Raw genomic sequence first — 57,274 nt, forward strand, 5'->3', positions numbered from 1 at the left:
CTGCCCGAGTCTACCCATGAGCTGAAAGCGTTGGTGGCCTTGCTGAATGACAAGAAAAGCCTTAGAGTAGAGGTTGCCGGTCTTACCTTATCCAAAGACGCACCTCAGCCTTTGTCTGAAAGTAGGGCCAAAGCCATTCTTGATTATTTGGTAGCCAACGGCATCAATGTCAAACGTTTGCAAGCCAAAGGGTATGCGTATGGAGAGCCTGCCGCAGAAACCCCAGGCACTGCAAAAGACGTAAGGCTAGAGTTACGGTTTTTAAGCAAGTAAAAGGATCATCTTTATAAAACGGAAAGGCGGCGCCCTGCTACAGGGCGCCGCCTTTCCGTTTTTGGCCTGTTTCCTGGAAAAGAAGCCAAAAACGAACTTATTTAGGCAATCTCACGCTCACCCCGCCGCCTACAAAGAAATCAGGCGCGGAGCTGGAAAGGCCTAAGCCCACGGAGGTGTCCAGTTGCAGGTTGGGCAAAATCTGGAACGTAAAGCCGCCGTCCAGTTGGTGTTGCCAGTTCTCCTGCTTCGGTTTCTGGCCAAACACTTCTATAAACGCGCCCAGCCTGTCTGTCACCTCACGAGCCAGTGACAAGGTGTAAATGGCTTGGCCCGCCGCTTTGTCTGGGGCCCATTCATAGCCCACGTTGTACCCAAGGCTTAGCTTTTCTGACAAGGTATGCGACAGGGAGAACCTGAAATCTGGCACTACATACGCGGGCCGGAACTCTGGTTTGCCCGTTCGTAGGGTGAGATGCCCAATGAAGGCCATTTCTGGTAGGAGCCCTTGCTCTTCGGCTATCTTTATCTTGGTGCCCACAGCCACCGGACCCATGCCGTTTATGCTGCCCGCATGAGAGTCTTTTCCTTTAATAGAGAGGTGTTCCACCAACAGGCGGAGTTCCAAGGAAGGCAGGAGGCCGTACCGTACCAGAATGGTAGGTACCAGTTGTGAAACAGTGGTGATGCCTTCCTGTTTGTTCACCTGCCTGAGCCAGCCGGCCTCAATCTGTACAAAGCCTTTAGGGACCAGGCTGGAGGCTTCCGTCTGGTCTGGCCGGTCCGTTTCAATTGACTTTAAAGAGTCCGCCGGAATAGCTTGTCCCTTAGCCAAACTTATTGAAATTAAAAGCCAAAATAGAAAAGCCAAAATCTTTTTCATACGTACAAGCGGATGGTTTTACTTCCCGCAAACCTAGGTAAATTTAGATACGTCTAAAAATAAAAATCAGTTCGTCTAATTCTCATTTAATCAATTTTTTCTTGCCAAAGTGGAAGTCCGGCCTTAATTTGCTTTTTGAATAATGCCCGTCATACCAGCGAAAACCTTCTTATAAGGCACTTTCTGGAGGCTTTTGACACCGTGGGCCACAGTTTTAGCCAATCCGTAAATGTTTATAGCACTCAGTACTTTTACTATAGCCAATGACATGGCACCGGCGGTGAAAGAGGCCTTTGTGAACCGCCCTGGTTTAGTGGAAGGAGCCCCCGGATTCATTCGCCTGCAGGTAATTTCGCCCACAGACAATCCCCAGGAAATCTGGCTCATTACCCAATGGACAGATGAGGAAAGTTATAAGGTCTGGCACCGCAGCCACCTGTACCATGCCTCGCACAGCGGGATTCCCAAAGGTTTGAAGCTGGTGCCAAGATCGGCGAAGGTCAGGTTTTTTGAACATATCTGCGAATAGAAGAGAGGAAAGCAGACATGCCAGAAAACAGAAGAAAAGCAGCGGCGTTACTAAAGCGTCTGGAACCCGAGTTGGTGGAGCAAACCCTGGCCCTGGTCTATGCCCAGAACCCAGACATGGAGGCCCGCTACGGCGAGTACGGCAAAGAGAAGTGCCGGCAAGACACCCACTACCATTTCTCCTACCTGATAGAATCTGTGGGTTCTGGCAGTTCGGCGTTGTTCAATGATTATGTGTTGTGGGCCCAGCAGGTGCTGGAAACCCGCCATTTGCCTGTTAAAGACCTGCACGCGCATTTGGGTGCGCTCAAAGACGTGGTTACTCAGAACCTGCCCATAGACCATTATGTGCTGGTGGCCAACCACCTCAATAGCGCCTTGCACGTGCTGGAAGAGAGACACGGCCTTCCGCCAGAGACAGAACCGATTCTTAGTGATGTGGCCCAACAATACCTTGACTTTCTGCTAAATGGAAAGCGCCACCAGGCCATTGAACTGGTTTTAAATGAAGTGGAGAAGGGCGTGCCTATAAAAGAAATTTACCTCACGGTGTTTCAGGCGGTGCAGCACCAGATTGGCCGGCTCTGGCAACTAAACAAGATAAGCGTGGCCCAGGAACATTTTTGTACCGCTGCCACGCAGTGGGCCATGTCGCAACTATATCCGCAGGTCTTCGGCTCAGAAAGGAACGGCTTGAAACTGGTGTCTACCTGCGCCTCCGGCGATTTGCATGAACTGGGCGTGCGCATGGTCAGCGACTTTTTTGAAATGGAAGGCTGGGATACGTACTACCTGGGTTCTAACGTGCCGGTGCATAGCCTGCTCAGCGCCCTAAGGGACCAAAAACCAGACCTCTTGCTTTTGTCAGCCACCATGACCTACCACGTGCCTGCGGTAGAAGCAGCCATTGAGGCGGTAAAAAAAGCCCAGGACTTGCAGGACATTAAAATAATGGTGGGCGGCTATCCGTTTAATACCGCAGAAGGGCTCTGGCAACAAGTAGGCGCAGACGGACACAGTAAAAACGCCCAGGAGGCGCTGGAATTGGCGCAGGAGCTAATAAAAAAGTAACTCAAAAGAGAAGGAGAGGGTTTGGAAAGAAAGAACGGGATGGTGTGGCGATGTTCACTGGAAGGGACGGTTTTGGAGGTGGTCTCCACAGATTTTCCCAATCTTGCTCCAGAGCCTGCAGGCAAATCGTTTATGGAAGGTCTCAGCAAGTCTTCAAGGGACTTGGCCAGCGTCTGGTTCCAGAAGTTTCCAGCCAGTGTCAGCCTTCTGCCCAACGTCCGGTTTGCCAATGATCCCACGGGGCAGGCATTTACAGTAGGCCTTACCAAAGTGGGCGAGGAGTTCTGGATGTTCTGGAGTACTGCGCAGGCCATGCTCCCGCTACCACCACAATTGTCTGGCACCCATTACCAGGAGGACGAGCAGGCAAATACCCAACCCCATAAAATCTGGGAACCAGACCTGCAGCACGTAGAACTGCTGGAGGAACTGAGCCGCGTGAACAATGAACTGGTCAACGCCCGCCGCGAGCTGATACGGCAGAACATAGAGCTGCACCGCATTCACCGCAAGTCAAGTGAGAACAAACCTACCTGAACCGTTTTTGGGCTTTTTTCTGGAAAAGAAGCCAAAAACGGGTGGATTGAAGCTTTCATTCTTTCTCACCTGACCTTCAAAAATTCCCTTCCTACAATCCCTGCTCTTTCAGAATCCTGAACACTTTCTTGCGCATGTAGAAGAGGCGGCCCGTCATCACCCCAAAGATGATGGCATACGTGAACGCAGACAACATCTGGCCATGAAACCAATGCCCGAACACCCACTTCTTAGAAAATGTGAACAGCAGATAAACCAGCAGCGTGATGATGCTGATGCGGTCAAAGGGTGCTATGATTCTGTTGCTCTCCTCATGCCATTCAATGGTAGAAAGATTGCCCACCAACAAGCCAATAATCTCTCCCAACACCAATCCGCTCATGGCCAGTGGCCAGCCTATGTGATGCGTGTACACATGATAGCTCAGTAACAGGAGCATGAGGCTGGAGAGGCAGGTGAACATGAAAACGCGCACCAGTAATTTGCGCTGGAAGTGTCTATGCAGGGAGAGAGACAATTTGGGCATATAGCGTTTTTGGCCTGTTTTCTGGAAAAGAATGAAAAAATGACAATTTAGTATGCATGCCAACTAAATTTTAGTCATCTTCGTAATCCAAACCCATCATCTTGTTGTACGCCCCTTGGAGCTCAGAGAAGGCGTGCAACTGACCCTGCTGGCGGCTTACCTGCATGCCTTTCTGGTAAGCCTGCTGGGCCAGGGTGGGTTCGTCTAACTGTAAGTAAAGGCTGGCGGCATGGTAGTAAGTTCCCACGTAGTCCGGGTGCTCTGCCAGAAGTTTCTCGTAGAAAAAACGGGCTTTCTCCACGTCAAAAGCACGGTATTCCGTAGCAATGGCGTAGAGCGTGAACGGGTCCTGCGGGTCATCCTGGTAAAAGGCCAGGAGTTGAGCCAATCTGCTGTTAGACGTTTCCATTTGATGAATTATTCTTTAAATTGCCCACAAATTTAATGTAAAATCCACTAACCTTAAGTGAGATGAAATTCTTAGTTTGCATTAGTAACGTACCAGACACCACCACTAAAATCTCGTTTACCCCAGATGGTAAGGATTTTAATACGGCAGGTGTTCAATTCGTGATCAACCCATATGATGAGTACGCGCTAACCCGCGCCATTGAGCTGAAAGAAGCTTTGGGTGGAACAGTAACCGTTTTAAACGTAGGAGAGGCTGACGCCGAACCAAATATCCGCAAGGCCCTGGCCATTGGCGCCGATGACGCCATTAGAGTAAACATCAAACCTACCGACGCTTTCCTTGTTTCTACCCAGATAGCGCACTACGCCAAAGAAGGCGGGTATGACCTTATCCTGATGGGCCGCGAGTCTATTGACTACAACGGTTTTCAGGTGCACGGCATGGTAGGCGAGCTGTTGGGCATTCCAACCATCGCGCCGGCCATGAAGCTGGACATCAACGGCACTACGGCTACCGTAGAGCGTGAGATTGAAGGCGGCAAGGAAATCATTGAAGCCGCTTTGCCATTAGTGGTGAGCGCGCAGCAGCCTATGACCGAGCCAAGAATCCCGAACATGCGTGGTATCATGACGGCCCGTACCAAGCCTTTGCAAGTGGTGGAAGCGGTTGGTCAGGATTCCAAGACGCAGGTGCAGGGGTACCAGTTGCCACCGGCCAAGTCTGGCGTGAAGATGATTGACGCAGAGAATGCCGGTGACTTGATTAAATTATTACGCAACGAAGCTAAAGTTCTATAAGCATGTCAGTTTTAGTAGTGATAGAATGCGCGAACGGCGAGGTGAAGAAGTCTTCTTTGGAAGCCGCTTCGTACGGAAGCAAAGTAGCGTCTACCTTAGGCACCACCGCTACGGCTGTGGCCATTGGAGACGTACAGGCCAATGCGTTGACTTCTTTAGGGGAGCAAGGCATTACCAAAGTATTGTTGGACAATGACAGCCGCCTGACCAATTTTGTGGGTGCTGCCTATGTGAAAGTGATTGCCGCCGCCGCTCAACAAGAGAACAGCAGCGTGATCATTGCCTCTAACTCTAACATTGGTGCCGCCATTGGCTCTAGGTTAGCCGTGCAGTTGGGTGCATCTTTGGCGACTAACGTAGTGGCGTATCCAGAGATTTCTGGTTCTTCTTTTAAAGTGCGCCGCGGGGTATTTTCTGGCAAGGCATTCTCTGACGTAGAGTTGACTTCTGACAAGAAAATCATCCTGGTGAAGAAAAACGCAGTAGATATTGAAACGTCTGCTGGTGCAACTGCCAACGTAGAGAACTTCTCTGCTTCTTTGACAGACGCTGACTTTGCCGCCGCTCCCAAAGAGACCATCAAACAGTCTGGTGACATCCTGTTAACCGAGGCGGATCTGGTAGTTTCTGGTGGTAGAGGTTTGAAAGGACCAGAGAACTGGCATTTAATTGAAGATTTAGCCAAGGCTTTGGGCGCGGCAACGGCCTGCTCTAAACCAGTGGCAGACGTGGGCTGGAGACCTCACCATGAGCACGTTGGCCAAACTGGTATCACCGTGAGCCCTAACTTATACATTGCCGTGGGTATCTCTGGTGCCATCCAACACCTGGCCGGGGTTAACTCTTCTAAAGTAATTGTCGTTATCAATAAAGATCCAGAAGCTCCGTTCTTCAAAGCCGCCGATTATGGCATTGTAGGAGACGCGACTGAGGTTGTTCCTAAATTGATAGAAGCCGCCAAGGCTTTAGACAAATAGAAGAGATATTGTGAAGAAAATTGAGCTAGAGATTCTGGGTTTGTCCTCCAGTCAGTCCCAGTCAGGGTCGTTTGCGCTGGTGCTGGGGGAGAAAGACGGAAGCCGCCGGTTGCCCATCATCATTGGTATGTTTGAGGCACAGTCCATTGCCATACAGATAGAGAAAATCAATCCCACCCGTCCTCTGACGCATGATCTGTTTAAGACCTTCGCCCAGCAAATGGACGTGTCTGTGCAAGAGATCATGATCTCAGACTTAAAGGAAGGGGTGTTTTTCTCCAAGATTGTCTGCCACGCCGGCGAGAAGGAGTTTGAGCTGGACGCCCGTCCCTCAGACGCCATTGCCATTGGTCTGCGCTTTGGGGTGCCCATTTATACGGTAGAGTCTGTTCTTTCTGAGGCCGGCATCATCTTAAGTGACCTGGAGGATGAAGAGGAGGAGGACGATGAAGAAACCGATGAAATCCCTACTTCCTCAGGGGCGGGGAGCAGCAGTTCTGCCAGTTCTTCTTCTAGCAAAGCCAAACTCACGGAGGTATCTGTAGACGAGCTGAACCAGATGCTGAATGAAGCGCTGGAGAAGGAAGACTATGAGAAGGCCGCTAAAATACGTGATGAGTTGAACAAGCGGAATTAAGCTTTTTAACAGATTTGAAAATAAAGTCCTGGGGCAACTCAGGACTTTTTCTTTTTATGTGAAATTTGGCTTATTTTTGAAAAATTTGTTTTCTATGTTCAGTGTCCTTCAGGGAGCCATCGGCTATTTTGTCCTCATCGCGATTGCCATTCTTTTCTCTACCAACCGCAAAGCCATCAGCTGGAAACTGGTAGGGGTAGGTATCTTAATACAGATTATTTTTGGCGTGCTGGTTACAGAGGTAGACTTTGTAAAAGCGGGGTTTGAGGCCGTGAGTGAAGGTTTTGTGAAGTTGCTTAGTTTCTCCAGCGCTGGTTCTCAGTTCCTATTCGGGGAGTTAGCCAACCCTGCCTCTAAGACGGGCATAGGTTATATTTTTGCGTTCAACGTGTTGCCTACCATCATCTTCTTCTCAACGGTAACGTCTGGTCTTTATTATCTGGGCGTGTTGCAGAAAATAGTGTACGGCATTGCCTGGGTAATGTCAAAAGGGATGCGTTTGTCTGGGGCCGAGAGCCTTTCAGCGGCCGGTAACATCTTCTTGGGGCAGACAGAGGCTCCTTTGTTGGTGAGACCTTTTATCCAGCACATGACCCGTTCTGAGTTAATGTGTTTGATGACGGGTGGTATGGCCACTCTGGCAGGCGGGGTACTGGCAGCCTATGTAGCCTTTTTAGGGGGCGGCGATCCTGCGCAGCAAGCCATCTTTGCGGCGCACTTGTTAACGGCGTCGGTAATGAACGCCCCGGCAGGTATTGTCATGGCCAAAATCTTGGTGCCAGAAACGGAAGGTGACAAAATCAATACTGAGCTGCAGGTGAACAAAGAGCAGCTGGGCGTGAACATCATTGACGCCATGTCTACCGGTGCCGCAGACGGCTTAAAACTTGCCTTGAACGTGGGCGGTATGTTGTTAGCCTTTATTGCCGTGATTGCATTGCTTAACTATATCTTATTGAGCCTGGGCAACTTCTCTGGCTTGAATCAAATCATTGTGGACAGCACCGGCGGCAGGTTTGAAGGTCTGAACTTCCAGTATCTTTTGGGACAGGTGTTTAGAGGGTTCGCTTTCTTGATGGGCAGCCCGTGGGACGATACTTTGCAGGTAGGTAGCTTGCTGGGCCAGAAGACGGCCATCAATGAATTTGTGGCCTACCTTGATCTGGCTAGCATGAAGGAGAAAGGCACCATTTCGCCTAAGTCCATCATTCTGGCCACGTATGCCTTGTGCGGTTTCTCTAACTTCAGCTCCATTGCCATTCAGATTGGTGGTATTGGCGGGATGGCACCTAGCCAGCAAGGGAACCTGTCCATCCTGGGCCTAAGAGCCCTGTTGGGAGCTTCCATTGCTTGTATGATGACGGCAACTATTGCTGGTATCTTGTTTGAATTATAGGAGATAGAAAATCTCCTTAAAAGAAGAGCCCGTTTTTGGCCTGTTTCCTAGAAAACAGGCCAAAAACGGGCTCTTTCAGTTGAAGGGTAGGAGTGCGGCTACTCGTTGTTTTGGCGCTCTTCTTCCTGGCGTTCGTCTTCCTCAATCTGCTCCACTTTCTTGGCATCACGCATGAGGCGGTTGGAGAAGATGAAGTCATTGAGTTCACGTACCTTGGTGTCCATGATGGTAGAACTGTGGCCCTCCCAGAGTTTCTTGCCCTGGTACATGAACATCACATTGTCACCGTACTCCAGCACGGAGTTCATGTCATGGGTCACCACAATGGTGGTGATGTCATACTCTTCCGTGATTTCCTTGATGAGTTCGTCAATCTTGATGGCCGTCAAAGGGTCCAGACCAGAGTTGGGCTCATCGCAGAAAAGATAGGTGCAGTGCGGGGCAATGGCCCGGGCAATGCCCACGCGCTTTTTCATCCCGCCGCTCAGTTCAGAAGGCATCAGCTTACCGGCATTTTCCAGGCCCACGCGCTTGAGACAGAACTCCACGCGCTCTCTGCGCTCTTGCCTGTCCATGTCTGTGAGCATCTTGAGGGGGAATTCCACGTTCTCGTTCACGTTCATAGAGTCAAACAAGGCACTGCCCTGGAAGAGCATGCCAATCTTGCGACGTATTTCCTGCCGGATGTCTAGTTTGTTGTTGGTGAACACGCGGCCGTCATAGGTGATGCTGCCCACGTCTGGCTTTACCAAACCCACTATGCATTTCAAGAGCACGCTTTTACCGGTACCACTGGCGCCCAGCAGCATGTTCATTTTGCCAGATTCAAAGACACCGCTAATGCCGTCCAGCACTTTCTTGTCATTGAAGGTTTTATGAATGTTGTGTATTTCAATCATGTGTAATCAAATCAAATAAGAAACTGCCGCGCTTCTACAGCAATACCTGGGCACAGACATAGTCGGCTATGAGAACCGCAATGACGCTGTTGGTAACGGCCTTGGTACTGGCCTCGCCAACTTCCAGGGCTCCGCCGGTGGTAAAATAGCCTTTATAGGAGGAGATGGAGGCAATGATGAACGCAAACACCAAAGACTTGATTAGGGCGAACGTAATGTTAAACGGGATGAACGCGGTTCTAAGCCCTGTAATGTACTCTTGCCCGGTCAAGGCGTTAGTTAACGTACCCGCCACGTAGCCGCCCAGAATGGATAAGAACATGGCAATGATCACCAGCATGGGAAATACCAGGATGGAAGCCAGGATTTTAGGCATGACCAGGTATGAAGTGGAGTTGATTCCCATCACTTCCAGGGCATCTACCTGTTCCGTAATTTTCATGGTTCCCAGACCGCCGGCAATGTTGGAGCCCACCTTGCCCGCCAATACTATGGAGGTAATGGTTGGGGCCAGCTCCAGTACCGTCATCTCGCGCACCATAAAGCCAATGGTGGAGCGGGGAATAAGGGCGCTGGTCAGGTTGTAGGAAATCTGGACGCAGGTTACGGCGCCAATGAAGGTGGCCACCACAGCCACAATGAAGATAGAGTCTATGCCAATCAAGATGGCTTCGTCAATGGTTCTTTTGAAGATGATTTTAGGAGATTCCCCGCGCCTGAAGAGCGAGCCTAAAAAGAGGAGGTATGCACCAAAGTTTTTCATGAATGGGAACGTAGGCCGTAGCTGGTTCTGCCCTTGCCAGAGCGGAAATAGGCACTTCTTGTTTTCAAATGCCTATATTACGTTGAAATAAGATAAAACATCTATCCCATGCAAAAATATATAGTGGTAACCGGTGGGACCAAGGGGATTGGGCGGGCCATCGTGGATAAATTTGCGGTCGAAGGATTTCACATCATCACCTGCGCGCGCAATGAGAAGGATCTGCAAAAACTGAAGCTAGAGATAGAACAGGACTACACTTTCTCCAAGGTTTTTTACCAGGCCGTAGACGTGAGCCTACCCGGCGAAGTGCAGCGGTTCATCAACTACATACAGTCCCTGAAAGTGAAGATTGACGTGCTGGTGAACAATGCCGGCTTTTTCATACCCGGCACCATTCATGAGGAAAGCGACACGGTGCTGCGAGAGATGATCAACACCAACCTTTACAGCGCCTATGACCTGACCAAAGGACTGGTAGGGGAGATGATTAAGCGCAAGGACGGCTACATCTTCAACATCTGTTCTACCGCCAGCATCACGGCCTATACCAATGGCGGTTCTTACTGCATAGCCAAACACGCGCTTTACGGCATGACCCGCGTCCTGCGCGAAGAACTGAAAGGGCACGGCGTACGAGTGACTGCGGTCATTCCTGGAGCCACGCTCACGGCTAGCTGGGAAGGCGTAGATTTGCCGCATGACCGCTTCATGAAGCCCGAGGACGTGGCCAATGCCATCTGGAGTGCCAACTGCCTTTCCAGGCAGACGGTCATAGAAGAACTGGTGCTTCGGCCACAGCTAGGCGATATTTAAGTTGGTTGTTGGCTGTTTGTTGTGAGATACACGTTTATTAAAAAATCTGAATCTGTTTTTGGTCTTATTCCTGAAAAACATCCCAAAAACGACCAGTCTTGGCTGCAAGTAAATGGTAGCCGAGCTTAAAATTTTAGTAAAAAGATTTATACCCTAAAAATCGAGCAAGCAACAACCCCGCAACGAATAACATATTCATTAAATTTGAGCAAAATCTTTGATATGGAACTAGAAGGAAAAGTAGTGGTGATTACGGGTGCCAGCAGCGGCATTGGTTTGGCGGCGGCCAAGATGTTATTAGAGAAAGGTGCCACCGTTGTGAGCTGGAGCCGCTCTAAACCCAAAATCTCCCATCCTGACTTTTACTATTTTGAATGTGACGTGCGCCATGAGCAGTCCGTATGGTCTGCGTATGAGCAAACCGTGGAGCGCCTGCGCCAGAACATCTCTGTATTGATCAACAATGCCGGCTTGGGCATTCAAGGCGCGCTGGACACCATGAGTCCCAAAGACTGGCACACTATGATGGAGACCAATGTGAACGGTATTTTCTACTGCACGCGCCTGGTGTTGCCGCAAATGAAAAAGCAGCTGGAAGGCCACATCATCAACATCTCTTCCATTGCCGGTTTGACGGGTATTGAGAACATGAGCGGCTACTGCGCCACCAAGTTTGCCGTGCGGGGTATTTCGCATTCCTTGTTCAAAGAGGTGAGACCATTTGGCATCAAAGTGACGTGCATCTACCCAGGCTCTACGGCCACGCACTTCTTTGATGGTTTTGAAGGCACCGGCACCGCGCCAGAAAATATGATGCAGCCAGAAGATATTGCCTCCACCATTCTGCACGTTCTGCAATCGCCGCCCAACTACCACCACGTAGACATAGAGGTGCGCCCGTTAATGCCGAAGGGCAGACCAGAGAAAAAGAAAGCCTAACCCAGAAGAATGGGAATTGAAATAAAAGATTTGACCAAAGTATATGGTCCGCAGGCGGCTGTGGACCATATCTCATTTACGGTAGGCACTGGTGAGATTGTAGGCTTCTTAGGCCCCAACGGAGCCGGCAAGTCCACCACCATGAAGATTGCCACCTGCTACCTTCCGCCCACCAGCGGCACCGTTCTGGTAAATGGCTACAACGTAGTAGATGACCCCAAACAGGTGCGTAGACAAGTAGGCTACCTACCCGAGCACAACCCCTTGTATCTGGACATGTACGTGCGCGAATACCTGCACTTTGTAGGCAAGCTGCACGGCCTGGGCGGTAGTGGGTTGCAAGCCCGCACTGAAGAAATGATTCAGCTCTGCGGCCTGGATCGCGAAAAACACAAGAAAATTGGGGCCTTGTCCAAAGGTTATCGTCAAAGAGTAGGATTGGCCCAGGCCATGATCCATGATCCGGCGGTGTTGATCCTGGATGAGCCCACCACAGGCTTGGACCCGAACCAGATTGTAGAGATTAGGCAATTAATTAAAACCGTTGGCCAAGAAAAAACGGTGTTGTTCTCCACGCACATCATGCAAGAAGTGAGCGCCCTCTGTGACCGGGTGCTCATCATCAACCAAGGCAAACTGGTAGCGGATAGTCCCGTGGCCGAGCTCAAAAACATGGGCCGCAAAGAGATGCGCATCTTAGCAGAGTTTGAAGCCGAGGTAGACACGTCGGCTATTCTTACCTTGCCACAGGTTCAGCGCATTGAACCCGCCGGATTGCACAAATTTAGAATCATTGCCACTTCAGGGTCAGATTTACGATCCGCTATTTTCAGGTTGGCAGGAGAGCAAGGCTGGCCATTGGTAGGACTTCAGCAGGAAGAAAATTCTTTGGAAAAGCTCTTCCAGGACTTGACGCAGAACAAGAAATAAGAATTCCGTTTTTGGCTTGTTTTCTGGGAAACAGGCTAAAAACGAAGATGGATGTACTTTCACTTCCTTATGCAAGACTTTTTATTTTATCTCCTTTTAGGACTCGCTATATCAGGCCTGACTTTTTATTTAAATAAAGGTGCAGCAAAGAGCATCAATCAGGATGATGAAGGGTTTACAAACTTGAAGATGCCTAAATTGTATGCAATTATTGGGGTATTAGGACTAGTTGGCGGCGCAATTTTTCTAGGGTCCTTCCTAGTGGTGGAGGATATAGATGTAGTAACGACAGTAATATCACTAATTCTGTGCTTAAGTATTCTTTGGGGACTAGGAATAATCTGTTTACTCTGGTATTTCAACCATACGTTGAAATTTGATGAATTTTCTTTAGAGGTTGTGAATGTCTACGGAAAACAAACTAAGATTTATTGGCAGGATATAACATTCATGAAGTTCAAGCCATTTTCAGGACTTTTAATTTTAAAAGATGAAAACAACCAAAAAATAGCAATCCATCAGCATTTGGTTGGTTTAAGTGCCTTTACATCCATGATAGACTTAAAGACCTCTTTTAATTCTGAGGAATTAAAAATGCCAGTTTCAAAGCCTTTTATTAAGGGATTCTAACAAGAGGCAGATCTGATTTTTACGCATTTTATATAGTACATACTAAACCCCAAAATCTAGATACTAGCGTCTAACCTCTAGTGTCTCACCAATATGTTAGCAATCTTATCAAAAGAGTTTAACTCCTACCTCAACTCGCTCATCGGGTACATCGTCATTGGGGTGTTTCTGGTGGCAACGGGCCTGTTTATGTGGGTCTTCCCAGACAGCAGCGTGCTGGACTATGGCTACGCCGATTTGCAGAGCGTTTTCTCCCTGGCGCCCTGGCTGTTCTTGTTTTTGATTCCGGCTATTACCATGCGGGCCTTCGCCGAAGAGCGCAAGGCTGGCACCATGGAACTGCTCCTGACCAAACCGCTCTCTGATACGCAGTTGCTGTTGGGCAAGTACTTTGCGTGTCTGCTATTGGCCTTGTTCGCGCTGTTGCCTACGCTATTGTACTATGTGAGCGTGTACTTGTTGGGAGATCCGGTGGGAAACATTGATTCGGCAGCGGTAGCAGGTTCTTACTTGGGCTTGATTTTCTTGGCGGCGGTTTTTGTGGCCATGGGCATTTTTGCGTCTTCGCTGACTGAGAATCAGATTGTGGCCTTTATTCTGGCGGTGTTTCTGTGCTATCTGGTGTACACTGGCTTTGACCTGCTGGCCTCTATTGATGCCTGGGGAACGGCCTCGTATTACATTGCGCAATTAGGTATTTCGTATCACTACAGCTCCATCTCAAAAGGATTGATTGACTCCAGAGACGTGCTGTATTTCTTGAGTGTGATCACCATTATGTTATTAGGAACCAAACTGGTATTGGAGAGCAGAAAATGGTAGAGCAGACACATCCAACTCCAGAAAACCAGGCAACCGTAGCAGAAAGCCGAAGACGCCAGGATTGGACTTTCTTTCTGGTAGCCGTGGGCCTATTGCTGGTCCTCAACTTTGTGGCCAGCCGTTATTTCTTCAGAATTGACCTCACCGAAGACCAGCGGTATACCATCTCTGACAAGACCAAGAACTTGCTGGGCAACCTCAAGGAACCGGTACAAGTGACGGTGTACCTGGAGGGTGAATTCCCGGCGGGCTTTAGACGTTTGCAGAATTCCACCCGCGAGATGCTGGAGGAATTCAGGCTCTACAGTGACGGCAAACTGGACTATAATTTCGTGGACCCCAGCGCCAACACCAATGAGGAGGCCCGCAACCAGTTTTACATGCAACTGGTCCAGCTGGGCCTGCAACCTACCAACCTGTTCGCGCAGGAAGGCGATAAAAAGGTAGAAAAGATTGTCTTTCCGGGCGCCATTGTAGCCGGGGCTGGCAAGCAAACCGCCGCTACGCTTTTAAAAGGCAACCAGGCCGCGCCACCCGATGAGCGCCTCAACCAATCCATAGAAGGGTTGGAGTATGAACTGGCCTCGGCGGTACGTAAAGTGGCGGCTGCCAGCAGCGGCCGCATTGGCGTTTTGCAGGGCCACGGTGAACTGTGGGTACCCAAAGCGGCTGACTTTCTGGGCACGCTCTCGGAATACTACACCGTGAACCGCGTGGAATTGTCTCAAGTACCGGATTTGCATTCGTTTAACCTGGTGGTGATGATGAAGCCCACCCAGCCCTATACAGAGCAGGACAAATACAAGCTGGACCAGTTTGTGATGCGCGGCGGCAAAATTTTATTCTTACTGGATGGCGTACGCGCTGAGTTGGACAGCATCAGGAACGAAGGCATGTTGGCTCTGCCCAATGATGTGAACCTGCAGGACTTGTTGTTTAAGTACGGCGCTCGCGTGAATCCAGACTTGGTGCAGGATTTGAACGCCAGCTTCATACCAATGGTCACGGGCTACATGGGCAATCAACCCCAGACGCAACTGGTGCCTTGGCGGTATTACCCGCTTATCAACAGCTTCAGCAAACTGCCCATGACCCGCAACTTAGACGCGGTGCAGGCCAAGTTTGTAAGCTCCATTGATACCGTGAAGGCCGTGGGCATTAAGAAGACGCCCTTGCTGTGGTCCTCGCAATACTCGCGCAAGCGCCCGGCGCCGGTGTCTTTGTCCTTGAACGACCCCAGAATTGACCGAGATCCCAAATTGTTCGGGGAGCAGGCCGTGCCTATGGGCTACCTGCTGGAAGGCAGCTTTAAGTCGTTGTGGACCAACCGTCAACCTCCGGCCGGTTCTTCCATTCCGTTTATGGGAACCAGCAAGCCCACCAAACTAGTGATTTTCTCAGACGGCGACCTTGGCGCCAATGAAGTGGACCCTAAAACCGGAAGGCCCATGGAACTGGGGTATGACCGCTTCACGCGCCTGCGCTACGCTAACAAGGAACTCCTTAAAAACACGGTAGATTTTCTCTTGGATGAAAAAGGCCTTATTGAGCTTCGCGGCAAGGAAATCAAACTACGCCCCCTGGATAAAGCTAAACTGCGCGATGAGCGTACCCAATGGCAGGTGTTGAACCTGGGCATTCCCTTGGTGCTGCTGTTACTGTTTGGCGTGTTTAAATTCTGGTTCCGGAAACGGAAATACGCTAGGTAGGATTAAACTTACAGTATAGAGATAGTTATTGTGAGTGCAGCCAATGAGGTAACCAAAAAGCGTTTTTAGCCTATTTCCCAGAAAACTGCCCAAAAACAGAGTCACCGTCGTGGCTCTGTTTTTTTATGCGAAAATGGTAAGGACATGGGCTTCAGGAAAATAAAATCTTGGGATGGGCCGACCGGGGGAAGAGATTTGCGTAAACACGCGAAAAGATAATTATTCACCCCTTAAGAGTCCTCCAGCATGAAGCGTCTATTAATTTTTTCCTATATCGGCTTGATCGTGCCCTTCTTGATTTCCTGCGATAGTGAGTTGGTAGCGCCAGCGGGTGCGGCCCAGGTGCAGACCCAGGCGGCCTACGGTTCCTGCAGAACGTACCAGTACATTTCCAAAGGCGGCGAGGAAACCAACTACGGTGCAGCGTATGGAGAAGTATTGCTGGTAGGCTTCAGAGAAGGAATGACGCTGAAAGAAAAAGAAAAGCTGGTACGCCAGAGCAGCCTGTACAAAAGCATAGCCGGTGAAGTGGCCATGGAGTCTGGCCTGATCACCCTGGTGCAATTAAAACCCAGAAGCACCTGCGCCGATGTGGAGCTTTTGAGAGACCAGTTGCAGCGCCATCCAGACGTACTGTTTGCCAACCCGGCGTTTAAGGCTCAGCCGGGGCAGGAGGGAGAAGTTGCCTGGCTGGGGCTTTCCAACGAATTTCTGGTGTTTATTGAGCCGGGTACGCAAGCTCAGTTAGAGGCCCTGGTTGCCCAAACCAATTCCACGCTGGTGTTTTCCCTTTCAGAAGAATTGCACCTGATCAGTGTCACCAAAACTTCTCAAGGCGATGCCCTGGCCCTAAGCAACCTGTTCAACCAGCAGGCCTTTGTGGTAACGGCAGAGCCTAATTTTGTCTTGCAGGCCGTGAACGGAAGTATGCAGGACGCCGCCTCGCAGACGGTGCTCAAAAAGATGAAACAGTCTAGATAGCCAAGCCGCTGAAGAAGCAAAATCCGTTTTTGGCCATATTTCTGGAAAAGAGGCAAAAAACGATGTTCTATATAGAACAATCCTATGTTTGTACGTAGGAAAAGAGCCTTTTTTGGTTAACTTTGCTTTGTTATTGTCTTTTCCAAACCGAACTATATAGGATGAAATTCATTGTATCTTCTACGGCGCTTTTAAAGCAGCTTACCAGCATCAACGGGGTAGTGGCTAACAACCCCGTTGTCCCGATTCTGGAGAACTTCTTGTTCGAGATCAACGATGGCGTTTTGACCATCACCGCCAGTGACCTGGAGACATCCATGATCACAGAGATACACGTGGAGGCCCGCGAGAACGGTAGAATTGCCGCGCCGGCCAAAATATTGATTGACACCCTTAAAAACCTCCCAGACCAGCCGGTGACCTTCACCATTGACGAGGAGACCTATACCATTGAAATCAGCTCGTCTAACGGCCGCTACAAGTTGTCTGGTGAGAATGCCACAGACTTTCCTAAAGTGCCGGTAGTACGCGGCGGCAACGCCATTGAGATACCTTCTAACGTCTTGAGCCGCGCCATCAACAAAACCATTTTTGCGGTGAGCAATGATGAGTTGCGCCCCGCCATGACCGGTATTTTTGTGCAGTTGGGCAGTGACAACATCACGTTTGTGGCCACAGACGGCCACCGCTTGCTGCGCTACAGACGCAAAGACGTGAGCAGCGAGAACGCCGCTTCTATCATCATCCCTAAAAAAGCCTTCAACCTGCTGAAGTCCACGTTACCTAGTGAGGCCACGGCGGTGAGAATGGAGTTTAACACCTCTAACGCGTTCTTCAGCTTTGACAATATTAAAATGATCTGCCGCCTCATTGATGAGCGCTACCCAGATTATGAGAACGTGATTCCGGCGCAGAACCCTAACAAGTTGAGCATTGACCGTTATGACTTCCTGAGCTCTGTAAAACGTATCTCAATCTATTCCAACAAAACTACGCACCAGGTTCGTCTGCGCATTACCGGAAGCGAACTGCAGATCTCTGCCGAGGACTTAGACTTCTCCAATGAGGCCAGCGAGCGCCTCACCTGCCAGTACGACGGCGAGGACATGGAGATTGGCTTCAACGCCAAGTTCCTGACGGAAATGCTCAGCAACATGGATTCAGATGAAATCACGCTGGAATTGTCTACGCCCAACCGTGCCGGTCTTTTGATGCCAGCCAACAACGATGACGAAGAGAATATTTTGATGCTGGTGATGCCAGTGATGTTGAATAACTACGTATAGTTATTTCTTCTTTTAGAATATTGGAAGCCTCCTCTGGAAACAGAGGAGGCTTTTTTCTTTGGCGTTTTTGGCTGGTTTTCTGGAAATTAGGCTAAAAGCGAGTGCTGGTGTCTATCTCTATCAATTGAATTAAATCCGGATTCTGCTTTGGGGATGGGCAGATTCCTGGCGACAAAGAACTCATTACTTATACAGGCCTTATAGTGTGCGCGGTACCTACAATTACATTCATTCGTTTTTGGCCTGTTCCTCTCTAAATAGCCCAAAAACGGATACGGAGTTCAGTACTCACAACTCACAAGCAACACGAACATTCCACCTTTCTATTTGCTTACACCATATCCTCCGCCCATAAGTATCACAAAGTGATTGGAATTCAAGTCTGTTCTAAACAAAAACACCACCCATGGCAGAGATGGGGCAATTCAAGATGGAAGGCCGCTTGAATAAGAAAAAGCTGTTACCTTTGTGGCATGAACCAAGCGGCCCTCGGGCGCTAGAACCATGAAACAGATGAAGAAATCAGAAATACACTTTAGCATTGCCTTAGATGACCAGCGCGTACCAGAAGCCATCAGCTGGCGCGCTACAGATGCCGGGGATGACATGCACTTCGCCAAGGCCATCAACATTGCCCTGTGGGACCGGAATGACACTGGCACCATGAAGATAGACCTCTGGACCAAAGACATGCCCGTTGATGAAATGAAATATTTTTACATTGACACGCTGGGAGCCATGGCGCAAAGCCTGGAGTCTGCCACCAATGACAAGGTAATGGCCGAGAAAATGCGTGCCCTTTGCCAGGAGTTGATGGCACACGTAGACGAGCAGCAGAAACGCAACGCCCAGAACAACCCGCAGGCGTAAGCTTGCCTACTGCCTATAAACGAAGAAGCCGCTCTTGCAAGAGCGGCTTCTTCGTTTATAGGCAGTAGGATAAAATCTTCTATTTGTTTACGCTAGAAGCAGGTTTTACTACGGCTACCTCAGGCTTAGGAAAACTACGCTTGGCGTCTTCGTCAGACGGTGAAACCAAGGTCTTGGCCACCTTTCCGTTTCGTTTTTCTAACTGCAAGGCATATTGCTTGTCATGGGCCACCAAGGCTTTGCGTGAGCTATAGTATTGAGAATATTGAGCAGTGCTCAGCAGGCTCTCCAACTGAACATCACGGTCTTTACAAACTCCTTTGATACATTTGTCTAGTTCAGCCGGGTTGCTGGCAAACTTCTCCTCAAAGGCCACCATCTTTTTGGCGTTCTCTAAGTTAAGCGCCCGAAGCTTTCTGGATTGGAATTGGTTTAACTGAAGTTCCTTGATCATCTTGTCAGACAAGCTGGCGGCTCTCTGTTCTGCCGGTCCCTGGGCAAATGACGTTACACCGGTTAGGAGCATGATTACGAAGGCGAACACAAACTTTCTCATAACTTTATCAGTTTTTAGTGACAACAACACAATTCCCGTGCCATCTTCTTAGGAACAACGGCCTCGGTAAAAAAGTTGATTACTCCTGTAAAAAATTAAACGAGACCCAGAGGCTAGGGTTATGTCATTTGCCGAAGAAAACCATTGCATAGTCCTTGCAAACCCTACAAAATAGTAGAGTAAACTGAAGTGTAATGCTCTGAATATCAATTAAAAAGTGTTCTTCCACATCATGGATTCAACCGGGTAGGGCGTGCGGTCATTGTATTTGGCGTTGGGCTTGAGATTGTAGTAGTTTTCAATGCCGCCGTTCACCACAAAATAGATCAACTGCCCTATAGGCATGTTGTGGTACACCCGTACTTTCTGGCTTACAGAGATCTCCAGGGTCCAATGGTTGCAGAACCCCACGTCCCCTTTACCGGCGGTGGCGTGGATGTCAATCCCTAAACGTCCTACGCTGGATTTCCCTTCCAAAAACGGCACATGGGCATGGGTTTCAGTGTATTCCTCAGTCACGCCCAGGTACAGCTTGCCCGGTTCCAACACGTAGCCTTCCTCCGGAATCTCAAACACGTCTATCTCATTGTGCTTGCGGGCATCCAGCACCTCGTCACGGTAAGAAGCCAGGTACTTGCCCAAATGCACGTCATAGGAGTTGGTGCCCAGGCAAGAACGGTCATAGGGCTCAATCTTGATGGTGCCTTTCTCTATTTCTTCCAGTATTTGACGGTCTGTGAGGATCATGGGTGTTGGGTAGTCTAGATTACAGACGCAAGGTACGGGAAAATGGCGTGTTTTGCCACTTGATGCGTCACTTGACCCGGTAAAGCTTTTGCCAAATGAAACACCTAATAAATCAACCTCTTGACTCTCCCTTTGATAGAGGATATACTATATTTGTAACAACAGACATTCCTTCTTATTAAAGATTTCATGAGAAAAACTTTTACTGTTTTGGCCTTCACCGTATTCGGGCTTATAGGTTCTTTGCCGGTTTATGCGCAGTTGGGCAGCAACATTACCATTAAAAACCAGATCATTCTTTCCACGGCAGACACCTTGGTGAACGTGGATATTGTAGAAGGGAGAAGAAACACCAATGAAAACCAGTTAGTTTTTATTAAGGACGGTGCCAAGCGCACCGTATTGGCCAAAGATGTGGTTTCGTACCATGACGGAGTTCATTTTTTTAAGTCCTGCCCGGTGCAAGGCGTGGCTACCGTGAAGTTGATAGATTTTAAAGTAATAGGACCGGTGTACTTTGGCCGATCTACCCAGCCAGACGGTGAATTGGGGTTCTTCGTTAAAAAAGAGAGCGATAGCCAAGTGGTTTCCCTCTATGACCACAAGGGCCGGCTTTCTGAGTTTTTTAAGGAATTTCTGCCCAACTATGATGCTTTCCTGCAGCAATCTGGACTACAGCCCACCTATTATTTCTCTTCTCTGGCTAACTTTATTTCGGCGTATAACTCGTTTACCCAGCCTTCTTTGTACCTGGTAGAAAAATATAGAAGTCCAGAACGACTGAAATTTAGTGTCTTTGGATCCATCAATAGCGCAGACTTTTCTTATGGCGAAGGGGACATTGGCTATAACAGGGCTCCTTCTTTTAATGTGGGGGCCATAGTCCATTTCAAAAGCCAAAGCAAATACTCCATCAACGTCTGGACATACTTCCAAAAGGCTTCTCTTTCCGCTGATAACCACCAGGTAGATATCACCAGCCTCAATGTAGAGCCTGGTTTGAAGGTAAGTTTCCCGGTTACTCCTTTTATGTCCTTCGGGTTGGAGCCGGGGTTAGGGCTTGCCTACCACCTCACTGCAGAAATCAATAAAGAAGAACATGAGGTTTTCATGTATGACCATATAGGAATGGATGATTTTTCCATTGGGTATGCCCTTAAAGCATCTTTGTCATATAAGACCAAAACCAGCCTGTTTTTAGGGTATTCAAATTACCGCATGCAGGCAGATAACTTTAAAAACGTGGTTTTTGGAGACAGCAAGAGAAAAGTAAACTTCTCTAACTTCAAAGTGGGGCTGGCTTACAGACTTTAAAGCATAGAAAACCACACCTTTAACAGAAAGGCCTTACTCTAAAGCAAGGCCTTTCTGTTAAAAAGCTTTTGCTGATTGTTTTACAACAACTCCACCAAAGCCTGCTCAATGCGTCTGGGGCGCATGGTCTTGGCGTCTACAAGGCACCAGATGGTTTTGGCCGAGGCGAGGAGTTCCTGGGTGCCGGTACGATACAGGCTTACGTACCGCTCAAACTTGGCCCCATGGTAGTCGCCCACCCAGGTATAGCCAGTTACGGTATCATTGGGCATGGCGGGTTTAAGGAAATCTATCTCGTGCCGTAGAATCACCCATAGGTATTGGTCTTTGATTTCCTGAGGAGCCACATGCTCCCAGTGAGCCGCAGAAACCTCCTGCACCCAGCGCACATACACCACGTTGTTCACATGGCCCAGGGCGTCAATGTCTGCGGGCTGCACCTGAATGGCTAAACTGAATTTATCTGAAGGTTCTGTGGACATGGTACAGGTTGGAGAAATTAGAACATACTCGTAAAGAAGCAAAGAAGTCTCGTTTTTGGGCTATTTTCTAGAAAACAGGCTAAAAACGAGTCATTATTCCAGCACCAGGGCCAGGATGCAGAAGACGTCAATGATGAGCAATGGCCAGGAGACGTCTTCTTTCTTACCCGTGATGAGTTTTAAAAAAGTCCAGGAAAGGAAGCCCCAGATGATGCCCTGCGTAATGGAGTAGGAAAACGGAATTAAGACCAGAGCCAGGAACGCTGGAATGGCCTCATCCAGCTGACCCCAGTTTATCTTAGTGATGGGCCTAACCATGAACACGCCCACCAGCACCAGAGCCGGGGCCGTGGCAATGGCCGGCACCACCGCCAGGAGCGGCGCCAGGAACAAGAAGGGGAGGAACAGCACGGCGCCTACTACTGCGGTCAAGCCGGTCCTGCCGCCAGCCTCAATGCCCACCGCAGATTCTATGTACGCCGTACCAGGGCTAGAGCCTACCAAACCCGCCAAGGTGGTGGCTATGGCGTCTACCATCAGAGACCGTTTTACATGGCGGGGCTCTCCGTGTTCATCCAGCAGATTGGCCGCTTCTGCCAACCCCACCAGCGTAGAAAGACTGTCAAACATGTCTGTAAACACGAAGGCAAAGATAACCGGCACCACCGCCCATTGCAGCGAATTGACAAAATCCAACTGGAACAGCAGGCTGAAGTCCGGCGCGGCAAAGAAGCCTTTCCATTGGATAAGAGGGCCAGCCGCATCTTCCAATCCCCACCACCGGCCAATGGGATAGGCCAGAAGAGTGGTAAATAGAATGCCAATCAATATTCCGCCGCGCACATTCTTGGTTAGCAACACCGCGGTTAGTAACAAGCCGGCCAGAAAGGTAAGTACCGTTGGCGTGAGGTCACCTAAGCCAATGATGGTGGCGGGATTGGGCACGATGAACTTGGCATTGGAGAAGCCTATCAAGGTGATGAACAAGCCAATGCCCGCCGCAATAGCGTACCGCAAAGGCCGGGGAATGGCCCGCACAATGTAGGTGCGCACGTTGAACATGGAGAGCAGCAGGAACACCACCCCCGACCAGAACACTGCCCCCAAGGCCACTGGCCACGGCACTTGCATGCCCAGTACCGCCGTGAACGTGAAGAACGCATTCAATCCCATGCCCGGTGCCACCAGAATCGGGTTTTTGGCATACAAACCCATCATGAGGCTACTGAAAAAACAAACGATCACCGTGGCGGTAAGGACTGCCGCGAAGGGCATGCCAGCCTGGCTCAGGATGCTGGGATTCACCACTATGATATAAGAAGTGGCCAGGAAGGAAGAGACGCCGGCAATGATTTCGGTTTGGACGGAGGTGCCGTTTTTCTGAAGCTCAAAGTTGAATGCCATGGCCAATGGGTAGTTGCTGTTGAAAGTGGATTTGTTCTGCTTGAATGCTTGGTCTCGCTTGCTTTGTTTTTGGCCTGTTTTCCAGAAAACAGACCAAAAACGGAAGGTCAGGAAGCAAAAACGGCACCTGATGTCTCAAGTGCCGTTTCTGTTTAAGTACCTATGAAGCGTGGATCAGTTGGAGGGCCTCCAGATTTGCTTTCAAGTATTGGTCTGCCAGATCATCGGTGATGGCCGTAGATACAAACAGCGTCTCATACTGCGATGGGGCCAGGTAAATGCCCCGTTGCAACATCTCATGGAAGTACTTCCCAAAGCGTCCTAAATCTGAAGTCTTGGCAGAGTCAAAGTCAGTTACCGGCTGTTCTGTGAAAAACAAACTGAACATAGAACCCACCTGGTTGATAGTGTAGTTGAGCCCCAGTTGCTGCATGTTCTGCTTGGTACCGTTCACCAACTTGTCAGTGATGGTTTGCAAGTGCCTGTAGACCTCAGGATGCTCGTTCAAATAGGTGAGAGCCGCCATTCCGGCAGACATGGCAATCGGGTTCCCGGAAAGGGTGCCTGCCTGGTACACGGGGCCGGCCGGAGCCACTGCGTTCATGATTTCGCGCTTTCCGCCGTAAGCACCCACGGGCATGCCACCGCCAATGATTTTGCCCAGCGTGGTCATGTCTGGTTGTACGCCATACAGTTCCTGCGCCCCGCCTCTGGCCAACCTGAAACCGGTCATCACCTCGTCAAAAATCAACACAATGCCTTCTTTGGTGCACAAATCACGCAATCCTTGCAAGAATCCTTGTGCCGGTACTACTAAGCCCATGTTGCCTACCACAGGCTCCAGAATGATAGCCGCCACTTGGGCCGGGTTGGCATCTATCAAGGTTTGGACGGCGGCCAGGTCATTGTAAGGAGCGGTTAAGGTATCATTGGCCACGCCTTTGGTCACGCCCGGGCTGTCAGGCACACCCAGGGTCACCGCACCACTGCCAGCAGCAATCAGGAAAGAGTCGCCGTGGCCGTGGTAACAGCCTTCAAACTTGATAATCTTGTCACGACCGGTATAGCCACGCGCTACTCTGATAGCCGACATGGTGGCCTCTGTACCAGAGTTAACCATACGCACTTTCTCCACACTGGGAATCATGCTGATGATGAGCTCGGCCATCTCCACTTCGCGGCGGGTAGGGGCCCCGAAGGAAAGAGAACCAGGCAAGGCATCGCGCACGGCTTTCTCAATCACTTCATGGGCGTGGCCCAGAATCATGGGCCCCCAGGAATTGATGAGGTCCAGGTATTGGTTTCCGTCTTCGTCAAACAGATAAGCGCCTTTGGCCGCTTTCATGAACAATGGCTGACCGCCTACGGCCTTAAAAGCACGCACAGGTGAGTTCACGCCGCCCGGAATAGAGTCCTGGGCTCTGGCAAAAAGTTCTTGGCTGGTGGTATGGGTTAGTGACATGTTTTTATTTAGATGTTAGACACTAGACACTAGACACTAGACATTAGATTTTAGTCTATTATCTAAAATCTAATGTCTAGCGTCTTGAAATTTAAAGAACTGGGTTTACAATCAGCACGCGGCCGTTGTCAATTTTTAGGATGGGCAGGTACTGGTTGTCTTGTGCCGGTTTGCCCTGAAGCGTCTGATAGTTCATGCCCTGGTAGAACAAGCTCGGTTGCAGGCCGCTTACCCGTAGCGGGGCCGCATAGCCCTGGCTGTTCAGCTGCTGGCCCAAGTAATACACCAACTCAAACCCGCTGTAGGTGAAGGCAGAAGGAGGCAGGTTGTACTGGCGCGTGTAGTATTTTCTGAAGGCTTTCACCGAAGGATCATCTAAGTCCACAAATTTGGGGGCCAGGAAATAAGCCTCCAGAAAGTCTAACTGAGAGAAACTGATCTGAGACATCTCCAGCCAGCTGGCAGGCACCACCAAGGGTACTTTAGAGGCCCGCTGTTCCAGTAAACTCACCGTGCTACTAGCCACGTTGGCCGCCGCCGACTGTACCACCAACACGCCCACGTCTTTGAGGTTCACGCCGCCCAGAATGCCACTCACAGAACCGCTGGTCTTGGAGTTAATCTTCTGGAAGGTCTGTACTTTACCGCCCAGGGCCGTGTAGGCTCTTTTGAAATTGCCCGCAAACGTGGTGTCCTCCTTGTTACTGTCATAAATGACAACCGCCGTCTTCTTGGCGAAATTTTGGTAGGCAAAGGCTGCCGCTCGCTGCCCCTGCGTAGCAACAGACGTTTCTAACAGGAACATATAGGGATTGCCCTTGGTCATCTCCAGGTCATCTGAGAACGGATTGATGAGGTTTAGTCCCCGCTGCTGGGCAATCTTGCCGGCGTACTGGCTGCTGGTTTTGTAAATAGGGCCAATGAGGGCGTCCATGTTGCCCACTTCGGGCAGTTGCAGCACCTGGCTCACCTGGGCTGTGTCATTTCCGGTGTCATACGGGTACAGGTTCACTTTAATGCCCTGGCGCATTAGCGTATCACGGGCGGCCTGCATGCCGGCGTAGAAGTCTGTGATGAAAAGATTCTTCTTGTCTACGCGTATGCCTTGGTCCGTGACATGGAAAGGCAGCAGCACCGCAAAGTTGTACTCGTCCTTTTTAAGCGAGGCTGTGCGGGTAAGGTAGCTTCTGTCCAGATTGAACTTCCGTACCAGGTCTTCTAGTTGTTGCTTGTCCTGGGCGGTGTACCAGCCACTCACCAACTTGTCTGCATAGGCGCGGCCCAAAACGGCATCATCCGGAAGCTGGCGTACCAAATACTGAAACGTAGTCTTGTCTGACAGTTGAAGCAGGTAATGGCGTTTCATGGATGCAGCGTCCTGTTGCAGCCCCGTGGTTTGAAGCGGCGCCAACGTTTGCAGGGCCTTCAGGTACTCCTTCTTCTCAAACTGCACCTGCGCCAACAGATACTGCGCGTCTGGCAAACCGCTCCAATTGGGGAACTGCATCTGCAGCTGTGTTAGCATCTGCTCTGCCTCTTTCCACTTCTTCTCTTTGGCAGCGGCTACGCTGTAAAGAAAAGCGGCGTCTGGTGCGTACTGGCTACTCGCCGAAATAGACGTGAGCGGCAATAATTCCTCCATGGCCAACGCGTATTTCTGCTGGTCTACCAGAAAGCGGCCGTTGTTGAAACGCGTAGTCTGTTCTGCATTGTTTTGGGCCTGCACCTGCCACCCTAGGGTGAGGAACATAGCCGCCAAGACAAGTCGTTTTTTCATTGTTTTCCGGAAATTAGGCCAAAAACACTATTCCCACTCAATAGTAGCAGGCGGTTTTGAGCTGATGTCATAGACCACGCGGTTTACGCCGCGCACCTTGTTTATGATTTCATTAGAAACATCAGCCAAGAACTCATACGGCAAATGCGACCAGTCGGCGGTCATGCCGTCAATGCTGGTCACGGCGCGCAAGGCCACCACACGCTCATAGGTACGCTCATCGCCCATCACACCCACGCTTTGCACTGGCAACAACATGGCGCCTGCCTGCCACACCTGGTCATACAAACCAGATTTTTTTAGTGACGAAATGAAGATATGGTCTACCTCCTGCAGAATGGCTACTTTCTCTGGCGTTACATCACCCAGAATCCTTATCGCCAAACCCGGACCCGGGAAAGGGTGACGACCTAAGATGGCTGGATCTATGCCTAAGGTTTTGCCTACCAAACGCACTTCGTCTTTAAATAAGGTCTTGAGCGGCTCTACCACTTTCAACTTCATGAAATCAGGCAGACCGCCCACGTTGTGGTGAGATTTAATAGTCGCACTTGGACCCTTTACCGACACGGACTCAATCACGTCTGGGTAGATGGTGCCTTGGCCTAACCATTTGGCATCTTCCACCAAATGCGATTCCTGGTCAAACACGTCAATGAAGACTTTGCCAATGGCTTTGCGTTTGGCTTCGGGGTCAGAAAGGTCCGCTAAGGCAGAGTAGAACATGTCTTTGGCATCTACGCCTTTCACGTTCAAGCCCATGTCTTTATAAGAGTGCAACACACCTTCAAACTCATCTTTGCGCAAGAGACCGTTGTCTACAAAAATGCAGTACAGGTTCTTGCCAATGGCCTGGTGAATGAGCATGGCCGCTACAGAAGAGTCCACGCCACCAGACAAGCCTAAGATTACTTTGTCATCGCCTATCTGTTCCTTCAGGTCGGCCACGGTGGTTTCAATGAATTGGTCTGGTGTCCAGTCTTGGGAGCACTCGCAGATGTGCACCACAAAGTTACGGAGTAGGATCTTACCCTCAGTAGAATGCGTCACCTCTGGGTGAAACTGGATGCCGTAGGTTTCCTGGTCTTTAATTTTATAAGCGGCCACTTGCACCGACTCGGTGCTGGCAATAATCTCAAAGTTGTCAGGGATGTGCTTGATGGTATCACCGTGGCTCATCCATACCTGAGAATCCATGGTGATTTCTTTGAGCAGGCGGTTGTGCTGGTCCACGTGGTTAAGCTTGGCGCGGCCGTACTCTCTAATGGTAGAGGCAATGACTTCGCCGCCGCCTTCCTGGGCCATTAACTGCGCACCATAGCAAACGCCTAAGACCGGCAATTTGCCTAAGAAAGGCGTGAGGTCTGGGTTGGGATAATCAGTTTCCCGCACCGAGCAAGGGCTTCCGGACAAGATGACGCCTTTCAGATCTGGCGTGAAAGCAGGAATCTTGTTGTAGGGATGGATTTCGCAGTAGACGTTCAGTTCGCGAACCCGGCGGGCGATGAGTTGGGTATACTGGGACCCAAAGTCAAGGATGAGAATCTTTTCTGGCATGTGCAAAGGTACACGGGCTGGTTAAAAAGTGAAAGAATAAATTGAATACTTCATGGCTACCGGTTTTGGCGTAGGGGAGAGGCTAGCTTTTTAGGTCCAAGGAAGTGTCCGGACAGAGTTGTACTGATTTTGAACACTTACTTATTTGGCCGTTAATTCTTGAATCTGGATTGAGGTTACATAATTGCAAATCAATGCATTAAATCAAAAAGGCTTTGTCTGCCTTATTTTGGCAAGATATTAGCTTATAAGAATATTAAAGAAAACAGATACTACTCTATACACCACCCATTGATATGAAAAGCATTCTACTCCGTCCTGCCAAACACCTCTTCAGCCTGCTGGCTTTGTCTCTGGCCTTGGTTTCCTGCAATGAGGACAAGGAGAACGATGAGCCAGCCGCTCAGGCAGGTCCTACAGAAACAGAGTTTTCCATGGTAGACAGCATTAAGGTAGATGCCCGTTACCGCGACTCTTACCCAGAACTGTACAATGAGATGAACGGCCAAACCTACAAAGTGGCTTCCAAGAACAAAACCGATGTGTTTTTCGTGGAGGAGGACAATGAGGTGGTGATTCTGTTTGAAGATACCTCTAAAGTAAATGCAAACCCTTGGCTGGCCATCACCTTTAAAAACAGAACCGTCAATCAACTACCTGCTACCTTTTCTGCCAAAGACGGCGCCATAGTATGCATAGAGAATGGACAGAGCTTTGCAGACGGCTCCCGAGCTCTGTCTCCGGGTTGTGACGTGATGTTGGACGGGATCATTACGCTGCAGTATGACAAGGCCACAGATGTGATTAGTGGATCCATTTCTAAACTGAAATACGGCCTGGAATATTACGTACCCACCTACACCTTTTCCAGCCGGAACGGGAACATGCTGCGCGCCAGCGGCTCTAACCGTAACATCAACCTCACGTTTAAAAACATCAAAAGGAAAAAATAAAGAAAGCTTTTTAGTGAAGAACTATGGTAAGCCTCAGATTTATCTAGTTATAAATCTGAGGCTTACTTTTTTACTTGGCTTATAAATCTTGGTTTTTGGCCTGTTTTCCCGAAAATAGGCGAAAAACGACTTGTTCTGATAGAAAGTGTTCGTATCTTTGCAACGGCAAATCGGTACGGCCAGCTCCTACTGAACTCCCCCAGGCCCGGAAGGGAGCAAGGGTAAGTGGTTGAGCGGCGCGATACTCGATTTGCCGCTTTTTTTTGCCCATACCCCAACGGTTTTCCCGTTTCCCTCTCTGCCGGTTTCCGGCAAAATACTTCTGCTGCCCGTTCGGTTTTCTTTTAGATTGGAGTAGATTTGTGTTTCCTAACGCATACTGCTATGAAATTTTTCATTGATACCGCTAATCTTGATGAAATCCGCGAAGCCCATGATCTGGGTGTTCTGGACGGCGTAACCACCAACCCCTCTTTAATGGCCAAAGAAGGCATTGTAGGCTTTGACAACGTCATGAAGCACTATAAAGCCATCTGCGAGATTGTAGACGGTGACATTTCTGCTGAGGTCATTGCCACAGATTATGAGACCATGATCAAAGAAGGCGAGGACCTGGCCCAACTGCACCCCAACATTGTGGTGAAGGTTCCTATGATCAAGGACGGCGTGAAAGCCATTAAATACTTCTCTGACAAAGGCATCAAAACCAACTGTACACTGGTCTTCACCGCAGGTCAGGCCTTGTTAGCCGCCAAAGCCGGTGCCACGTACGTTTCTCCGTTTGTGGGTCGTTTAGATGATATCGCCACGGACGGATTGGTTTTGATTGAGCAGATCAGACAAATCTATGACAACTACGGCTACCCAACCGAAATTCTGGCCGCCTCCGTGCGTCACGTGATGCACCTAGTGCAGTGCGCAGAGATTGGCGCCGATGTGGTAACCTGCCCGTTGAACGTGATTACCGCGCTCTTGAACCACCCATTGACCGACAGCGGCTTGGCTAAATTCTTGGCAGACCACAAGAAAGCGAACAGCTAACAGAACAAAGTTCTGTTAATTAGAAATTCAAAATTAGAAATTAGAAATTGGGGTAAACAAATGGGCCGTTTGGCGCTTGCAACTCATAATTTCTAATTTCTAATTTCTAATTAAAATCCAGTGTACATCATCAAGGTAAAAGGCAAGGCCAAGATTCCGGATTACATTCAGCTCCGCGATGAGAATTTCGTGCTGATTGCGTATTTCAGGGCAGACCGTCCGTTGAAAAACATGGACCGCTACGGTTTGGCTGGCAAAGAAGAACCGCTGGCCGCGCTCATTGAAAGCCTGGAGTTTGGCAAGCTGCAAAAGTTGGAGCTTTAGGCAGAGGTCTTAAACATTTACCTTTCATTTATTTAGTCTTGATACTAGCGTCTAAGGTCTAGCATCTAACAAAAACGACTATGGAATTTTCGTCTAACCCAGTGGTAACCTTACAGAAAGTCTCTATTTTTCAAGAAGTGAACACCATCTTGAGTGATGTGACTTTTTCCATTGACAAAGGCGAGTTCGTGTACCTGGTAGGGCGTACCGGAAGCGGGAAAAGCTCCCTGCTGAAAACCCTCTACGCTGATCTTCCCCTTAAAATGGGAAGCGCCCAGGTGGCTGGCTATAACATTCAATCCCTCACCTGGAAACAAGTTCCCTTTCTACGCCGCAAGATTGGCATTGTGTTTCAAGACTTTCAGTTGCTGTTTGACAGAAGCGTAGCCGAGAACCTGCGATTTGTTTTGAAAGCCACCGGCTGGAAAGACAAATCCAAGATCAAAGGCCGCATCTCTGAAGTGCTCATGCGCGTTGGACTGGATTCTGCCGCCAACAAAATGCCGCACCAATTGTCAGGGGGTGAGCAGCAACGCGTAGTAATTGCCCGTGCTTTGTTGAATGAGCCGGTGATTCTGTTTGCAGATGAGCCAACGGGTAATCTAGACCCAGACGTGACAGATGGCATCATGCGCCTCTTTGAGGAAATCAATAAATCTGGGACAGCTATTCTCATGGCCACCCATAACCACCAAACCCTGCAACGGTACCCGCGCCGCATCATCAAGTGTGAACAAGGCCGCGTGCTAGATTCTTCCCGCGAAGATTTCTCGCTGGTAGATGGTATCTGAGCTGTCCATTCTCATTCCGGTTCATAACCGCGACGTTCAGGATTTGGTCCAGTCGCTGGTCCGGCAGGTGGCAACTCTCTCTATTCCGGTTGAAATACGGGTGTATGATGACGGCTCTCAGCTGGTTTTCAAATCTTTCAACCAATCCATTTCTTCCTCAGAAAGCATTATCTATAAAAAGCTGCCAGTAAACGTAGGCCGCTCCCAGATACGCTACTTGCTGGCGCAAGAGGCACGTTATTCTACCCTGTTGTTTCTGGACAATGACGTTCTGCCGGTGCATGCAGATTTTCTGGCTACCTACCTTTCCGCCCACTCCGGAACGGTGACAGTAGGAGGGATTGCCTATCATGATAAACCATCTAACCCAGAATTAGAATTACGCTGGATTTATGGCAAAGAGCGGGAGCAGGCAAAGGCCGCGCAGCGCCAGAAAAACCCGTATGACAGAGTATTCTTGAGCAATCTGCTGGTAGAGAGACATCTTTTCCTGGAGCATTTTAAGGAGGATGTGGTGATGGCCTATGGTCATGAAGACACTTTATTTGCAGACCTCTTGCAACAGCACCAGGTGAAGGTAGTGCACATAGATAACCCGGTGTACCATCTGGGGTTAGATACAGCTGAGAATTTTATGTGCAAGACAGAGCTAGCCCTCAAGAACTTGCTGCTGCTTCGTAAAAGTGGGTGGGTTCACAAAGAAGGCAAACTCCTCAAAATGCATGATTGGCTGGGTAAGCTAGGCGTGCTTTCTTTGCTTAGGCCTCTTCATCCATGGGTTTTACGCAGACTTAAAAATCGACTGATTTCCCCAAATCCTTCTTTGCGAGTGTTTGACCTCTACCGGCTGCTGCTGTTAGACCAAATCCAGCGTGCCTAAACAGTCGTTTTTGGTCTATTTCTCAGAAAACAAGCCAAAAACAAAATTCCCCAGTTAGCTCCTCCATGAGAAACTAACTGGGGAATCACATTCACATATTTCTAGTGAATTTCTATTCTGCAGGATTAGTCGTTGTCTTTGACAACGTCACCAATTTTCTGACCAGCTTTTTTAGCAGTGTTCCCTACGGCTTTACCGGCGTCTTTGGTGGCTTCGCCCACTTTAGAGTTTGAAAGGTCCTTGCCTGCTTCTTTGGTTTCTGAACCAACGTTGCTGGCTGTGTTGCCAATCTTGCTACCAGCTTTCATGGTCTGGTACTTGGTTTTGGCTTTGGCAATTTCCCACTTGTCTTTGTCGCTTAACTGGCTTTGGATGGCGTTCTTACGGTCATCCAATTGGTCCCAATACATCTCAACCATTTTCCAATCGTCATTGGTATAGTTAGACTTGTTGGCCTCTACGTGGGCTACAAATTCCTCGTAAGCAGTTCTGATGTTGGTGGCTGTATAGGTTGGCACTTTTTTCACGTCCATGGAAGACATGTCCACTTTGGTCATGGCTTTGCCACCGCTTTGATTGGTCTGTTTCCAGGTGTTGTATTGTTGCTCGCGGGTAGTCCAGGCCGTATTCCAGCGGGACTGCAAGTCTTCGTATTCGGTCCGGCGGGTGTCATCGAATTCACCGGCGTATTGGTTTACCGCGTTATAGCGCTGGTCATAATCAGTACGAGCCGTTTCCATGCGAGTGTCCCAGTCAGTAGCGGTTGAATCCCAGCCCCCGCGCACGTCGGTTTCCATCTGGGTCACATAGTTCTTGTAATCGTCGTAGGCTTGGTCACTGGTTTGAGTAGTGGTGGTAGTGGTAGCCGTCGTGTCCTTGGTTTCGGTTTTAGAGCAGGCAAACTGAGCAGACACCAACAGTAGCGAGGCGCCGTACATCAGGGTATGTTTTTTGAAGAAATTAGTGCTTTTCATAGTTGTGTTAGGTTATGGTTTCCGGAAACACTTGCTTCCATGCCTTTGAACGGAGTTGTATTCCGTAGGTTTCAAATAGAGGCTAGAGCTTGATGAATTAGGCCCCGATTTGTATTTTAAGAATATAGTTGGATTGAAATCTGTTTCTATCTTTTTTAGGTGGATGTAGGCGAGAGGCAAGGCCATGTAGAAAGCTATCTGTATATTTGTCTGCAATTTTTTAGAGCATGAACCCACTCCAGATGGTAGACCTGAAAGGTCAGTACCAACGCCTCAAACCAGAGATTGACGCCGCCATGCAAGCCGTGGTAGAGAGCACCGCTTTCATCAACGGTCCGCAGGTGCAGTCGTTTGCTAATTCTTTAGCCGATTACCTGAACGTACTGCACGTGGTGCCCTGCGCCAATGGCACAGATGCCCTGCAGATAGCGTTAATGGCTTTGGATTTACCCGCCGGAGAAGAGGTGATTGTACCCGCCTTCAATTATGTAGCCACCGCCGAGGTAATTGCATTGTTGGGCCTGAAGCCCGTTTTTGTGGACGTGCTCCCAGACTCCATGTGCCTTGACCCGGCCAAAGTGCGGGCCGCCATCACAGACAAGACCGTGGCCATTATGCCCGTGCATTTGTTTGGTCAGTGCGCGCCCATGGAAGAACTCATGGACTTGGCCATTGCGCAGGAGCTGTACGTGATAGAAGACAACGCCCAGGCCATTGGCGCACAATACATAGACGCCGAAGGGGGGACTTCTTTTGCCGGCACCTTGGGCCATATTGGTACCACGTCTTTCTTCCCTTCAAAAAACCTGGGCTGCATGGGAGACGGAGGCGCAATTTTCACCCAGGACGAGGAACTGGCCGCTGTCATTAAACAAATTGCCAACCACGGCCAGCAGAAGAAATACCATTATTCTAGAGTGGGCGTGAACTCGCGCTTGGATACCTTACAGGCTGCTTTGCTGGAAGTTAAATTACAGCATCTGAATGATTTCATTCTGCGCCGGCAGAAAGCCGCGGCTACCTATGACAGCTATTTCAATGAGGTAGAAGGTCTGTCCATTCCAAGCCGGGCGCCATACAGTTCGCATGTCTTTCATCAATATACCCTGCAGGTAATACCAGAGAAGCGCGACGCTTTGAAAGACTACTTGCAGCAAGCGGGCGTGCCCAGCATGATTTACTACCCCGCACCTTTGCATTTGCACGAAGCCTATGCATATCTAGGGTACAAGGAAGGAGATTTTCCAGTGTCTGAGCTACTGTGCAAGTGCGTGATTTCTTTGCCCATGCACACAGAATTAACCGAGTTGCAGCAAGCCTTCATCGCGGAGAAAGTGCTTAGGTTCTTTCAGCAGTAGATTCTTAAGGCTTACTGAACAAGAGCCATTCGGCTGAAAAATGAAACGCCGTTTTTGGGCTATTTTCCCGGAAACAGGCCAAAAACGATTGAACAGACAGTCCATGTCAGACAAGATAAAATTTGCAGTGATAGGAGCGGGGCACATTGGCAAGCGCCATGCCACCATGGTGCAACGCCACCCCGAGGGTGAGTTGGTGGCCATGGTTGACACAGACCCTGCGCGTGAATCAGAGGTAGACCCCTATGGCATTCCCTTCTTCCTGAGCATGGAGGACTTCCTGGTCCGTGGTCCCAAAGCCGATGTCATTTGCATCTGCACGCCCAACGGTTTCCACGCCGACCAAGCTATGCTGGCCCTGGAGAGCGGCAGCCACGTGGTCTGCGAGAAGCCCATGGCCTTAAGCAAAGCCGACTGTGAACGCATCATCTACAAATCATTACAGACGTCTAAGCTGGTGTTTTGTGTGATGCAGAACCGTTACAGTCCACCGTCGCTTTGGTTAAAAGAGATGATTATGGAGAACCGCCTGGGCCAGATCTTCATGGTGCAGATTAATTGTTACTGGAACCGCGATGACCGCTACTACAAGCCCGGTACCTGGAAAGGTGATCAGGCTTTGGACGGAGGTACCTTGTTCACGCAGTTCAGCCATTTTATTGACATCATGTACTGGCTGTTCGGGGATATCAAAAACATCTCCGGTAGATTCATGGACTTCAATCACGCACAACTCACCGATTTTGAAGACAGCGGCCTGATTCAGTTTGAGTTCATGAATGGTGGGGCGGGAACACTCAATTATTCTACCGCCGTTTGGGACAACAATCTGGAAAGCAGCATGACCATCATTGGCGAGAAGGGCAGCATCAAAGTAGGCGGACAGTACATGAACGAGGTAGAGTATTGCCACGTGCAAGACTACGTGATGCCCGAATTGCCACCTAGCAGCCCCGCCAACGACTACGGCCATTACAAAGGCAGCGCCGCTAACCACCACTTCATCTTCGAGAACGTGATTGACACCCTCAAAGGCAAAACCTTCGCCACCACCAACGCCCTGGAAGGCCTAAAAGTGGTAGAGATCATTGAAAGAATCTATGCCTTACGAAGCCAGGGCCAAATAAAAATTAGAAGTTAAAAATTAGAAATGTCCTTCAACTATTCCTGAGGCAATTTCTATACAGCACCATTTCTAATTTCTAATTCATAATTTTTAATTTAAAATCATGTCCGTTTCCAATTTCTACGATGACTATACCGAGCAACAGTTCAAGAAGGGTATTCACATCCGTCACCGGACCATTTTGAATAACCTGAAGAAGGCAGGCCTGAAATCCAATTCTAAGGTGTTGGAGATTGGCTGTGGCATTGGAACCGTTACTCACTTGCTGGCCAAGGCAACGCCTCAGGGGAAGGTATTAGCCGTTGACATCTCCCCAAAGAGCATTGACATGGCCCGCCGGTTCAATCAGGAATTCAATCACGCAGAGTTCGTGGTATCTGACATGACCGACTTCGCTCGCCCCGAGAAGTTTGACTTTGTAGTCTTGCCTGATGTGATTGAGCATATTCCGCTAGACCAACACCCACATCTGTTTCAGGTGATTTCTCAACACTTGCACGCAGGCTCCACGGTGGCCATCAATATTCCGCATCCTTTGTATTTGACCTGGGTGCGCGAGCACCAGCCCGAGCTGTTGCAGGTAATTGACCAACCCATCCACACAGATGAGTTGCTTAGAAATACTTATGCGGCAGGTTTGTATTTACACTCTCTGGAGAGCTATTCTTTGTTCTCTCAGGTAGAAGACTATCAGTGGATTGTTTTGAAGCAGCGATTGGTGCCTTCTAAAGTAGAGCCTAAATCAAAAGTTGATTTAAAGTTGCAGGACCTTTCCTCTAAGTGGCTGTAAGCGCCTAATTACCATCTATGCCTGCCCGCCGACCGGTTCTGCTGTATTTTTATCCAGGCCTTTCCTCATTTGTGGTGAAAGATTTGCAGATCATGGAGAAGGCGTATGAAGTGCGGCACATCGGGTTTCTGCCGGCCAAGAAGTGGCAGACGCCGCTGGTTTGGCTCAAGCAGTTATTCTTCTTGCTATGGCATATCTGGACCGCCGAAAAACTAGTCTGCATGTTTGCGGGCTATCATTCCTGGTTTCCGGCTATTTTCGGGAAAATAGCCCAAAAACCGGTTTTGATTGTAGCCGGCGGCACCGACTGCGTTTCGTTTCCTAGCATTGGCTACGGTTGTTTCGCTAAACCCCTTCTAGGTAAATTCACCCGGTGGTCGTTCCAGTTAGCCAGTCATATTGCACCCGTGCATGAGAAGCTGGTATGGCAGGACTATACTTATCAACCCAATGATTTTCCGCATCAAGGCTTCAGGTTTCACTGCCCCAATTTAAGCACTCCTCATACGGTGGTGTACAATGGCTATGACGCGAGTTTCTGGACTCCAGATTCAGCGGTTACTCGTCAGCCTAATTCTTTTTTGACGGTCTGCGCGGGCTTGCACATGCGCTTTACCCAGCGATTGAAAGGAGTAGATTTACTATTAGAAGCCGCCCATCAAATGCCTGAAGCAACATTTACCATTGTAGGTGCTCCCGCTGGATTTACTTTTCAAGACCAACCTAACAATGTGAAGTTGCTTCCAAAGATGCCGTTGGCAGACTTGAGACAAGTATACAGCGCCCATGCTTTTTACATCCAACTTTCCATGTCTGAAGGCTTCCCCAATGCCTTAAGCGAAAGCATGCTGTGCGGGTGCGTGCCGGTAGTGAGCAATGTATCCTCCATGCCTGAGATTGTGGGAGATTCTGGGTTTGTGCTGGAGAAAAGAGATAGTGGCTTATTGGTGAAGATGCTACAAAAAGCGGTTGATTCAGACACTTCCATTTTGGGAGAAATGGCAAGGCAAAAGATTGCCATTCAATACCCAGAAGTACGGCGCGAACAGGAAATGCTTCACCTGTTGCAAAAACTCTAAACAATTTTTTACCTCGCTCGCGTCCCGCGAGTGTGCGTTGTTTGCGTCCTCTGGGCGCTTTCTTCAAAATAAGAATAATTTTAGCGGCGGGACGCCTTCAGTAGCTCACACTCGCGGGACGCGAGCGAGTATTGAAATTACAACCACTTCCATTCCCTGAACCCAAAACGGACTAGGGTCTTCTGGATGCCGTTGTTCACTTCCGGAGAGATTTTCAGCAATACCAGAAGACCACCGTATACCGCTGTAATCAATACGGACCGCACCGCAATATCCAGAATCACATTCGGTAATTGCGGCAACATCCAGGATACGCCAAACGCCAAAAGAGAAATCACCACAATCAGCAAAGAATCCCAACCGAAGGGTTGCATCTTAAAGAAGCGCGCCACTAGAATCACCCTGAACAGGTTGTACACCACAAACACCACCATAGACGCAAAGGCGGCTCCGCTGATGCCGTAATCCGGAATTAAAAGGTAATTAGTGTAGGCCACCAGCGCCATCATGAGCAGGTTAAAATACAGGTCGTAGCGGTACTTGTTGCTGGTGAGCAGAATCATGCCATTGATGCCCGTGGCCAGGTCAAACAGGCGGCTGAGGCCCATGAACAGAATCACGTACTTGCCCTGGCTGAAGTCCTTGGGCATGATGGCAAAGATATTGTTCACGTTGCACCAAATGCCAAGAAACAACAAAAAGCCCACTACCATGTTCACCCGCGTCATCTTGCGGTAAAGTACCTTCAGACCGGCCATGTTACCTGCTTTGAAATAATCGGCCACCTGCGGGTAAACTATCTTGTTTAAGCCACGGGACGGCACCATGATGGCCGAAGTAATGAAATAGCCTGTGGTGTAATAGGCCACCCCATCCAAACCCAGGTAATGGGCAATCATGGCCTGGTCAATAAAGGTGATGATAGAAGAGGAGACGTTGCCTAAAAACGAGAAGAGGCCGTATTGCACCACTTCGCGCATAGGCACCACCTGGAACATGTTTCGGTTGGGCCGCACGAAGAACTGCCGAAGCCACAGCAAATACACAATGCTCACAAACGTCACCGCCGAGTTGGCCCCGATGAACAGCACCAGAAACCACTGGAAATCCACCCAGCCCCAGGCGTAGCACACCACCGAGGCCAGCATCATGATCCGCTCAAGAAAATCCTTCAAAAACGACTGCACCACAGTCTTATACAAAGACCGCAGGTAGGCATCTAACAGGATGAAAAGGAGCGTGAAAAAGCTGAGCGGAATGATGTAGTAATAATACTCCACGGCCAGCGGCGAGTTCTTTCCGAAGTAGTCCACCACCGCCGGCTTCAGCAACATAAACAGTACCGTCACTACCGCAAAACCCGCCAGTGGAATCAAGAGCATCAGGAACAGAAAGCCGTTGTGCTTCTTGTCTCTATCTCTGAAATAAGGAAAGTATTTCGCGCTGATGTTGGTAAAGCCCAAGGCCGCAAACTGCGCATAAATGGCCGCCACTGAAATGAGAAAACGCGTGAGGCCCAGTTCATCCGCATCGGGGATGAGGACCGGAAACAGCACCACCAGGTTTACATACCCAATAATCATCCCGGCATACGAGATGATGGTGTTCAGGAAACCCTGCTTACGGATAGTGTCCATGGACGGTTGGCGGTCGTTTTTAGGCTATTTTCTGGAAACTAGGCCAAAAACGACCCAGAGAGAAGAAGCAAAAATAACAGCTTCTGCCGGGGCAATTGCTATGCCAGTGAAAATAGACTCATTAAGATTTATCAATTGAGAATTTGGCTGAGATGGCTTCTTGCGCGGTCAGAAACTGTGTGCCTCTTTCTTGCACATACTGCGTAATTTCTCGGAACAGTTCCAAACCTTGAGGCAGCGCATACGGCGTGAAATTCTCATTGTGCCAAAGCAAGGTAAACACCCCATGAAATTTCTCTATCTCCTGGAGCATGGGCGTAATAGCGGGCATCACTTCCTCGGGCTTCAACTGTAGATAGTTGGAATGGTTTAAGGTGATGTCCATCAGGTTCAAGGGCAGTTCCCAAACGGAACTCATGCGTCGCTCTTTGAAATTAAACAGCCTGAACGGGTGGCAATAGCTGTTCCTGAACCCAAACCTTTCCGGAAAACCCAGACTGCTATCATACTGCAAACCAGTTTCCTCCATCACCTCCAAAGATTTAATCGGGTCAAACCGAAGGTAATGGAAACGGTTGCCCTTCACTTCCGCATGAATATTGTCCTGTTCCTTTTGCAACTGCTGAGTCTTACCGCCACTGCCATGGCTTCCGTGCAGGGCAATCTCATGGCCTCTGCTTGCCAAACGTTTTATCTCTCCTTGAATTATTGGTGTGCTAATGTCATAGTCTGCATTGGGATGACCTTGATACGGCGCCTTCTCCGGCAGGAAGAAGAAGGTGCCTTTTGCATTTAACGCTTGTAGTTCGTGTTCTACTTGGGGCAGGTTAAACCAAGCATCCTGGCCTTTCCTATGCTGGAGGTAGAGTTTTAAAAACAGCCCGATATTTCCTTTTTGCATGGCGGGTTTTCCAGCCACTTTCCAGGCGGTTTGGCAATAGTCAATGTCATGCGTAAGGCAAGTGGCAAAGGGTTTTCCGTCCCAGAGCTTGGCTTCTATTTTCTGACCATAGGCTGTTTCAAGAGATTCCTTCAGGACGTCAAAATAATAGTTGATCAGCGGCTTGGTGATGAACCGGTGCCGGGCTTGCAGGGAGGCTTTGAAAGGAAACCTCCCATATTGGTCGCGGTCTTTGCCGTAGTATTCCTGCCAGCCACTCAACAAGTAAAACGCCGAGGCGATGACATCATACTGTACAATCACCTGGCCTTGCGCATTCTGGTTAAACCAGTGCTGATCGGTGGCTTCGTCAAAGAATAGGGGTAGGTTGGTGCCGCGCCATTCCTTCCAAAACACTTGCACAGGCTGGGCCTGCTGGCGCTCAAAGAAAGTGCTGGTGGTAGGGGTAATCTGGATTCGGCTATGGCCATCTAGGCCGTAGCTAATCTCCAAATCTGCTGGCAGATGATACACTTGCCTGAAGTGGAAGAGGACGTAATCGAAAAGGATATTCACGGGCAGAAAACGATACGCCTCTGGATATTGGTATGCGTTTTCGGGCTATTTTCTGGAAAACAGCCCGAAAACGGCGCTTAGGATACTAACAGCTTGGATAATTTTTCGGTAAGCGACCGGCGCGAATACTGCGTGTAATTGATAAAAGGCAGGTCCAGGTTGGTATTAATCTGCCAGGTTTTGCTCATCTGCATGAGATGGTCAGTCATCAGTTCATACCCCGAGTAATGGAACACTCGGCCGGCGCCGCACTCGTCAATGATTCTATCGGCATCGCCGTGGATTGGCCCGATGCAGATGATGGGTTTATTTGCGGCCAGGTATTCAAACAGCTTGCCCGTCAGAATCCCGAAGTTGTTGGGCACGTCAGGAATCGCCATTAGCAAAACCGTACTGGCCATGAGATATTTGATGGATTCGTCATGTGGCACAAAGTCAATGTACTCCGTGATGAGCGGTAAACTGGCGGCTTCAATCTGTTTTTTGATGCCTTCAGATACCTTGCCCACAAATTGCAACTTGTATCTAATGAACGGGTTGCGGGTCACGGTGTCACACAAAGCCTGGAAGAAGCCCACTACATTGTAAGCTTCGGTGAGCGTGCCGGTGTAGGTGATGATGAATTCCTCAGAAGACGGCGTGGATGGGTGGATGAAGTCAGCCTCGTCGTAGCCATTGGGAATCACGTGTATTTTGTTAGGATTGAGCGCGGCAGATTTCTTGAGGAACAGGCGCTTCATGTCATCGCTTACTACTATGACTTCGTCTGCGTTCTCCAGCACTTCGCGCTCATATTTGGCGTCCAGCTTTTGGGCCAGCGCGGTGTGGTTCAGGTCTTGGTAATAGTAAATGTCAGTCCAGGGGTCGCGCATGTCAGCAATCCAGCGTAGGCCATGCTTTTGCTTTAGCTTTAGGCCAATAAGTTGGGTAGAATGCGGCGGACTAGAAGTGACAACTGCTTTGAGGTCCTTTCGCTTCATGACCTTAACGGCCGCGTCTAGGGCGTAGCGGTTCCAGCCGATGCGTGGGTCTGGGATGAAGAGATTACCGCGTAAGAACTTGAAAAGCTTCTGCTTCCAGTTCTCTTTGCCCGTGTTCGCGAAGCCCCCAAACGGAATGTCTTTCTTGCCGGTTATTTTTTTGTAGAACTCAAACGGCTCGCGGGTGCTGGTCTTGATTACCTGCACGCTAGCGGGAATCTCGCCTTCCAGAGAATGGTCCAGAATAGGGTAAGAGCCCTGCTTTTCATCAACGGTGATGACGGTGGGCGTAATCCCAAACTCGGGCAGGTGCTTCACAAATTTAAGGCAACGCTGTACCCCGGCCCCGCCCGAAGGTGGCCAGTAATACGTCATGAACAACACGTTTTGAGCGGCAGATTTGTCAGCAGATTCCAAGGGCACGGGTCTTAACTTTTAGTCATTGCAAGAACAGGTTTCGTTTTTGGATTGTTTTCCGGAAATAAGGCCAAAAACGACCGCCTGTTTCTTACAAGTATTGAAACCTCCGAATATACGCGTCTGTATTGAAAAGATGGTGAACTTGCCGAAATTCTGCGTATTTTTGTAGTTACTGACAGAAGAATTTAATCTAACTCAGCCATATAAACCACATGTTTGAGAATTTAAGTACCAAGCTAGACCGCGCCTTTAAAACCCTTAAGGGCCAAGGGAGCATCACTGAAATCAACGTTGCCCAGACCATCAAAGAAGTTAGACGCGCCCTTGTGGACGCCGACGTAAACTACAAGGTGGCCAAAACTGTGACCGACAAAATCAAGGACGAGGCTATGGGCCGTGACGTGCTGATTGCCGTGTCACCAGGCCAGTTGATGGTGAAGATTGTACACGAAGAACTCACCGAACTAATGGGCGGCGAGAAAAAGGACATAAACATCACTGGTTCACCAGCTATCATATTAATCGCCGGTCTACAAGGTTCTGGTAAGACTACCTTCACGGGTAAGCTTTCTAACTTCTTGAAAAAACAAGGCAAAGGCGTTTTAGTAGCGGCCTGCGACGTGTACCGTCCGGCGGCTATTGACCAGTTGAGTGTGTTGGCAGAGCAGGTAGGCGTAGAATTTTACGCTGAGCGCGAGTCCAAAGACCCGGTTTCTATTGCCCGCAACGCCGTAGAACACGCCAAGAAAACTGGCAAGAAAGTAGTCATCATTGACACCGCCGGTCGTTTGGCCGTGGATGAGGCCATGATGAAAGAAATCTACGACATCAAGGAGGCCATTAAGCCAACTGAGACCTTGTTTGTGGTTGACTCCATGACCGGCCAGGATGCCGTGAATACGGCCAAGACGTTCAATGAGCGCATCAACTTTGACGGCGTTGTCTTGACCAAATTGGACGGTGATTCACGCGGTGGCGCAGCCCTTTCCATTAGAGCGGTCGTGGAGAAGCCAATCAAGTTCATCTCTACCGGTGAGAAGATGGAGGCCCTTGACCTGTTCTACCCTGACCGTATGGCCCAGCGTATTTTGGGTATGGGTGACGTTATCTCTTTGGTAGAGCGCGCCCAGCAGACCTTTGACGAGGACGAAGCCAAGCGTATCAACAAGAACATCCGCAAGAACCAATTCAACTTTGATGACTTCCTGTCGCAGTTGGAGCAAATCAAGCGGATGGGTGATATCAAAGACTTGGTAGGCATGATACCGGGCGTGAGCAAGATGATGAAGGACGTGGAAATAGACGAAAGCGCTTTCAAACCGATTGAAGCCATCATCAAATCCATGACCAAGGAAGAGCGTCAAAACCCAGACATGATATCTGGTAGCCGTCGTAACCGCATCGCCAAAGGCTCTGGAACCAATATTCAGCAGGTGAACAACCTGATGAAGCAGTTCAACGACATGCGCAAAATGATGAAGTCCATGAACAAGATGGCCGGCACCAAAGGTGGTCTTGCCAAATTGGGCAGCATGATGGGTCGCAGATAATCGTTATTGGTTATTCGTTGCTCGTTATTCGAGGTATATGAAAGAAGCCCGGACCGGATTGGTTCGGGCTTCTTCGTTTTGGCCTGTTTTAGTGGAATTGGCCCAAAAACGACGTTTCTATTTTAATTCCACATGGCTTAACACCTCTTTTTGTCATCCTGAAAGGATCTTGTGGGCAAGCTGTAGAAGTGCTTGCTAAGAGTGCAACCCATAGCGAATGATTCAAGATAGATGTAAGGGTTTCATTGCCAATGTAAGTCTAGTTCGCTACCAAGATCCTTTCAGGAGAACAAAACGGGATAATAGCAAATGTAGAGATATGGCACTGCCTTGTCTCAAACGCATTCCTTATACTATGTGCGCGAGTACAAGCGGTTACGTGCGCCATGGTTGATTTCAAAACTGTCTAACCGTTTTCGGCCTGTTTCCCTAAAAACAGCCCAAAAAAGAAGAATGCCGAACCAACTGATTCGGCATTCTTTATTATCCTTCGAAGAACGAACAACCAACAACGAGCAGCTAATACTCCGTCCGGCCTTCCTGCTTTTCCCATTCCAGAAAGCCTTTCAATGCTTCCTCTCTCATGAATTGTTGCATGGGGATGGTGCGCTTGTGAAGGGGCAGTTCAATCTCCTCATAAATGAAGGCGTCATCAAAGCCAATGGCGGCGGCGTCTGCTTTGGTGTTGCCGTAGAAGACGCGGTCGGGGCGGGCCCAATAGATGGCGCCCAGACACATGGGGCATGGCTCACAGCTGGTGTACAAGTCACAGCCGGTCAATTGGTAGGTTCCCAAGGTTTGACAGGCCTTCCGGATGGCGTCTACTTCGGCGTGGGCGGTGGGATCATTGCTGGACGTGACGTTGTTGAAGCCTCGGGCAATGATCTTTCCGTCTTTGACAATGACGGTGCCAAACGGGCCGCCTTTTCCTTCTTTCATCTTGTCTATGGACAACTGGATAGCCTCGCGCATGAAGCCTGCTACCGGCCTGTTTTCTTCCTGATTCATATAAAACCGTACGCAAGAATAGCCTGTTGTGATGTCCTTTCCAGCAATTAAGCCAGCAGGCGCTTCATCTGGTTTTTATGGTGGTTGGCATGCTCAATCAAGAATTCCAAGGTTTGGCCCAACGTGATGACCCCGGCGCGCGGATGCTTGAAAATTTCCTTGTCTAATAAATCGTTTGGGAAGTCACTTAAAAATTGGTGCAGGGTGTTGCGGGTGTCTTGCCAGTTTTTCTCTACCTCATCAATATTTATTTGCTGAGGCATGTCACCAAGTACCTTGGGGGCTTTGATTTTAACAGGTAGGGAGAGAACCAGATTCAACAGGAAGGACCGCCACCGGGTGTTGAAGGAAATGGGACGGCGTTTCCGATCGGTGGCCAGGTTGTCTTTGATGGACTGGATGACCACGTGCTCTACTTTCCAGAGATGGTAATACAACTGCGCCGCTGACCATTGGTCTTCTGCGGGTTGCCTGGCTTGCTGTGCCTGGGTAAGGGAATTAATTTGGCTGGTGTAGGCTAGGCGCTGTTGTTCTAGGCGATTAAACTTGGCCTGAAGTGCGGTTTGCATAGGATTACCTGGATTTTGGCAAAAGGTACGTTTTTGGCCTGAAACTGCAAAAAGAGGCTAAAAACGGAGATGTATTTATTCACTCACGCTACCTTTTGAGTATTGTAGATGGCTCGGCTATTTCGCTAGAACCTTTAGGTTTTTTTTAACAAGAAGCGCCTGTTTATATTCTGTAAGCGAAAGTCTAATCCAGACAAGTTAAAAGCTACTGCATGGATATAATTGGAAGTTGTCAGCTACTGGTTTTGATTTTCTTGGATGCTGTGGAGCAGGCTTTGTTCCACTATGCGCAGCTGGCAGATGAGGTTGTTGACTAAAGCGGAAAGTTCTTCAGAAAGAGGAAGGATTTGCTCAGTGTGAATGCGGTGGAGAGCCGCGTGTTCAATCTGAGCATTCAATAGTTGCACGTTCTCTACGCCAATCAAGGCCAGAGAAGACTTCATTTTATGGGACAGGCCTTGCACAGTACCCCAGTCTGACACAGCAACCGCCTCGTTTAGCTCCTGGAGTTGATCGGGGGTTTGGCTCAGAAAAATTTCTATGATTTCCAGCATGAAACTCTCATTGCCATCCGCAAATTCCCTCAGGTAAGAGAGGTCCAATGGCTCCTTTTCTAAAGCTTCTTTGGGCTGTATTTCTGCTGGTTTATTAGAAGAATTAAAATCAGAAGTGGCTTCGGCATCCGCACCAAAATGGTTTGCTTTTATCTTGCCGCCCAACACTGAAGCCATTTCATACCACAAAGTCTGCGCCCGGAAGGGTTTGGAGATGAAAGAGTTTGCCCCGCACATGATGCACTTGGTGGCCTCGCTCTGGGTGGCGTGCGCGGTAAGGGCAATAATGGGAATGCTGCTTTTCGTGCCCATGCGGTGCCGAATGTACTGCATGGCCTCATAGCCGTCCATTTCTGGCATCTGCATGTCCATGAGCACCAGGTCAAAGTCCTGCGTGGCTAACAGCTCAATCGCCTCTTTTCCATTGTTTGCCACCTGGCATGTAATCTGCTCTTCGGCCAATATTTTTTTGACTAGAAGCTGGTTGATGGGGTTGTCCTCAGCAAGCAATACATGAGCCCCGCGTAGACTTTCAATATTGAGCAGTGCTTCTTTTGGCTGAACACTTTCCGTTTGGGGCTGTTGATCGGTTTTAAGAAAGGGAAGAAGGAACCGGAAGGTGCTGCCTTGCCCCAAGCGGCTTTCCACGGTCATCTTCCCGCCTTGTACTTCCACCAGTTCCTTGGCAATAGAAAGGCCTAACCCCGTACCTCCAAACCGGCGGGTGGTGTCATTGCTGCCTTGAGTGAACTTCTCAAAAATAGACGTGAGCTTTTCTTCCTCAATGCCAATGCCTGTGTCTGTGACGGTGAATTCCAGAAACACCCGTTCAGCTTCCTGGGCGACCACCTCTATGCCTAATTTCACCTTCCCGTTCTCTGTGAACTTTAAGGCGTTCCCAATGAGATTGTTTAAGATTTGACTGAGCCGTACCGGGTCTCCCTGTACAAATTCGGGGATGTCACTATCCAGTAGAAACTTAAGGGTGTTGTTTCTTTCCTTGGCCCTAATCTCCAGGATGGTGAGCAGCTGCTTCACCAGGTGTTTCAGGTCAAAAGGAATAGACTCCAGGGTAATCTTGCCAGCCTCTATCTTAGAGAAATCCAGAAGGTCATTGATGATGACCATGAGGTTGTTGGCAGAGGTTTGGATGGCCTTCAGGTATTCGCGTTGTTCTTCATCAAGTTCTGTTTTCCAGAGAACTTCGGCTAAGCCCAGGATTCCGTTCATGGGCGTCCTGATCTCGTGGCTCATGTTGGCCAAAAACTGCTCTTTTACCCTGGCAACGCCCAAAGCGGCGTCTTTGGCGTTTTTTAGCTCTTCTTCTATGGCAATACGCTCGGTGATGTCATAGCAAACGCCAATGACGCCCGTAATGTAATTCTGATCTTGAATGGGCAGGAACAGACAGTCAAACCAGACCTCCTGCATTTTGATGGTGCACTTAGCGGAATTCCCACTCAGGGCGCGCCGCATGCAAACAATCACGTTGGAGAAGTCTTTAAAAACCTCAAAGGCAGAAGCCCCCACCAGTTCATCGGTCTGCAGGCCTATCAAGGACAGACCGTTGCCCCGGCACATGGTGTAGATGCCCGCCGCATCAATGGCCCAAAGAACGATGGGTGCGCCAGAAATCACTATTTCCAGTTGTTCCTGGGTATGCCGTAACTGTTGTTCGGTTCTCAGGCGCTCCTCTTCAATGCGGTGCAGCCGAACGGCATTACGTATGCTTTGTGAGATGCCCTCTGGCGTGAGCAGCGTCTTGGGCAGGTAGTCAGAGGCACCGGTTTTCATGGCCTCTACCGCAATGCGCTCATCTCCCTGTGAGGTTACAATCTGCACGGGGGTGGTAATGCCTCTTTCGCGTATCTTCTGCAGCAGCTCCAGCCCGTTCATGTCTGGGAGCATGAAGTCTATGAAGATGAAGTCAAACTGGTTCTGGGCCAGGGCTTGCAGAGCCTCAGAGCCCATGGCGGCATTGTACACTTCTGCCTCTACCTTAGCCGTGCGCAAAGACCGCTTGATGATCATGCGGTCTACTTCATCATCGTCTACTACCAACAGTCTGACTATAGGCTCCATGCGCAAACGTGCTTAGTTGGGGAGCTCTATCAGTTCCCAGAAAGAATTAAGGGTGGCAATTGCCTCTTTAAACGAGCCGTTCCGGATGGGTTTGACAATGTAACCAGCCACGTTAAGATCATACGCCATTACTACATCCTGCTCATCTTTAGAGGAAGTCATCACAAATACACTGCAGGAACGCAAAGCGGGATTTTTTCTAATCGCCTGTAGAAACTCCAACCCACCCATTTCCGGAAGATTCAGGTCCAGCAGGATGATTCTAGGCGTAGGGGACTGGGCCTCTGCCGTTTGGCTTAACAGCAACGCCAGGGCCTCATTGCCGGTTCTGGCAACGTGGACTATGTTCTCAATGCCTTGCGCTGCAAATGCCCGTTTTATATTCTCTACATCCAGTGGATCATCTTCAACCAAAAGGATGGGTGTATTCTTATTCATGTCAGGACAGGCTTAAAGGGTGTGAGCGGGGGAGTGGCGGTAGGATTGGTACGCTGGTGTTAGGGACGTTCGCAAAGTTTCCAGTATCGGTCAAGGGTGGCCACCGCCGAGATGAACTTCTCAAAAGAAAGAGGCTTGAGAATGTAGCCAGCCACGTTCAGGTTGTAGGCGTTGATCTTGTCACTGTCCTCATTGGAGGTGGTCATGACAAACACGCTTATACGGTTCAACTCAGGGTCTTTCCGCATCTCCTGCAAAAACTCAATCCCGTTCATCTTGGGCATGTTGATGTCCAGGATGATGATGGGCGGCATGGGAATAGAGCCTGACTTGAGCATCTCCAAGGCCTCTATGCCGTTGTGCGCAATATGCAGGGGGTTGTTGATGTTGTTTTTCTTGAAGGCGCGCTGCACATTCATGATATCCACCTCATCATCCTCCACCAATAATATATTTACTACTTTTTCTTCCATGAGATATAAAACGCGTTTTTGTAAATCTATTGAATGTTCTTGGGCCAGGTAAACTGAAACGTGGTGCCCTGGCCCGTAGCAGAGTCTACGTCTATGCTGCCACCCACAAACTGAATGATCTTCTTTACAATGGTCAGGCCGGCGCCTAGGCTTTCCTGCTCATCTTTCGGCTGCACGGTGTAGAACAGCTTGAATATTTTTTCCAGGGAATCCTGCGCCATGCCAATGCCATTGTCCTTTACGGTAAACTTATAAACATCCCCCACTTCCTGAGCCGAAACCGTGACCTCTGGCGTTGGAGATTGGTTAAAGTGTACGGCATTCTCCAGCAATTTGGTAATCACTGTTTCCAGTTTCTTGGCATACGTAAACAAAGTGGGTAGCTGGTCTAGGTGAACTACCAGGCCACGGCTCTTTATAAAAGGTGCTGCTGCTTCTTCCACCAAGTCCCTTACATTCACTTCCTGCAGCTCCAGGTCTAGGCGGTTCACACGAGAGAAGGCCAGTATAGCGTTGATCATGCGTTCCATGCGCTCAGCCCGGTTCTGCAGCAGTTGGATGTTATGGCCTACCTCTGGGTCAATGTCCTGGCCCAAGTCTTCGCTGATCCAGGCAGAAAGGTTGCAGATAGCCCTGAGCGGTGCCTTTAAGTCATGAGAGACAATGTAGGCAAACTCCTCATACTCCTCCCGAAGGTGGTTTAGCTGCTCCTGGCACGTTTGGTCTACCTCTTGGCTCATGCTATTGCTTCGTTAATTTCCTTCTCGGTGCGCAATTCTACTTTGTCTTTGGGCCAGGTGAACTTGAAAATAGAGCCTTGCCCTTTCTCAGACTCAATCCAGATCTCGCCGCCTTTCTCCTCCACTATCTTTTTCACGATGGCCAGGCCCACGCCCGTGCTTTCTTTCACGTCACGGGCTTCCATGGTCTGGAACATGCCAAACACCCGCTGATGGTATTCCTGCGGAATGCCGGGACCGTCATCTTCTACCTCAAACTGGTAAAAATCTGCCAGTTCTGTGCAGCGCACCTGCACATTGCCTTCTTGCAAGTGGTGGTATTTAAAAGCGTTGCTTAACAAATTGGCTAGAACCTGGTAGAACAATGTCCGCTCCGTAGACAAGACCGGCATTGGCGTAGTGGCCGTTATCTTGAAACCAGCAGGCGGGGAGAGGTTCTCAGTGGCCTCCTTTAACAAATCCTGCACCGAGAAGGTAGTAGTTGGCAACTCTTTCCGGCCCACGCGGCTATAGTCCAGGATGCCGTTGATGAGGTTTTCCATGCGGTGCACGCGGCCGCGCATCATGGTCAGGTTCTGGATGATCTCAGGGTCTTTTTCAGTGAGGTCTTCAGAAATCCACTCTGCTAGGTTGTTAATGGCCCGCAGCGGAGCTTTCAGGTCATGGGAAACCACGTAGGCAAACTGGTCCAGCTCTTTGTTGACTTTGGTCAAGTGCGCAAAACTTTCCTGCAGCTTGGCCGCCATCTTGTTCAGGGACTTGGTGAGGCTGCTAATCTCGTCTTTACGGTCATCTACCAGAGCCACCTGGTAATTGCCGTTGGCGATGCTGTTGGCCAGCGCCGTCATTCTAATAAAGCGCCGGCTAATGCTTTTCCCTATCATGTAAGATACCAGAATACCCGCCAGAATGGCCAGGAGAGTCAGCCCAATGGCTATGTAATTTACGCGGCCGAAGGAGTTGTTCAGTTCTTCCAGTCTCATTTGCTTGGCTACTTCCTCGTCCTGCTCAATCACAGAGAACTTGGTCCGCATGCTGTCCATGAGCTGCTTGCCCACCGCTTTTTGCGCCGTGGCCTTGAACAGGAAATCATATTGCGCATTGGCGGCCTGACTGGTGGGTGCCTTAGCTTTGGCCAGGCGAAGGGGCTCGGCGAAGGTTGTAATCCAGGAACGTGCTTTTTCTCTAATTTCGTGCACCATCCTGTTCTGGGTGGGCAGCCCTTGGGTAAGTGAATCTAGTTGGGCCAGCTGCAAAAAGAAACCGGTGCTGCCCTCGGTATAGGGTTCCAGGAAAGTTTCTTCACCCGTTAAAAGGTAACCCCTGAAGCCCGTCTCCATGTCAATCAGATTCTTCTGGGCGCTTTCAGACAGTTTGATGGTGGAGGTTGCCAACAGAACATCATTCAGGTCAGTGCGCACCTGCCGGGTCTGTTGCACATAGCCCAACGTGACTATGCAGAACATGAGCAGAATGAAGCCAATGCCCAGGTGAATGGTGGTGATTAATTTCATGCGGGTTAGTACAAGCCACGGCCTTTGCCGCGTAGAAGCGTTTTTCAAATATAGAAAATTGAAATTGGTTGGTCTTGCTCCTTCAGCACAAACTATACTACAGGAAATGACAATTAAATTACGGTGTGGCCTCAAACCTTAAAACGGGGCAACGCCTTTTTTACCTTTTCATAGCCAGCTTTATAATGAAACTAAAACCACCAAATGGTAAAAAAAACAACACCCTGAAACGGAGAAAACACTGCCAAGTCCAGAATTTCTGAAATATAAAATTGAGGACAAACCGCGGAAAGTGGCCGGCCTTTTCGATGAACGGGGGAGTTTACGCGATTAACAACGCCACCACCTAATATTTCTGGAGAAGTAGGAAACCAAAAACTTTGCATAGGATGGGCGTTTTTGGCTTGTTTCTGGTAAAATAGCCCAAAAACGAACAAGCCGTGAGTAGAGCAATCAGGAAGGCTGTATGAGCAGTGCCAGCCAGGTGATATTTCCGTACTTTTGCGGTAGTACAATTGAATTTATATGGCAACTACGCACACGGCAGATCCTTTAGGCAGCGCAATTTCAGATTATTGGCAAGGAAACCATACGGTTGAGGTGCAGGTGTTCACAGACCAGGCAGATGAAGACGTACTCCCTGTTTCCTACCTGTTCAGAACTCTGGCCGAAATGCCCGAGCGCGAGCAGTTGGCTTTGTCCTTGTGCCAGGGGAAAGTGCTGGACGTGGGAGCGGGAGCGGGGTCTCATGCCCTGGCCCTTCAGGAAAAAGGACTAACCGTGACGGCCCTGGAAATCTCTGCCAAGGCCTGTGCCACCATGCAGGCGCGCGGCGTGGACAAAGTTGTCTGTGCAGACTTTTTCAAAGCAACACCCCAGCCCCATAACACGCTGCTACTCCTCATGAACGGCATTGGTCTGGCGGGCACCCTGGACAACCTGCCCCTTTTTCTGGAGACCTGCAAAAAGTGGCTAGCCCCCGGCGGACATCTGCTGCTGGAGTCTTCAGACATTCTGTACCTGTATGAAGAGGAAGACGGGTCTGTACTGGTAGATTTAAACGGCGATTATTACGGCGAGCTTACCTACGTGATGCAATACAAGAAAGAGCAAACCGCGCCCTTCCCGTGGCTGTTCATTGACTTTGGGTTGCTGCAGGAATTTGCAGAGAAGGCCGGCTTTAACGCAGAGCTCATCAGGGAGGAAGAAGACCACCATTACCTGGCCCGGCTTTCCCTGCAATAGTCGTTTTTAGCTTATTTTCCAGAAAAGAGCCCAAAAACGCTAACCTTTTCATTGACGGCGGTATTAGGAGAAAAAATACCTGACAGATCCTGGTACCATGTCAATGATTGCTAATATTCCCATTCCCGCTAGTTTTCTGGACGTACTGCCCCATCCTGCCTTGTTGGTGTGTGAGGAAGGCAAAGTGGTGTACAGAAATGATATGGCCCAAAAAGCGTTCGGCTGGGACCAGGTGGCAGGCGGGTCTGTGTACCATTTACTTTCCTCAGGTGAAGGCCTGAAGCTCCGACAGGCACTTTCCTGCCAGATTCCAGAAAATGGCAGCAAGATTGACCTCGCCGTGTCAGGGAAGCATTCCTTTACAGAGGCTCAGTATACTGTGGGCATTGCAGCCCACCCCGTTAAGGATCCTTTTTACTTTCTTTTATCCTTCCAAAAAAGCAAGCCAGAACCGGTAAGGAAACACCAATCCTGCCACCTGGAAGCGGCAGAAGAACAGGAAGACGCGCTGCACGCCTCGGCTTTTCTCAAGTACAGCATAGACGGGGTTTTCGCCTTTGACACAGATTTTAAGTTCAAGGTCTGGAATCCTTACATGGAAAAATTGACGGGACTTCCTGAACAGCACGTGCTGGGCCGAACCATTCTGCAAGTACTGCCCTACTATAACGGCGACCCAGAATACCACTTTTTTGAGCAGGCTTTGAAAGGGGAGCCCTTCATCATGAAAGGAAGAAAGTCCCGATTCAGCCCAGACCTTTTTCATGACGGGTACTTGTTCCCCATCCGGGACACGCGGCAACAGGTGGTAGGCGCCATCTGCATCATGCACGAGGTTACCCAGCAAATGTTGGCAGAGGAAGAAGCACGCGGCAAAAGTCAACTCCTGCAAGAAGCCCAGACCCACGCGCAGTCCATTCTGCAGAACAGCCCCATTGCCATCTTTACGTTTTCGCCAGAACTGGAGGTCACTTCATGGAACCCCGCCATGGAAACTCTTTCTGGAATACCCGCGCACCATATCATTGGTAAAACCACGGCGCAGGCCTATCCCCACTACCATAACTCCTCCATTGAATCCGAACTAAAAACCGTTCTGCTGGGCAAAAGACTGCAGGTGCTCAAGTTCAAGAGCCAAGCACAGGACAAGATTGTGAATGTTTTTGCGCAACCGCTCCTGGACCCTTCCGGAGTGGTAAAAGGCGGCTTGTGCTACCTGCAGGACGTAACCGAGCAGGTGAAGCTGGAGGAAAAAAACGCCGCCGCCGCCAAAGAGCAACAACTGGCCGTCATGCAGGCAGTGTTGCAGGCGCAGGAAGAAGAGAAAAAACGCATGGCCGAAATGCTCCACAACAACGTGGGCCAGACGCTATACGCCACCGGCATGCGCTTGAAACAGTACCTGGCCACCCAGAACCTAAACAAGAAGCACAAGGCCTTCTTGACCGGTTTAGAAGAAATGGTGACTGACGCCATCGCAGATACCAAAAAAATATCATTTGAACTGATGCCGTCCCTGCTGCAGGACTTCGGGTTAAAGGTTGCCTTGGAGGAATTGGCCAGCAAGATTGTGCCTTTGACCATGCAGATCAAGCTTGACATTGACCCGGGCCAGAAAAGGTGTGCACCTAAGCTGGAGATTTGCGTGTACCGCATTGTGCAGGAACTAATGAACAACGTGGTGCGCCATTCCGGGGCTACTTTTCTTTCTGTTACGGTGACCAAGACCACCCGCCAGGTAGATATACAGGTACAGGACAACGGCGTTGGATACGTTCACGCGCCCAAATCCCGGCGAAGCGGAACCGGCTTATTGTCCATTCAAAACCGCGTGAGCACCCAGGGCGGTACCTGTATTGTCATTTCCAAACCTGGGCAGGGTACCACCACCAAAATCACGCTTCCCTTAAAAGCAAGATAATAGGTAGGCGGCATGAAGGCGGCGGAGCTAGTACACAAGGGGCAAAACGATTTTCGGCCTTTAAAAATTTCGTCAATACCCACGACTTTTCCGGTGGGCTTACGCTGCGTGGTATACTGCCCGGAATACTTAATTTTAGCTACGTATTAATACCTAGTGTTGATAAGGCTGCCATGGCACGGGTTAGTAAACCATTGACGGTTAAGGCACTATAAATAGAAGTTCTGTTGTATTTTTCTTTGTATTTCAATCTTGTAAATATACTATTTGTAGAATCATCTTATTCTGTATAATATAGTAGGTAATCCATATGTCAACCACTGTTGCCCCCACAATTGCGGTTTTAGATTTATATAAAATTTAATGAAAGCTAAATACAGGGTAATACTCACCGATGATCACACCATCATCAGGGACGGCATAAAAGCGCTCCTGCAAGATGAAGATGACATTCAGGTAATAGGGGAGGCGGCCAGTGGCGAAGAGTTGCTGTTCTTACTACCCTCAACCCCCGCCGACGTAGTGGTCCTGGACATTAAGATGCCGGGCATGGACGGCTTTGAAACCGCCTCGCAGATCAAGAACATCATGCCCCAGACCCAGGTACTAGCCCTCACCATGATGGACCATGAACACTACATCCTCCAGATGATGAAGGCGGGAGCCAACGGCTACCTGTTAAAAAGCGTGGGCAAGATGGAATTGGCGCACGCCATCAAAATGGTGGCCAACGGCGGGTCATACATCAGCACGGAGATTGCCTTGAACCTGCTGCACAAATACTGCAGTCCTACCGGTCCTGGTCACCAAGGCCAAGGCAAGCAGCACACCGGCACAGAACTGTCCAAGAGGGAACTGGAAGTCTTGCAACTGATTGCAGACGGCTTAACCAACCAGGAGATAGCCGAAAAGCTCTTCACCAGCAAGCGCACCATTGAAACCCACCGCCAGAACCTGCTGGAAAAGACGCAGACTAAAAATACTGCGTCCTTGATTACCTACGCCTTTTCCAGAGGAATTCTGAATCCTCAAGTTTAGCGGGCTTCCACGGTTACCGTGTCTGACACAAACTCAGAGTCAGTCTTCCAGAATTTGAAGATGTGCTTGCCCACAGTTTTTGCCTTGTAATTAAGCGTATACTGGCTTTCCTTGGCCTGCGCTGTGCACACCACGTCCTGTCCTTCTTCTGGGTACGCCGCAAAAAACTGCACGTTGGTCACCTTGGTGGTGCTGGAGGGTTGGGTAGTGGTGGAATCTATTCTGGAGAACCTTCCGCAGCCATTAGAGGGTTGGTAATACACACGCAGCACTACGGTAGAGTCTACTTTAATGGGCTTGACAGGAAAGTTCTCCGTCCTGATAGCCGGCACGGGCTTCACCACTTCTATCAAGTCTGCGGTTTCTGAGCAAGCGTGCAGGGCCATGGCGGCCAGCGCCATTCCAACTAAGAAGAGTTTGCTTTTCATAGGTTTCGTTTTTGGCCTCTTTTGCAGAAATCAGGCAAAAAACGCCTGAAAGCACAAGAGCCGCCCATTGGTGAACGGCCGGCTCCTGTGTGCAAGTATATACGGTTTCTGTTACGCTTTGGCGTACGTCACGGCTTTTACGGCCTCTACCACGCGCTGTACGTTAGGCAGAGAGGCTTCAATCAAAGTAGGGGCGTACGGCAACGGAACATCGCGGCAGGTAACGCGTTTCACTGGGGCGTCCAGGTAGTCAAAGGCGTTGTGCTGGATGTTAAAGGCGATCTCAGAAGAAATGGACGCTAGCGGCCAGGCCTCTTCTACCACCACCAGGCGGTTGGTGCGCTTCACAGACTCAATGATGCATTTATAGTCAATAGGACGCACAGAGCGCAGGTCAATCACCTCGGCCTCTACGCCGTCTTTGGCTAGTTCTTCGGCGGCGGCCAGGGCTACCTTCATCATCTTCCCGAAGGAAACGATGGTTACGTCCTTGCCTTCGCGCTTGATATCAGCTACGCCAATTGGAATCAGGTATTCTTCTTCTGGCACTTCGCCTTTGTCACCGTACATTTGCTCAGACTCCATGAAGATGACCGGGTCGTTGTCACGGATGGCGGTTTTCAAAAGGCCTTTGGCGTCATAGGGGTTAGAGGGAACCACTACTTTCAGGCCTGGGGTGTTGGCGTACCAGTTCTCAAAGTTCTGAGAGTGCTGGCTAGATAACATACCGGCGCTACCAGTAGGACCTCTGAACACCATAGGGCAGGAATATTGGCCACCCGACATGGACATCATCTTGGCAGCGGAGTTGATTACCTGGTCAATGGCTACCAGGGAGAAGTTAAAGGTCATGAACTCTACAATGGGTCTGAGACCGTTCATAGAAGCACCTACGCCAATACCAGCAAAGCCCAGCTCGGCAATAGGAGTGTCAATCACCCGCTCCGGCCCGAACTCGTCCAGCATGCCTTGGCTTACTTTATAGGCACCGTTGTATTGGGCTACTTCCTCGCCCATCAGGAACACCTTTGGGTCGCGGCGCATTTCCTCTGACATTGCTTCGCGCAATGCTTCTCTGAATTGTATAGTACGCATGTTAAGTGGTTTCTACGTCAGTATAGGTTGTAAAATTAAGCTTTGCGGCCTAAATAAAAAAACGAAGCGGCTTCTTATCACCGTCAAATCTGAAGGAATACCGTTTTTGGCCTGTTTTCTGGGAAATACCCCAAAAACGCCCGCTTTATTTATGCAGCCCGTTATTGAAGGCTGGCGTTTTGTGATAGTCTCTGAACTCCAAGTCTTCAATGGCCTTGCCAGCCAAGGAGGCATCTGCCTGCACGGCCAGTTTCAAATGCTGGGTGATCAAGGCTTCGTTTTTAGTTCTAGCGCCAATCACCGCCAGCAGGTAATGAGTGGCCGCATCATAGGGCTTTTGCTCTAAGACTTTCTGAGCATGGGAGGTGGCTCCTTCATAGTTTTCTTTCAGGAAATACAGGAGGGCGCGGTTGAATTGGGCAGCATGTCCCTCTCCGGCATAGGCCAGGCTGGCGGCGGCATCATCATACTGACCCACTTCCAATTCCAGTGCGGCCTTGTCTGTGAAAAGCTGGTGCAAGACTGGCAAAGGACCGCCCAATCGTACGCCGTAGTTGTAGTTGTGGAGGGCTTCCAGTTCATCGCCGTGCTGGTGGTGGGCAATGGCCAGATTGTAAAACAATTGAGCGGTTGGTTGGCGGTGGGCTGCATACCGGAAATTCAGGATGGCGTTTTCCAGCAGGCTTTGTTTGGCTTTGGGTTTTAGTTCTTTCTGAGCTTGCTCCAGGTAAATCATGCCCAGGTTGTTCAGAGCGCGCCATTGCATGTGGGTAGCCACGGCTATTTCATACATTTTCTTTTTTTCGGCGAGCAAGGGGGTGAGGGTCGC

The 57,274-nt window shown here is 49.6% G+C and carries 57 protein-coding genes and 1 other RNA gene (2 of these 58 running past the window's edge); 32 read left to right on the plus strand and 26 right to left on the minus strand.

What is annotated here, in order from left to right:
• Positions 1-273, plus strand: the 3' portion of a protein-coding gene (locus GU926_RS00930; protein ID WP_160688121.1) for an OmpA family protein. 1,791 nt of this gene lie to the left of the window's left edge; only the last 273 of its 2,064 coding nucleotides appear in the window; its start codon lies beyond the left edge, outside the window; it ends in the stop codon at positions 271-273.
• Between the two features lie 97 nt (positions 274-370).
• Here GU926_RS00930 and GU926_RS00935 read toward each other — a convergent pair whose 3' ends face one another.
• A complete protein-coding gene (locus GU926_RS00935) occupies positions 371-1,108 on the minus strand; it encodes a transporter (protein ID WP_160688123.1) in 738 nt (245 codons plus the stop codon).
• A 277-nt stretch (positions 1,109-1,385) separates the two neighbouring features.
• Between GU926_RS00935 and GU926_RS00940 the strand changes: the two genes are divergently transcribed.
• The 3 genes from GU926_RS00940 to GU926_RS00950 are packed head-to-tail and all read left to right on the plus strand — an operon-like array spanning position 1,386 to position 3,292.
• Entirely contained in the window at positions 1,386-1,685 is a 300-nt protein-coding gene (locus GU926_RS00940) for an antibiotic biosynthesis monooxygenase family protein (protein WP_160688125.1), read from the plus strand.
• A gap of 17 nt (positions 1,686-1,702) precedes the next feature.
• Positions 1,703-2,755, plus strand: coding sequence for a cobalamin B12-binding domain-containing protein (locus tag GU926_RS00945; RefSeq protein WP_160688127.1), 1,053 nt, complete (start codon positions 1,703-1,705; stop codon positions 2,753-2,755).
• A gap of 21 nt (positions 2,756-2,776) precedes the next feature.
• The gene (locus tag GU926_RS00950; RefSeq protein WP_160688129.1) at positions 2,777-3,292 is read left to right on the plus strand and encodes a hypothetical protein; all 516 of its coding nucleotides are present in this window, start codon (positions 2,777-2,779) and stop codon (positions 3,290-3,292) included.
• Positions 3,293-3,383: 91 nt separating this feature from the next.
• On the opposite strand, the gene GU926_RS00955 is transcribed toward GU926_RS00950, so the two are convergent.
• Together GU926_RS00955 and GU926_RS00960 are read right to left on the minus strand one after the other, a co-directional pair.
• Positions 3,384-3,818 (minus strand): hypothetical protein, encoded by a 435-nt coding sequence (locus tag GU926_RS00955; RefSeq protein ID WP_160688131.1) that lies wholly within the window; start codon positions 3,816-3,818, stop codon positions 3,384-3,386.
• 70 nt (positions 3,819-3,888) lie between these two features.
• Positions 3,889-4,227, minus strand: a complete 339-nt coding sequence (locus GU926_RS00960; protein ID WP_160688133.1) for a tetratricopeptide repeat protein — start codon at positions 4,225-4,227, stop codon at positions 3,889-3,891.
• 62 nt (positions 4,228-4,289) lie between these two features.
• On the opposite strand from GU926_RS00960, the gene GU926_RS00965 reads away from it, so the two are divergent.
• From GU926_RS00965 to GU926_RS00980, 4 genes are all read left to right on the plus strand, one after another.
• Complete coding sequence (locus GU926_RS00965) at positions 4,290-5,027, plus strand: electron transfer flavoprotein subunit beta/FixA family protein (RefSeq protein WP_160688135.1); 738 nt, start codon at positions 4,290-4,292, stop codon at positions 5,025-5,027.
• Between the two features lie 2 nt (positions 5,028-5,029).
• Complete coding sequence (locus tag GU926_RS00970) at positions 5,030-6,004, plus strand: electron transfer flavoprotein subunit alpha/FixB family protein (RefSeq protein ID WP_160688137.1); 975 nt, start codon at positions 5,030-5,032, stop codon at positions 6,002-6,004.
• A gap of 10 nt (positions 6,005-6,014) precedes the next feature.
• A complete protein-coding gene (locus GU926_RS00975; protein ID WP_160688139.1) occupies positions 6,015-6,641 on the plus strand; it encodes a bifunctional nuclease family protein in 627 nt (208 codons plus the stop codon).
• Between the two features lie 94 nt (positions 6,642-6,735).
• Positions 6,736-8,037 (plus strand): NupC/NupG family nucleoside CNT transporter, encoded by a 1,302-nt coding sequence (locus GU926_RS00980; RefSeq protein ID WP_160688141.1) that lies wholly within the window; start codon positions 6,736-6,738, stop codon positions 8,035-8,037.
• 98 nt (positions 8,038-8,135) lie between these two features.
• On the opposite strand, the gene GU926_RS00985 is transcribed toward GU926_RS00980, so the two are convergent.
• Complete coding sequence (locus tag GU926_RS00985) at positions 8,136-8,936, minus strand: ABC transporter ATP-binding protein (RefSeq protein ID WP_160688143.1); 801 nt, start codon at positions 8,934-8,936, stop codon at positions 8,136-8,138.
• Between the two features lie 34 nt (positions 8,937-8,970).
• The gene (locus GU926_RS00990) at positions 8,971-9,699 is read right to left on the minus strand and encodes an MlaE family ABC transporter permease (protein ID WP_160688145.1); all 729 of its coding nucleotides are present in this window, start codon (positions 9,697-9,699) and stop codon (positions 8,971-8,973) included.
• 108 nt (positions 9,700-9,807) lie between these two features.
• Between GU926_RS00990 and GU926_RS00995 the strand changes: the two genes are divergently transcribed.
• The 9 genes from GU926_RS00995 to gldC all read left to right on the plus strand — a co-directional run bounded on the left by GU926_RS00995 (position 9,808) and on the right by gldC (position 18,682).
• Positions 9,808-10,515, plus strand: a complete 708-nt coding sequence (locus GU926_RS00995; RefSeq protein ID WP_160688147.1) for an SDR family NAD(P)-dependent oxidoreductase — start codon at positions 9,808-9,810, stop codon at positions 10,513-10,515.
• 222 nt (positions 10,516-10,737) lie between these two features.
• Positions 10,738-11,454: an SDR family oxidoreductase gene (locus GU926_RS01000; RefSeq protein WP_160688149.1), complete on the plus strand. Its 717-nt coding sequence runs from the start codon at positions 10,738-10,740 to the stop codon at positions 11,452-11,454.
• Between the two features lie 9 nt (positions 11,455-11,463).
• Positions 11,464-12,384: a gliding motility-associated ABC transporter ATP-binding subunit GldA gene (gldA, locus tag GU926_RS01005; RefSeq protein ID WP_160688151.1), complete on the plus strand. Its 921-nt coding sequence runs from the start codon at positions 11,464-11,466 to the stop codon at positions 12,382-12,384.
• A gap of 69 nt (positions 12,385-12,453) precedes the next feature.
• Positions 12,454-13,014: a hypothetical protein gene (locus tag GU926_RS01010; protein ID WP_160688153.1), complete on the plus strand. Its 561-nt coding sequence runs from the start codon at positions 12,454-12,456 to the stop codon at positions 13,012-13,014.
• A 93-nt stretch (positions 13,015-13,107) separates the two neighbouring features.
• Positions 13,108-13,836, plus strand: coding sequence for a gliding motility-associated ABC transporter permease subunit GldF (gene gldF, locus GU926_RS01015; RefSeq protein ID WP_160688155.1), 729 nt, complete (start codon positions 13,108-13,110; stop codon positions 13,834-13,836).
• On the plus strand, positions 13,830-15,545 hold the full coding sequence (gldG, locus tag GU926_RS01020; RefSeq protein ID WP_160688157.1) for a gliding motility-associated ABC transporter substrate-binding protein GldG: 1,716 nt from the start codon (positions 13,830-13,832) through the stop codon (positions 15,543-15,545). Before gldF ends, gldG begins: the two co-directional genes overlap by 7 nt.
• Before the next feature lie 246 nt (positions 15,546-15,791).
• On the plus strand, positions 15,792-16,526 hold the full coding sequence (locus GU926_RS01025) for a hypothetical protein (protein WP_160688159.1): 735 nt from the start codon (positions 15,792-15,794) through the stop codon (positions 16,524-16,526).
• 161 nt (positions 16,527-16,687) lie between these two features.
• A complete protein-coding gene (dnaN, locus tag GU926_RS01030) occupies positions 16,688-17,812 on the plus strand; it encodes a DNA polymerase III subunit beta (RefSeq protein WP_160688161.1) in 1,125 nt (374 codons plus the stop codon).
• A 513-nt stretch (positions 17,813-18,325) separates the two neighbouring features.
• A complete protein-coding gene (gldC, locus tag GU926_RS01035; RefSeq protein WP_160688163.1) occupies positions 18,326-18,682 on the plus strand; it encodes a gliding motility protein GldC in 357 nt (118 codons plus the stop codon).
• 79 nt (positions 18,683-18,761) lie between these two features.
• On the opposite strand, the gene GU926_RS01040 is transcribed toward gldC, so the two are convergent.
• Together GU926_RS01040 and dcd are read right to left on the minus strand one after the other, a co-directional pair.
• Positions 18,762-19,238: a hypothetical protein gene (locus GU926_RS01040; protein ID WP_160688165.1), complete on the minus strand. Its 477-nt coding sequence runs from the start codon at positions 19,236-19,238 to the stop codon at positions 18,762-18,764.
• A gap of 210 nt (positions 19,239-19,448) precedes the next feature.
• On the minus strand, positions 19,449-19,985 hold the full coding sequence (gene dcd / locus GU926_RS01045) for a dCTP deaminase (RefSeq protein WP_160688167.1): 537 nt from the start codon (positions 19,983-19,985) through the stop codon (positions 19,449-19,451).
• Positions 19,986-20,174: 189 nt separating this feature from the next.
• Here dcd and GU926_RS01050 point away from each other — a divergent pair, with 189 nt between their 5' ends.
• Complete coding sequence (locus tag GU926_RS01050) at positions 20,175-21,299, plus strand: hypothetical protein (protein ID WP_160688169.1); 1,125 nt, start codon at positions 20,175-20,177, stop codon at positions 21,297-21,299.
• Between the two features lie 80 nt (positions 21,300-21,379).
• On the opposite strand, the gene GU926_RS01055 is transcribed toward GU926_RS01050, so the two are convergent.
• The 5 genes from GU926_RS01055 to guaA form a co-directional block, all read right to left on the minus strand.
• Entirely contained in the window at positions 21,380-21,781 is a 402-nt protein-coding gene (locus GU926_RS01055) for an acyl-CoA thioesterase (RefSeq protein WP_160688172.1), read from the minus strand.
• 93 nt (positions 21,782-21,874) lie between these two features.
• Complete coding sequence (locus GU926_RS01060) at positions 21,875-23,185, minus strand: NCS2 family permease (protein ID WP_160688174.1); 1,311 nt, start codon at positions 23,183-23,185, stop codon at positions 21,875-21,877.
• Positions 23,186-23,345: 160 nt separating this feature from the next.
• A complete protein-coding gene (gene hemL, locus GU926_RS01065; RefSeq protein WP_160688207.1) occupies positions 23,346-24,647 on the minus strand; it encodes a glutamate-1-semialdehyde 2,1-aminomutase in 1,302 nt (433 codons plus the stop codon).
• A 91-nt stretch (positions 24,648-24,738) separates the two neighbouring features.
• Positions 24,739-26,424, minus strand: coding sequence for an ABC transporter substrate-binding protein (locus GU926_RS01070; RefSeq protein WP_160688209.1), 1,686 nt, complete (start codon positions 26,422-26,424; stop codon positions 24,739-24,741).
• Between the two features lie 27 nt (positions 26,425-26,451).
• Entirely contained in the window at positions 26,452-27,981 is a 1,530-nt protein-coding gene (gene guaA, locus GU926_RS01075; protein ID WP_160688211.1) for a glutamine-hydrolyzing GMP synthase, read from the minus strand.
• 296 nt (positions 27,982-28,277) lie between these two features.
• On the opposite strand from guaA, the gene GU926_RS01080 reads away from it, so the two are divergent.
• The 6 genes from GU926_RS01080 to GU926_RS01105 all read left to right on the plus strand — a co-directional run bounded on the left by GU926_RS01080 (position 28,278) and on the right by GU926_RS01105 (position 31,970).
• Entirely contained in the window at positions 28,278-28,934 is a 657-nt protein-coding gene (locus tag GU926_RS01080) for a hypothetical protein (protein ID WP_160688213.1), read from the plus strand.
• Between the two features lie 161 nt (positions 28,935-29,095).
• Positions 29,096-29,195: signal recognition particle sRNA small type (gene ffs / locus GU926_RS01085), an RNA gene on the plus strand.
• 123 nt (positions 29,196-29,318) lie between these two features.
• Entirely contained in the window at positions 29,319-29,975 is a 657-nt protein-coding gene (gene fsa / locus GU926_RS01090) for a fructose-6-phosphate aldolase (protein WP_160688215.1), read from the plus strand.
• 120 nt (positions 29,976-30,095) lie between these two features.
• Entirely contained in the window at positions 30,096-30,299 is a 204-nt protein-coding gene (locus GU926_RS01095) for a fructose-6-phosphate aldolase (protein WP_160688217.1), read from the plus strand.
• Positions 30,300-30,379: 80 nt separating this feature from the next.
• Positions 30,380-31,090: a cell division ATP-binding protein FtsE gene (locus GU926_RS01100; protein WP_160688219.1), complete on the plus strand. Its 711-nt coding sequence runs from the start codon at positions 30,380-30,382 to the stop codon at positions 31,088-31,090.
• Positions 31,080-31,970, plus strand: coding sequence for a glycosyltransferase family 2 protein (locus GU926_RS01105; RefSeq protein WP_160688221.1), 891 nt, complete (start codon positions 31,080-31,082; stop codon positions 31,968-31,970). Before GU926_RS01100 ends, GU926_RS01105 begins: the two co-directional genes overlap by 11 nt.
• Positions 31,971-32,095: 125 nt before the next feature.
• Here the strand turns inward: GU926_RS01105 and GU926_RS01110 are convergent, their stop codons facing one another.
• On the minus strand, positions 32,096-32,944 hold the full coding sequence (locus GU926_RS01110) for a DUF6565 domain-containing protein (protein WP_160688223.1): 849 nt from the start codon (positions 32,942-32,944) through the stop codon (positions 32,096-32,098).
• 227 nt (positions 32,945-33,171) lie between these two features.
• On the opposite strand from GU926_RS01110, the gene GU926_RS01115 reads away from it, so the two are divergent.
• The 4 genes from GU926_RS01115 to GU926_RS01130 all read left to right on the plus strand — a co-directional run bounded on the left by GU926_RS01115 (position 33,172) and on the right by GU926_RS01130 (position 37,297).
• Positions 33,172-34,302, plus strand: a complete 1,131-nt coding sequence (locus GU926_RS01115; RefSeq protein WP_160688225.1) for a DegT/DnrJ/EryC1/StrS family aminotransferase — start codon at positions 33,172-33,174, stop codon at positions 34,300-34,302.
• 103 nt (positions 34,303-34,405) lie between these two features.
• Entirely contained in the window at positions 34,406-35,443 is a 1,038-nt protein-coding gene (locus GU926_RS01120) for a Gfo/Idh/MocA family protein (RefSeq protein ID WP_160688227.1), read from the plus strand.
• An 88-nt stretch (positions 35,444-35,531) separates the two neighbouring features.
• Positions 35,532-36,218, plus strand: a complete 687-nt coding sequence (locus tag GU926_RS01125; RefSeq protein ID WP_160688229.1) for a class I SAM-dependent methyltransferase — start codon at positions 35,532-35,534, stop codon at positions 36,216-36,218.
• A 17-nt stretch (positions 36,219-36,235) separates the two neighbouring features.
• A complete protein-coding gene (locus GU926_RS01130; protein ID WP_160688231.1) occupies positions 36,236-37,297 on the plus strand; it encodes a glycosyltransferase family 4 protein in 1,062 nt (353 codons plus the stop codon).
• Positions 37,298-37,434: 137 nt separating this feature from the next.
• Here GU926_RS01130 and GU926_RS01135 read toward each other — a convergent pair whose 3' ends face one another.
• The 3 genes from GU926_RS01135 to GU926_RS01145 form a co-directional block, all read right to left on the minus strand.
• The gene (locus GU926_RS01135; protein WP_160688233.1) at positions 37,435-38,934 is read right to left on the minus strand and encodes a lipopolysaccharide biosynthesis protein; all 1,500 of its coding nucleotides are present in this window, start codon (positions 38,932-38,934) and stop codon (positions 37,435-37,437) included.
• Between the two features lie 121 nt (positions 38,935-39,055).
• Positions 39,056-40,390 (minus strand): polysaccharide deacetylase family protein, encoded by a 1,335-nt coding sequence (locus GU926_RS01140; protein ID WP_160688235.1) that lies wholly within the window; start codon positions 40,388-40,390, stop codon positions 39,056-39,058.
• Positions 40,391-40,467: 77 nt separating this feature from the next.
• Positions 40,468-41,793 carry a glycosyltransferase family 4 protein gene (locus GU926_RS01145; protein ID WP_232058392.1) on the minus strand — a complete coding sequence of 442 codons (1,326 nt, stop codon included), beginning with the start codon at positions 41,791-41,793 and terminating at the stop codon, positions 40,468-40,470.
• Positions 41,794-42,002: 209 nt separating this feature from the next.
• Here GU926_RS01145 and ffh point away from each other — a divergent pair, with 209 nt between their 5' ends.
• Positions 42,003-43,340 (plus strand): signal recognition particle protein, encoded by a 1,338-nt coding sequence (gene ffh, locus GU926_RS01150; RefSeq protein WP_066510417.1) that lies wholly within the window; start codon positions 42,003-42,005, stop codon positions 43,338-43,340.
• A 519-nt stretch (positions 43,341-43,859) separates the two neighbouring features.
• Here the strand turns inward: ffh and GU926_RS01155 are convergent.
• The 7 genes from GU926_RS01155 to GU926_RS01185 form a co-directional block, all read right to left on the minus strand.
• A complete protein-coding gene (locus GU926_RS01155) occupies positions 43,860-44,348 on the minus strand; it encodes a nucleoside deaminase (RefSeq protein ID WP_232058393.1) in 489 nt (162 codons plus the stop codon).
• A gap of 47 nt (positions 44,349-44,395) precedes the next feature.
• Entirely contained in the window at positions 44,396-44,917 is a 522-nt protein-coding gene (locus GU926_RS01160; RefSeq protein WP_160688237.1) for a DinB family protein, read from the minus strand.
• A gap of 236 nt (positions 44,918-45,153) precedes the next feature.
• A complete protein-coding gene (locus GU926_RS01165; RefSeq protein ID WP_160688239.1) occupies positions 45,154-47,553 on the minus strand; it encodes a hybrid sensor histidine kinase/response regulator in 2,400 nt (799 codons plus the stop codon).
• Between the two features lie 12 nt (positions 47,554-47,565).
• Entirely contained in the window at positions 47,566-47,991 is a 426-nt protein-coding gene (locus GU926_RS01170; RefSeq protein WP_160688241.1) for a response regulator, read from the minus strand.
• A 59-nt stretch (positions 47,992-48,050) separates the two neighbouring features.
• A complete protein-coding gene (locus GU926_RS01175; RefSeq protein ID WP_160688243.1) occupies positions 48,051-48,464 on the minus strand; it encodes a response regulator in 414 nt (137 codons plus the stop codon).
• A 26-nt stretch (positions 48,465-48,490) separates the two neighbouring features.
• A complete protein-coding gene (locus GU926_RS01180; RefSeq protein ID WP_160688245.1) occupies positions 48,491-49,204 on the minus strand; it encodes a sensor histidine kinase in 714 nt (237 codons plus the stop codon).
• On the minus strand, positions 49,201-50,718 hold the full coding sequence (locus tag GU926_RS01185) for a sensor histidine kinase (protein WP_160688247.1): 1,518 nt from the start codon (positions 50,716-50,718) through the stop codon (positions 49,201-49,203). The genes GU926_RS01180 and GU926_RS01185 overlap by 4 nt, the downstream gene beginning before the upstream one ends.
• Before the next feature lie 525 nt (positions 50,719-51,243).
• Between GU926_RS01185 and GU926_RS01190 the strand changes: the two genes are divergently transcribed.
• The 3 genes from GU926_RS01190 (at position 51,244) to GU926_RS01200 (ending at position 54,922) form a co-directional block, all read left to right on the plus strand.
• Positions 51,244-51,963: a class I SAM-dependent methyltransferase gene (locus tag GU926_RS01190; protein ID WP_160688249.1), complete on the plus strand. Its 720-nt coding sequence runs from the start codon at positions 51,244-51,246 to the stop codon at positions 51,961-51,963.
• 97 nt (positions 51,964-52,060) lie between these two features.
• On the plus strand, positions 52,061-53,884 hold the full coding sequence (locus GU926_RS01195) for a sensor histidine kinase (protein WP_160688251.1): 1,824 nt from the start codon (positions 52,061-52,063) through the stop codon (positions 53,882-53,884).
• Positions 53,885-54,247: 363 nt separating this feature from the next.
• Complete coding sequence (locus GU926_RS01200) at positions 54,248-54,922, plus strand: response regulator transcription factor (protein WP_160688253.1); 675 nt, start codon at positions 54,248-54,250, stop codon at positions 54,920-54,922.
• Here the strand turns inward: GU926_RS01200 and GU926_RS01205 are convergent.
• The 3 genes from GU926_RS01205 to GU926_RS01215 all read right to left on the minus strand — a co-directional run.
• Complete coding sequence (locus GU926_RS01205; RefSeq protein WP_160688255.1) at positions 54,919-55,350, minus strand: hypothetical protein; 432 nt, start codon at positions 55,348-55,350, stop codon at positions 54,919-54,921. The two genes, GU926_RS01200 and GU926_RS01205, sit on opposite strands and share 4 nt — an antisense overlap.
• Before the next feature lie 111 nt (positions 55,351-55,461).
• Complete coding sequence (locus tag GU926_RS01210; protein ID WP_160688257.1) at positions 55,462-56,445, minus strand: pyruvate dehydrogenase complex E1 component subunit beta; 984 nt, start codon at positions 56,443-56,445, stop codon at positions 55,462-55,464.
• 145 nt (positions 56,446-56,590) lie between these two features.
• Positions 56,591-57,274, minus strand: the 3' portion of a protein-coding gene (locus tag GU926_RS01215; RefSeq protein WP_160688259.1) for a tetratricopeptide repeat protein. Its footprint extends 1,107 nt past the window's final position; only the last 684 of its 1,791 coding nucleotides appear in the window; the start codon falls outside the window, past its right edge — the gene reads right to left on this strand; it ends in the stop codon at positions 56,591-56,593.

The sequence above is a fragment of the Nibribacter ruber genome, assembly GCF_009913235.1.
Classification (GTDB): Bacteria; Bacteroidota; Bacteroidia; order Cytophagales; family Hymenobacteraceae; genus Nibribacter; species Nibribacter ruber.

Bases quoted from the DNA above. Each gene is read 5' to 3' on its own strand.
- GU926_RS00940 (WP_160688125.1), top strand. From the start codon at position 1,386: ATGTTTATAGCACTCAGTACTTTTACTATAGCCAATGACATGGCACCG.
- GU926_RS00945 (WP_160688127.1), top strand. From the start codon at position 1,703: ATGCCAGAAAACAGAAGAAAAGCAGCGGCGTTACTAAAGCGTCTGGAA.
- GU926_RS00955 (WP_160688131.1), bottom strand. From the start codon at position 3,818: ATGCCCAAATTGTCTCTCTCCCTGCATAGACACTTCCAGCGCAAATTA.
- GU926_RS00960 (WP_160688133.1), bottom strand. From the start codon at position 4,227: ATGGAAACGTCTAACAGCAGATTGGCTCAACTCCTGGCCTTTTACCAG.
- GU926_RS00965 (WP_160688135.1), top strand. From the start codon at position 4,290: ATGAAATTCTTAGTTTGCATTAGTAACGTACCAGACACCACCACTAAA.
- GU926_RS00970 (WP_160688137.1), top strand. From the start codon at position 5,030: ATGTCAGTTTTAGTAGTGATAGAATGCGCGAACGGCGAGGTGAAGAAG.
- GU926_RS00980 (WP_160688141.1), top strand. From the start codon at position 6,736: ATGTTCAGTGTCCTTCAGGGAGCCATCGGCTATTTTGTCCTCATCGCG.
- GU926_RS00985 (WP_160688143.1), bottom strand. From the start codon at position 8,936: ATGATTGAAATACACAACATTCATAAAACCTTCAATGACAAGAAAGTG.
- GU926_RS00990 (WP_160688145.1), bottom strand. From the start codon at position 9,699: ATGAAAAACTTTGGTGCATACCTCCTCTTTTTAGGCTCGCTCTTCAGG.
- GU926_RS00995 (WP_160688147.1), top strand. From the start codon at position 9,808: ATGCAAAAATATATAGTGGTAACCGGTGGGACCAAGGGGATTGGGCGG.
- GU926_RS01000 (WP_160688149.1), top strand. From the start codon at position 10,738: ATGGAACTAGAAGGAAAAGTAGTGGTGATTACGGGTGCCAGCAGCGGC.
- gldA (WP_160688151.1), top strand. From the start codon at position 11,464: ATGGGAATTGAAATAAAAGATTTGACCAAAGTATATGGTCCGCAGGCG.
- GU926_RS01010 (WP_160688153.1), top strand. From the start codon at position 12,454: ATGCAAGACTTTTTATTTTATCTCCTTTTAGGACTCGCTATATCAGGC.
- gldF (WP_160688155.1), top strand. From the start codon at position 13,108: ATGTTAGCAATCTTATCAAAAGAGTTTAACTCCTACCTCAACTCGCTC.
- gldG (WP_160688157.1), top strand. From the start codon at position 13,830: ATGGTAGAGCAGACACATCCAACTCCAGAAAACCAGGCAACCGTAGCA.
- GU926_RS01025 (WP_160688159.1), top strand. From the start codon at position 15,792: ATGAAGCGTCTATTAATTTTTTCCTATATCGGCTTGATCGTGCCCTTC.
- dnaN (WP_160688161.1), top strand. From the start codon at position 16,688: ATGAAATTCATTGTATCTTCTACGGCGCTTTTAAAGCAGCTTACCAGC.
- gldC (WP_160688163.1), top strand. From the start codon at position 18,326: ATGAAGAAATCAGAAATACACTTTAGCATTGCCTTAGATGACCAGCGC.
- GU926_RS01040 (WP_160688165.1), bottom strand. From the start codon at position 19,238: ATGAGAAAGTTTGTGTTCGCCTTCGTAATCATGCTCCTAACCGGTGTA.
- dcd (WP_160688167.1), bottom strand. From the start codon at position 19,985: ATGATCCTCACAGACCGTCAAATACTGGAAGAAATAGAGAAAGGCACC.
- GU926_RS01050 (WP_160688169.1), top strand. From the start codon at position 20,175: ATGAGAAAAACTTTTACTGTTTTGGCCTTCACCGTATTCGGGCTTATA.
- GU926_RS01055 (WP_160688172.1), bottom strand. From the start codon at position 21,781: ATGTCCACAGAACCTTCAGATAAATTCAGTTTAGCCATTCAGGTGCAG.
- GU926_RS01060 (WP_160688174.1), bottom strand. From the start codon at position 23,185: ATGGCATTCAACTTTGAGCTTCAGAAAAACGGCACCTCCGTCCAAACC.
- hemL (WP_160688207.1), bottom strand. From the start codon at position 24,647: ATGTCACTAACCCATACCACCAGCCAAGAACTTTTTGCCAGAGCCCAG.
- GU926_RS01070 (WP_160688209.1), bottom strand. From the start codon at position 26,424: ATGAAAAAACGACTTGTCTTGGCGGCTATGTTCCTCACCCTAGGGTGG.
- guaA (WP_160688211.1), bottom strand. From the start codon at position 27,981: ATGCCAGAAAAGATTCTCATCCTTGACTTTGGGTCCCAGTATACCCAA.
- GU926_RS01080 (WP_160688213.1), top strand. From the start codon at position 28,278: ATGAAAAGCATTCTACTCCGTCCTGCCAAACACCTCTTCAGCCTGCTG.
- fsa (WP_160688215.1), top strand. From the start codon at position 29,319: ATGAAATTTTTCATTGATACCGCTAATCTTGATGAAATCCGCGAAGCC.
- GU926_RS01100 (WP_160688219.1), top strand. From the start codon at position 30,380: ATGGAATTTTCGTCTAACCCAGTGGTAACCTTACAGAAAGTCTCTATT.
- GU926_RS01105 (WP_160688221.1), top strand. From the start codon at position 31,080: ATGGTATCTGAGCTGTCCATTCTCATTCCGGTTCATAACCGCGACGTT.
- GU926_RS01110 (WP_160688223.1), bottom strand. From the start codon at position 32,944: ATGAAAAGCACTAATTTCTTCAAAAAACATACCCTGATGTACGGCGCC.
- GU926_RS01115 (WP_160688225.1), top strand. From the start codon at position 33,172: ATGAACCCACTCCAGATGGTAGACCTGAAAGGTCAGTACCAACGCCTC.
- GU926_RS01120 (WP_160688227.1), top strand. From the start codon at position 34,406: ATGTCAGACAAGATAAAATTTGCAGTGATAGGAGCGGGGCACATTGGC.
- GU926_RS01125 (WP_160688229.1), top strand. From the start codon at position 35,532: ATGTCCGTTTCCAATTTCTACGATGACTATACCGAGCAACAGTTCAAG.
- GU926_RS01130 (WP_160688231.1), top strand. From the start codon at position 36,236: ATGCCTGCCCGCCGACCGGTTCTGCTGTATTTTTATCCAGGCCTTTCC.
- GU926_RS01135 (WP_160688233.1), bottom strand. From the start codon at position 38,934: ATGGACACTATCCGTAAGCAGGGTTTCCTGAACACCATCATCTCGTAT.
- ffh (WP_066510417.1), top strand. From the start codon at position 42,003: ATGTTTGAGAATTTAAGTACCAAGCTAGACCGCGCCTTTAAAACCCTT.
- GU926_RS01155 (WP_232058393.1), bottom strand. From the start codon at position 44,348: ATGAATCAGGAAGAAAACAGGCCGGTAGCAGGCTTCATGCGCGAGGCT.
- GU926_RS01160 (WP_160688237.1), bottom strand. From the start codon at position 44,917: ATGCAAACCGCACTTCAGGCCAAGTTTAATCGCCTAGAACAACAGCGC.
- GU926_RS01165 (WP_160688239.1), bottom strand. From the start codon at position 47,553: ATGGAGCCTATAGTCAGACTGTTGGTAGTAGACGATGATGAAGTAGAC.
- GU926_RS01170 (WP_160688241.1), bottom strand. From the start codon at position 47,991: ATGAATAAGAATACACCCATCCTTTTGGTTGAAGATGATCCACTGGAT.
- GU926_RS01175 (WP_160688243.1), bottom strand. From the start codon at position 48,464: ATGGAAGAAAAAGTAGTAAATATATTATTGGTGGAGGATGATGAGGTG.
- GU926_RS01180 (WP_160688245.1), bottom strand. From the start codon at position 49,204: ATGAGCCAAGAGGTAGACCAAACGTGCCAGGAGCAGCTAAACCACCTT.
- GU926_RS01185 (WP_160688247.1), bottom strand. From the start codon at position 50,718: ATGAAATTAATCACCACCATTCACCTGGGCATTGGCTTCATTCTGCTC.
- GU926_RS01190 (WP_160688249.1), top strand. From the start codon at position 51,244: ATGGCAACTACGCACACGGCAGATCCTTTAGGCAGCGCAATTTCAGAT.
- GU926_RS01195 (WP_160688251.1), top strand. From the start codon at position 52,061: ATGTCAATGATTGCTAATATTCCCATTCCCGCTAGTTTTCTGGACGTA.
- GU926_RS01200 (WP_160688253.1), top strand. From the start codon at position 54,248: ATGAAAGCTAAATACAGGGTAATACTCACCGATGATCACACCATCATC.
- GU926_RS01205 (WP_160688255.1), bottom strand. From the start codon at position 55,350: ATGAAAAGCAAACTCTTCTTAGTTGGAATGGCGCTGGCCGCCATGGCC.
- GU926_RS01210 (WP_160688257.1), bottom strand. From the start codon at position 56,445: ATGCGTACTATACAATTCAGAGAAGCATTGCGCGAAGCAATGTCAGAG.